Source organism: Collinsella intestinalis (assembly GCF_902501455.1).
In the GTDB taxonomy this organism is placed as follows: Bacteria; Actinomycetota; Coriobacteriia; order Coriobacteriales; family Coriobacteriaceae; genus Collinsella; species Collinsella intestinalis.
Genome location: NZ_CABWIC010000007.1, coordinates 173015 through 230094, shown reverse-complemented (window position 1 = coordinate 230094; position 57080 = coordinate 173015). Strand labels below are relative to the sequence as shown.

Genomic DNA, 57080 nt, shown 5'->3' with positions numbered 1-57080 from the left:
GATCTCGGCATCGACGCGCTCCTGCTCTGCACGCAGGGCCTCGAGCTCCTCGCGCTCCACGCGAGCGCGCTCCTCCTCAGCGCGGCGCGCCTTCTCGGCGCGCAGGGCCTCGAGCTCCTCGCGCTCCTCGTCCGTCAGCGGCATGGCAGTTTGGTCGGCCATAGCGGATTCCTCCTGATATCGAGGGCAGGCGACCGCGCCGCGCACCCCTCATGCATGTATGGATGGGTTGCAGTATACCCGTTCACACCCCTAGCCTGCAGACGCCGAGCGCAGCACACCCGTGGTGTCGAACGCGGGCGTGAAGCTCTCATCCACCGCGCCGCCCTCCTGCCAGAACATCTGCGTGAACCCCACATCGTCGGCATGGTCGAGCACGAACTCATATTCGTCTTCCGTAACCGCGCGAGAAAGCTCCCCACCCGATGCTCGCATCCGCTCATTCGGCGTGTACTGGTTCATAACAGAGATCGGCACGTCGCCGGCCACATCCCAAATACGATCGAGCACGCGACACGAATCATCCGCGTGACCGGGAAGCACCAAGTGGCGCACGATCACCCCACGCCGCATCATGCCGTCCGCATCTACGAGCTCTCCCCCGCGGGCGGCCACCGCGGCGCACATGCGAGATAGGGCACGCGCCGCCGTCTCGGGATAATCGACGACATGGGACAGTGCGCGGCCCAAGTCGGCGTCAGCGTATTTGTAGTCCACGAGCCAGACGTCGACCAACTCGGCAAGCTCGGCGACGGCCTCCTCGCGCTCGTAGCCGCTCGTGTTGTAGACGATGGGAATCGACAGGCCCCTTCGGCGCGCCTCGCCGATCGCCGTGGGCAGGAGGTGCGCGTAATGCGTCGCGGTGACGAGGTTGATGTTGTGCGCCCCCTGCTCCTGGAGCTCGAGCATGATCTCGACCAAACGTCCGGGCGCGACTTCGATGCCAAATCCGCCTGTCGAGATCTCGTGGTTCTGGCAGTACACACATTTGAGGGGGCAGGCGGAAAAGAAAATCGTGCCCGACCCGCGCTCGCCGGAGATGGGCGGCTCCTCCCAATAATGCAGTGCCGCACGAGCGATTTTGAGAGAGTCGTCCGCCCCGCACACGCCATGCGCCCCCGCCGCGCGATTCGCCCCGCAGCGACGCGGGCAAAGCTCGCAATGACTGAGCGAGGCGGTTTCGAGCAGGTTTGTCATGGCGTGCGTCCTTCCCATGTGTAATTTGGGGACGGGTGCGTTTTACACATGGCGCAAAGTCGCACCGTGCATCCAAATACAACTGAAGCGACCAATAGCGGGCACATTCAACCGATATGAAAAAGGCCCCGTTACCGGAGCCTAATCAAAATCCTGTGGTGGAGACGAAGGGGATCGAACCCTCGACCTCCTCGATGCGACCGAGGCGCTCTCCCAGCTGAGCTACGTCCCCAGGACAAGTGAACATTCTAGCAACCATGCGCGCGGTGTCAACGGCAAAATGGCGAAGAATTTCTCATCGCAACGCGAGCACAGCGCACGCACCGCGGCGCGCCGGACCGCGCACGTTGGCGCGACGCAAGAAAACCGCCCCCCACTTCACGAAAATGAACCCACCTCTGCAAGGTGGGTGCCCTCATCGCTCGGTTCCAGCTTCCTTAACAACGAAGGATTCCTGTACTGCGCTCGACTTCTCGGGCTCCCTAAATAAACGCGACGGTTCACCCAGTTGCTCCGCGGGGGGCGGAACACCTTCATCATAGGGCATGCGATTTACGATACTAGTCTTGACTTCGAAAAAGTGTTGTCGGACGATGGTGACAAGCCGCGCGTAATGCGGCTTTCTTTATGTATAACGACGAGGAATTCGCAGGTGACCCGCACATTCGCACGCATGGCCTGCGATACTGGAAACGACTGGGCCGCGCACCGCGGCAGACGGTCTCCAACGATCATACGTCCCCAATTGAACAGGCACGGGAGGCGCCATGAGGCTCACCATCGACACTATGACATACGGACCGGACGGCCTCGCCCGCACGGATGAGGGCAAAGCCGTTTTCGTCTCCGGTGGCCTGATCGGCGATACCGTCGAGGTCCGCATCACCGATGACGGGCCTTCCTTCTCACGCGCCGTAGTCGAGGAGGTCCTCGAGCCCTCCGCCGATCGCGTCCAGGCGCCCTGTCCTTTCATCGGTATCTGCGGTGGTTGCCCCTGGGGCGGCCTCTCGCATGAGTCCCAACTCGCAGCCAAAGAAGAGAACCTGCGCAGCGCCCTCACACGCATCGGTAAGTTCTCCCCCGAGGAGGTCGCCGAGCTCATGCGCCCCATTCGTCACACCAAGGAGCCCTGGGGGTATCGCAATAAAGTCGAGCTCGCACCGGTGCGCGAGGGCGGTAAGTTCCGTCTCGGCATGCACGGGCGCGATGCCAGCCAGGCCATCAAAGTCGATTCTTGCCCGCTGTTCGACAAAAAACATGCCAAGGCCATCAAGGCCGTGACAGGCGCACTCGGCTTCCTCGGCAACTCGCGCGACCTTGAGCTCGAGCGCGTCGGCATCCGCTCGAGTCGCCGCACCGGAGCTCTCGAGATCGCCCTTTGGACCCCCACGGGGGCCTTCCCGCGCGCCCAGGTCTCACGGGTGCTGAGCGACGCCGTGCGCGCGACGAGCGTGGTACGCGTCATGTCCAAGGGCGAGAAGCGAGCTCGCCGCGTCGCCGGCGTCGAAGCCCTTGCGGGTGAGGGCTCCTGGACCGAGAAGATCGGTGAGGAGAACATGCGCCTGTCCGCCCCGTCGTTCTTCCAGGTGAACACCAAAGCCGCCGAGATACTCATCGACCTCGTCATGGAGGCGCTCGACCCTCAACCCGACGAGTTCGGCATTGACCTGTATTGCGGCGCCGGCACCTTCACGTTGCCGCTCGCGCGCCGCTGCGACTTCGTAAGCGCCGTCGAGTCCTACGGACCGGCCGTGCGTGACCTGCGCCGCAACCTCGATATCGCCAACCTCACCAACGTCGACGTGATCGGCGGAGACGCCGTGCGCGAGTTCCCCGATGAGGACGCCGATGTGCTCGTGGTGGACCCGCCGCGCGCGGGCCTGGCGCCCGAGGCGATTCGACTCATCGCGTCGACGAGCGCACGCGATGTGGCCTACGTCTCCTGCGACCCCGCTACCCTCGCCCGCGACCTGCGCCGCTTTGTGGAGGAGGGCATATTCCGCCCCGTCTGGGCCACCCCCGTCGACTTGTTCCCACAGACCTTCCACTGCGAGACGGTCGTCAGGCTCACCCGCGCGTAAAGCGGCTGATACTCACAAGGACGAATCGGGTATAACTCCGGCATCGCTGCATCCAAATGAGAGGATTTGCCATGTCCGGAGTTGCCGTACTTGCCGCCGATGGTTTTGAGACCATCGAATGCCTGACCGTCGTCGATGTTCTGCGTCGCGGCGGCATCCACACCGCCCTCGTCTCGATCATGGATACGCGCGACGTCGTGACCTCCCAGCAGATCCCCGTCACATGTGACGTCACGTTCGACGAGGTCGATTTCTCCGAATACGACTACGTCGTGCTGCCCGGCGGCCTGCCCGGCGCCACCAACCTTCGCGCCGACGAGCGCGTCTGCGAGCTGGTACGCGAGTTCGCCGCCACCAAGCACGTCGCCGCCATTTGCGCCGCACCCTTCATCCTGGCGGAACTCGGCGTACTCGAGGGTCACAAGGCCACGTGCTTCCCCGGTTTCGAGACCGCCTTCCCCGCGGGCGCCTTCGCGGGGGACCGCACCGTGGTGGTCGACGGCAACGTGATCACCGCCTCCGGCATGGGCCAGGCGCTGCCCTTCGCCCTCGCCATCCTGAACGACATCGCCGGCGAGGTCGCCGTCGAAAAGGTGAAGGACGGTATCCAGCTGTGATTCTCGCCTCCCAATCGCCTCGCCGCATCGAGCTGATGCGTGAGGCGGGTTTCGACACCCGCGTCATACCCGCAAACATCGATGAGACCGCTCTGCCGGACGAGGGCCCGTTCGACATGGTCGAGCGCCTGGCCCGCGCCAAGGCCGCGGCGGTGGCAAAAGAACATGCCGAGGAAGGCGAACCGGTCGTGGCAGCCGACACCATCGTCGCCCTCGGCGGAGAGCTGCTCGGCAAACCGGCAGACGAAGCCGACGCGCGCCGTATGCTCCACGCCCTCTCCGGCAAAACGCATCAAGTCGCCACTGGGGTCTGCATCGTGCGCGACGGGAGCGCCGAATCCTTCGTCGACATAACCGACGTCACGTTTTACGAGCTCTCGTACGACGAGATCGACGCGTACGTTGTAACAGGCGAACCCATGGACAAGGCCGGCGCCTACGGCATCCAAGGCCAACACGGCCGTATGCTCGTCGAGAAGATCGACGGCGACTTCTACAACGTCGTCGGCCTCCCCATCGCCAAGGTCGTCCGCGCGCTGTCACGAACCTAACGCGCGCCCTGCGGCGGGCATACAAAACCCGCTGCAGGGCGCTCAGGCAGCATCATGTATCGTAAGCCTCAGCAAATGGATAGGAGACACCATGTCCACGCTCTCCCCCATCTCAATCACCGAGATTCCCGGATTCAAGTTCGGGCACTTCACGGACCGCGCGGGCGGAACGGGATGCACGGCGATCGTCGCGCCCGAGGGCGCCGTCGGCGGCGTCGACGTGCGCGGGGCTGCGCCGGCATCGCGTGAAACAGACCTGCTCAAACCGGAGAACACCGTTGAGGAGGTACACGCTGTCGTATTGAGCGGCGGATCGGCCTTTGGTCTCGATGCCGCCTCGGGCGCCGCCAACGAACTCGAAAAGCATGGCATCGGCCTCGACGTGGGCTGCGGACGCGTGCCCATCGTATGTTCGAGCTGCCTGTTCGACCTTGCATTCGGAAACTCGCAGGCACGACCCACGAGCTTCGACGGGGCCATGGCAGTCCGCGAAGCGCTCATCACGCCCAAAAGCCTCCCACTCGCGGAGGGGTGCGTGGGCGCTGGCACCGGAGCCACCGTCGGCAAGCTCGGCGGACCCGAGCGCTGCATGAAGTCGGGACTCGGCGCACGCGCCTTCCAGCTTGGCAGCCTGCAGGTGGGCGCGGTGTCTGCCGTGAACGCCGTGGGCAACGTAGTCGACCCCGCCACCCTCCAGCCGATTGCCGGCATGCGCGCCACCGCTGACGGACTCGAGATCGTCGACATGGAAGAGGCGATGCTCGCCATGGGCGAGCAGGTCACCATGCCGCTCGACCGCACGAACACCACCATTTCCTGCATCGTCACCAATGCCTGCCTCACCAAAGCGCAGGCAACCAAGGTCGCCCAGATGGCAGCCGACGCTTATGCACACGCCATCCGCCCCACGCACACGACCAACGACGGCGACACCATCTACGTTCTCGCAAACGGCTCGCTCGGTGCCGATACATCCGCGCGCATCCCGCTCGACCTGATCGGGCTCGTCGCCACACGCGCGCTTGAGGCGGCCATCGTCGCCGGGTGCACCGAGGCGACAGCCCTGCACGGGCTCCCCGCCCATCGCGACATCGCGGCCCCTTAATCAACGATCGGGCCCTCATCGGGCCCATCCAAGCCGTTCGCGGACAACGCCCCGCCCCTCACCGGACATCCGGCAGGACGCGGGGCGTTGCTCTATGCTGATAGCATCTTTTGACCATCTCGATATTCAAGGCTCCACGATGTCCGATTCAACTCCAAATCCCACCGTTCAAGACGCGCCGCACAAGCATGGCATCAGCCTCATGGGGCTCATCGCGCTCGTCATCAGCTCGGCAATCGGCTCGGGCGTGTTCGCACTCTCCACTGATGTCTCGGCCGCCGCGGCTCCCGGACCCGCGCTCATTGCCTGGCTCATCACCGGAATCGGCTGCATGGGCCTCGCCACCACCTTTGGACGCCTCTCCATCGTCAAACCCGAACTCGACGGTATCGTGGCTTACGCCCATGCGGGATTTGGACCGTTCGTCGGATTCATCTCCGGATGGGGTTACTGGCTCTCGATTTGGATCGGCAACGTGGCGTTCGGCGTCATGCTCGTCACCGCCATCGGATATTTCTATCCTCCGTTCGCGGGCAACCTCACCATTCCGGGCGTGATATTCATCTCTCTTCTGAACTGGGCGATCGTGCTGCTCGTCAACCGCGGCGTGGAGCAGGCGAGCACGCTCAACGCCATCGTCATGGTCTGCAAACTCGTGCCCATCTTCTCGTTCATCATCGCGATGGTCTTCGTCTTTGATTTCGATGTATTCACCGCGGACTTTTGGGGCAACGTCGCAAACAACCTCTACGGCACATCATATACAAACGTAAACGGCACCGTGGTGGGTGCGCCCGGGCCCATTCCCCGGCAGATCGTCAACTGCCTCATGGTTATGATGTGGCTCTTCGTGGGCATGGAGGGCGCGAGCGTGCTGGGCCACCGCGCCGAACGCAAGTCCGATGTGAGCCGCGCCAGCATCCTGGGATGCACGATACTCGTGGCGATTTACGTCGCGGCATCTATCCTGCCCTACGGCTATCTCACCCGTGAGGAGCTCATGGCGCTCGGCTCCCCGTCCATGCCCTACATCTTCGCGCGCGTCGTGGGACCTTGGGGCGGTGCGTTCATCTCCGCAGGCCTGATTATCTCCATTTTTGGCGCCTGGCTCTCCTTCACCATGTTGGCGTCCGAGGCGCTGTGCGGCATGGCGCAGATGAAGTTGCTGCCCCGTGCGTTCTCTCATCTAAACGCATACAGCGCGCCCACGGCCTGCCTGTTCACCACGGGCGCCATGGTTCAACTCCTCACCATCGTGATGATGTTCTCCAGCGAGGCATACCAACTGGCTTACTCGCTCTGCACGGCGGCGATCACCATCAGCTGGACGCTCGCCGCCGCATATATGGTCAAGCTCGGAATTGAGCAGCGAAAGCGGGGACGGGCGGACTATCCCGAAGCCGTCGGAAACGCAGAGCATCCAAACTCCGAACGCGTCCGTGGAGCCGATTTGGCGCTCGCCTCGTTCACGGTCGTGTTCCTCGTAGTTGCCGTGGCGCTTGCGGGCATCCAGCAACTCCTGTTGTGCTGCATCGCCTACATCCCTGGCATCTTCTTCTACAAGAAGGCCCAACGCGAGCAAGAAATGTTGCAGTAAACCTCACTTCGGACGACATCAAGTACATCCAGCTGCCGCGCGACCTGCGGGAATGGTGACTGAACCTCTCTCGGTATTCGACCACTCACCGATTCGCTGCAACATATCTCACGGTTATGCCAGCTTGGCCGAAATGCAGGCATACAATCACCCGAAATCGGATAGGATAACCGTATATGCGCGTGCGCCGCAGCATAGGGCGCACCATTCTCAATGGGAGGCAACCAATGAGCTTTTTCTCCAGTATCACCAGTGTGTTCCACAGCACCGAAAACACCGAGACCCCCGTCTCCGCCACGTTCGCATCTCGCAAGGACACCGTTTACGCGCCCATCTCCGGCATGCTCGTCGATCAGAAGGAAATCAACGACGAGGTCATCTCCCAGGGCCTGCTCGGCAAGGGCTACGGCATCCTGCCCGTCGGCAACGTCGTGTACGCCCCGGTGTCCGGCCGCGTTGACGTGGTGACCGTCACCAACCACGCCATCGGCATCCTGTCCGAAACGGGCGCCAAGGTTCTCATCCACGTCGGCCTGGACACCGTCGACATGGATGGCAAGGGCTTCACCCGCTATGTCGAGGCGGGCGATATCGTCTCCGCCGGTCAGCCCATCCTCTCCTTTGACGACGAGGCCATCAAGGCCGCCGGCCATGATGACGTCGTGACCTGCGTGGTGAGCAACCCCCAGGAGCTGGACGAGGTTCACGCGATCGGTTCCTCCAGCACCCTGCTCGGTGGCCGCCCGCTCGTGAAGGTCGGCGATCCGCTAATCGTCACCAAGTAAAACGCTGGGCACGTCAATCGAGCTCAGCCGCACATGACGCAAAATCCCGGAAGGCCACAAGCCTTCCGGGATTTTTTCGTGAGAAGGAACGATACCGCCTACAGAACCAAGCCACACGGCCTATCGGTTCTCGATACTGCCGATGTTCCTCAACTCGATAGAGATCAAACCGTTGGGCTCATTGACGAACTGCACGTAGTCGGTGTCCTTGAGCATCTCCGCGGGGAAGCTTATCTCGATGCCGGTATCGGTTCGAATCTTGTGGTTGCGCACGGGAGCACGCTCCACCACGGCGCGCTCCACTGCCACGCGCTCGGGCAGGCGTTCCTCGCGCACGCGCTCCTCGACGCGTTCCTTGAGCACGGGCTCGTCCTCGAAGATGTCCTCGGCGATATCCCAGGGGGCGATCTCCTCGTCAACCTCGACCTTCTCGGCCACCGCGGCTTTGGCCTTGGCAAGCGCCACAGCCGTGTTGGCACCGTGCTCCTCGGCAACCTCCTCGACAATGCGCGTCACGGCCTCGATGACCTCCTTGCCCGAGACGCCGCTTTCGCACTGGAGCAGGCCCTCGGGAATGATGAGCGTATCCTCGCCCATAATCTTGCGCTTCTTGTCCACGTAGAACGCCTCCATGGAACTCGCACGCACGAGCGCGTAGGAGCTCACCTTCTGAGAGGGTGCGGGCAGGATCGCGTAGCGCTTCGCAATGTCGTTGCGGACCTCGCCGCCCTCGCGCGCCACCTCGTGCATGAAGGCGGTGCGGCTCGCCATGAGCAGCACGGCGAACCAACGCACGTCATCATCATCGTCGAAGTCGGCAACGAGCACGTCGGTGGACTCCATCTTGTCCGCTTTGGCGAGCTCGGCCGCGAAGAACTCCGCGATCTGCTGCGATAGGTCCACAAACTCTCGGTCGCCGAAGAAATATCCCTTGAGCTCACCGGCGAAGGCGCTTTCTTCCGAGAACGCCGCACGCCGATTGTCCACACTCGTGCGTGCGCGACGCAGATGCGAACTCACAAACGAGCGGACGGCGCGGGTATCGAAATCCAGCTCGCGCTCGCTCATCACGTTCACGGCGGAATCGAAGTCGAGGATATGCAGGATTGCGTGGTTGATCTTCACTGACAGGCTCCTTTGATGCGCTTGAACCTGGCCATTATACCCGCGCCGCGCAAAGGCGCCTTTGGTGACGAAGTCACAGACTCGGACCGCGCCGAACCGTATGGTGTATGTCGAACAAGAAACGCGGGCGAGGCGCCCGCACGCAAAGGAAAGGCGTTCACCATGTCCCTCTTCTCCGGAATCTTCGGCCCCAGCATCAACGAGCTCGCCGTCCAGGCGCGCGAGACACCCGGCAGCGTCATGATCGACGTCCGCAGCCCAGAGGAATATCGCGATGGCCACATCGAGGGCGCCCTGAGTATCCCACTGGTTTCCATCCCGGCCACCGCCGCCAAGCGCCTGCCCGACAAGAGCGCACCGATCTTCGCGTACTGCCTGTCCGGCGCTCGCAGCGCGCAAGCCGTGCGCGAACTTGAGCGCCAGGGGTATACCAATGTCGTCAATATGGGCGGCATCGGCCGCTGGTCTGGCCCGCTGGCCCGCTGAGATCGCCCCGCGCGCCCCCCCATACACACGCACAGCATCGAAAGGAACCTCACCATGAAAGTCATCATCGTCGGCGGCGTCGCCGGAGGAGCAACCGCCGCGGCGCGCCTGCGCCGCCTGGACGAGAATGTCCAGATCATCATGATCGAGCGCTCCGGCTTTGTGAGCTATGCAAATTGCGGCCTGCCCTACTACATCGGCGGGACCATCACCGATCGATCCAAACTCACGCTGCAGACACCGCAGAGCTTCCGCAACCGCTTCAACATCGATGCCCGCGTGCGGCAAGAGGTCGTCTCGATCGATCGCGCGGCCCATACCGTCACCGTACGCCGTCTCGACGACGGGACTGAATACGTAGAGGGCTACGACAAGCTGATCCTCTCCCCCGGCGCGCGCCCCGTGACGCCCGACCTACCCGGCATCGACGCCGAGCGCCTGTTCACGCTTCGCACCGTCGAGGACACGTACCGCATCGCCGAGTTCATCGAACGCAGGCAGCCGAGGCGAGCCGTGGTCGTGGGCGCCGGCTTCATCGGCCTCGAAATGGCCGAAAACCTGCGCGATCGCGGCGTCGAGGTCACGGTCGTCCAGCGCGGCGAGCATGTCATGCCCGTTTTTGACGCAGATATGGCCTCGCTGCTCCACAACCATCTCCGCGAGCAGGGCGTCGAGCTGCTGCTCAAAGCCGACGTCACCGGCTTTGAGGAAACATCGGACGCGATCTTTACCGCCCTCGCAGATGGACGCGTCCTCGAAAGCGACCTCGTCATGCTCTCCATCGGAGTTGCACCCGAATCGACGCTCGCACGCGAGGCGGGGCTTGAGCTCGGCCTGCGCGGGAGCATCAAGGTCGATGCCGCTATGCGCACGAGCGACCCGGATATCTACGCCGTTGGCGACGCCGTCGAGGTCACCAATGTGGTGACCGGCTCCCCCGCCTTGATTGCACTCGCCGGTCCCGCCAACAAGCAGGGCCGTATCGCCGCAGACAACATCTGCGGCCGCAAGAGCGAGTTCGGAGGATCCCAGGGCTCTTCCGTCCTCAAGTTGTTCGAGCTCGATGGCGCATCCACCGGCCTCACCCTCACCGCGGCACGCGCCGCGGGAATCGACGCCGAAGCGGTGATTCTCTCCCCCGCCAATCACGCCACCTACTACCCCGGCGCCGAGACCATGACCCTCAAGGTCGTTTTCGAGCGCGGCACCGGACGCATCCTGGGCGGGCAGGCCATTGGACGCGGCGGCGTGGACAAGCGCATCGACGTACTCGCCGTGGCCATCCGCGCCCGCATGACCGCCGCCGACCTCACCGAGCTCGACCTCGCCTACGCCCCTCCATATTCCTCTGCCAAAGACCCGGTGAACATGGCCGGCTTTATGATCGAGAACATCCTCGATGACCTAGTCGACCAGGTCACGTGGGACGAGGCGCTCGAGATCGTCGCCGAAGACGGCGACGCGATCCTACTCGACACGCGCACCGCCGGCGAGCGTTCACGCGGTGGCATCAAGGGCGCGCTGCACATTCCTGTCGACGAGCTTCGCGAGCATCTGGATGAGCTACCCCGCGACAAGCGCCTGCTTGTCTTTTGCGCAAGCGGCCTTCGCAGCTACGTCGCCTGCCGCATCCTCTCTCAGCACGGTTTTGCCTGCGCCAACGTCTCCGGAGGCTACGGCTTCCACTCGCAGGTGATGCGCGGTGGCACCGTATCCCACACCTGCGTGGGCGATTGCGGCCTGCCCGTCTAGGACGCCGCCCGAACCCCTTACCCGTGCGATTCCGCCCGTGTGGCGCACGCCCCTTCTGCGCCGTCAGCGAACACCGGGCCCTCTCACGCCCCGCCGCGCACCTTTCCACCGCGGCGGGGTCCTCCTATCCCATTTTTGAACCGGCTCGATCGAGACGTCCGATACCATAGGGGCAAAACATGCCGGAAGCGAAAGGGTGCCGATGATCACGACGGGCGCGATGCCGGATATCGAACAGGACCTGGCCGAAATCGTTCCATTTTGGGGAAACCTCGACCTTAGCCAGCGGGCCTTCCTCGCGCAGCGCAGCCGCCGCATGAAATTCGACGCGGGCAGCCATGTTCAAGGCGCCGGGGCGGGGTGCGCCGGAGTGGTCTTTGTCCGCAGCGGGCGCCTGCGCGCGTTCATGCTCTCCGACCAGGGGCGGGAGGTCACGCTCTTCTACGTGCAGCCCGGCGAGTGCTGCGTACTCGCGGCCTCGTGCATCCTACCCATGATCACCTTCGACATCGCGCTGGATGCGGCCGAAGACTCCGACCTGCTCATCATCGACTCGCAAGCCTTCGGCACCGTGTCACAGGAAAATATCCACGCCGAGGCGTTCACCTATCGCCAAGCCACCGAACGATTCAGCGATTGCATGTGGGTCATGCAACAGGTGCTGTTCATGGGCCTCGATACGCGCCTCGCTATCTGGTTGCTCGACGAAGTTGCTCGCAGCGGCTCCAAGACCATCTATGCCACGCACGACGAGATCGCCCGCCACCTCGGCAGCGCCCGCGAGGCCGTCGGCCGCATGCTCAAATACTTCGCCCGAGAGGGACTCGTCGAACTCGCACGCGGCTCGGTCGAGCTCATCGATGTCAAGCGCCTACGCCTTCTGACCACCTGACAAGACGGCCATGCACGATCCGCGGCGGCGCGCAGGAACCCCAATCGATGCTCCACCGCCGCAAGGATCGCACAATCGCGCATGCACCGACAGCCTACTTCTGCTCCCCATGCCCTCGCTCGCCCGCACGCTTTTTGATTGCATCGATTGCCGGACTCGCCGTCTTGATTGAGTCGATGATGCCGCTCGCCGCATCGGCGGCCCGCTCGACCGTCGCGGTCTTCACGAATGATACGATTACATCTTTGACGAATTGCTGCAGATCGTCATCAAGCCCCTCGATGGCCTTGAGCATGAGCGGCGCGTTCGTCTTGCGGTCGGCCATGATATCCGAGAAATGCGTGGCACCCGTCACTCCGATGACGTCGAACAAGGCATCGACGAAGCGTCCTCGCTCGTCTAACGTGTATTTGTCCATCCACGCATCGAGAGTCGCGTTGAAGAAACGCGAAGAGGCTGTGTAGCCTTCGGCGCGCACGAACTCCGCCGCCTCAACGTCCACCATCCACAAAAACGGGTTGTGCTGGAACATCGAGATGCCGTCGCTCTCCACAATCGTCGGTGCAAAATCCGGTGCCTCCGAGAGCACCACTCCAATCATGGTCGACTTGGGCACCGTCTTCTCCATGATGGGCATGATGCGCCGATAGGGGTCGCCCGCGCAGAACTCGCGGTGAAATCCCGGCCCATCATGGGAGAAGACGCGCTTGATGCGCGCACGATGCTGTGGCATGCACATCGCCGCGGCATAGACCGCAAGGTTGCCGCCCTTTGAATGGCCACCCACATACAGCTCACCCGGCGTGCGAGCCGCCACTTCGTCCAGATATGCGGCTGCCTCCTCCTGCGCGGGCACGGGGCTCAGATAGGTCATGTTGAAATCTTCCTTCCAACCCACGACGGTGGAATCCGTACCGCGAAACGCGATGTAGGATGTGCCATCGGGCAGACGGAAGGTCATGGCGGCAAATTGCTCCTCACTCACCTTATCCGTTCGAAATCGAAGATCGCACAGGCGGCAGGTACGAAACCGCGGGCTCGCGCACACCGCGAACAGTAAATCGCGACTACCCTGCTCATCCCAGCTCGAACCGAACATGCCCCCGAAATCCTCCGCACGCAACAGCTCGTGCAGCGCGATGCCGCGCACGGTGCATGCGCGCGTGAGCTCCGGCCCGATATGCGCGTAGGAGAGCCAGGAGAACACGAGGCTGTCGACGGCGCAAAGCGGCCGTTCGTCGAACGTGTCCATGCGCTCGCGAACGTATTCCAAGAAGTTCCCAGCGGGCTTGCCCTTCAGCGGCAATCTCCCCTTCTCATCCATAGCGCCTCAACCCCTTTCACCGATCTCGCATTTGGACCATTCTATCCCCTTGGTCGGACGCAAAAGACGCTCGTGGCCGGAGGTCATCGCGGCCACCGCGAGCGGTTTGCGAGACCCCAGCCCGATCGGCAAAGGAAACCCCCGGCCCATATGCGGACCGGGGGCGAGACAAAGCGGGGTGCAACGAAACACCCGCCGCGTTGGCGTCGATGACTAGTCGTTCAGACCGGCCTCGTCGACGATGGCCTTGAGGGCCGCAGCGGACTTCTGGAACTCGGCGTTCTCCTCCTCGGACAGAGAGACGGGCACGCGCGTGACCACGCCGTTGCGACCGACGACGGTCGGCACGGAGATGCACAGGTCGTTCAGGCCGTACTCGCCCACCATGAGGCTGGAGACGGGCAGGACGCAGTCCTCGTCACGCATGATGGCGGTGCAGATGCGGCGGACGGACATGGCGATACCGTAGTAGGTGGCGCGCTTCTTCTCGATGATCTCGTAAGCGCTGTTCTTCACCTCGTCGGCGATACGGCGCTCGGACTCCTCGTGGTTGTAGTGGCCGTGCAGCTCACAGTAGGTGGACAGCGGCACGCCGGCAACCGTGGCGCTGGACCACGCGGCGACCTCGGAGTCGCCGTGCTCGCCCACGATGTAGGCATGGACGTCGCGAGGGTCGACATCGAGGTGCTCGCCGAGCATGTACTTGAGGCGGGCGGTGTCCAGCACGGTGCCGGAGCCGATGACCTGGCCCTCGGGCAGGCCGCTCATCTTGATGGCGGCATACGTGAGGACGTCGACCGGGTTGGAGACGATGAGCAGGATGCCGTTGAAGCCGCTCTCGCGGATCTGCGGGATGATGCTGCCGAAGATGGAAATGTTCTTGTTCACGAGGTCGAGACGGGTCTCGCCGGGCTTCTGGGCGGCGCCGGCGGTGACCACGATCACGGCGGCGTCGGAGACGTCGGAGTAATCACCGGCATAGATCTTCATGGGGTTGCCAAAGGACACGCCGTGCGCGATGTCGAGGGCCTCGCCCTCGGCGCGAGCGCGATCGACGTCGATCAGGACCATCTCGGAGAACAGGCCGCTCTGCATGAGCGCGAAAGCCGAGGAGGAACCGACGAAGCCGCAACCGACGACGGCAACCTTGCGATCGTTCACCATGTTTACTCTTCCTTTCCCCCATCGCATCGATGGGCGATACAGTCTGCCCGTTTTGGACAGGCCACGGGATATTCGGCATCGTTCGCCGAATTATCCTTGTGTTTAGGCGTGAACTCGATTATAGAACAATCCTTCGCAAGGCTAGCCCAAAATACCCGCTTCTTCGATTGCGGAAACAGCACGCTCAAGCCCCTCGGGGGGCAGCACGAGCGCCATGCGGACATATCCCTCGCCATGGGGGCCGAAACTCGCTCCCGGGGTCACGATAACGCCGGTCTTCTCCATGAGCTCCTCGCAGAACGCCATCGAATCGGTGCGACCGCCGGGTAGCTTCACCCACACGAACATGGAGCCGTGCGCGTTCGGGCGCTCCCAACCCAGGCGCTCGAGGCCGTCGCACAGGGCGTCGCGGCGCTCCTGGTACTTGAGGCGCTGCGCCTCGACCTCCTCGAGCGGGCCCTCGAGCGCGGCAATCGCCGCCTTCTGGATGGGCATGAACATGCCGAAGTCGATCTGACTGCGCAGCTTGGTGAAAGCGGCGACCACGTCAGGGCGTCCCACCAGAAAACCGATGCGCGCGCCCGTGACGTTGAAGGACTTGGAGAGGGAGAAGAACTCGACGCCCACCTCGAGCGCACCGGGGTGCGCCAGGAACGTACCGCCGGCGGGACCGTCGAACACGATGTCGGAATAGGCGTTGTCGTGCACGATGAGCAGGTCGTGCTCACGGGCGAACGCGATGATCTCGTCGTACAGGGCGTCGTTACCCACCGATCCCACGGGGTTGGCGGGAAGCGACACGATCATGTACTTGGCGCGGTCGGCAATCTCGGGATCGATGCCGGCGACATACGGTAGGAAATCGTGCTCGGCGTCGAGCGGGTAATACGCGAGCTCGGCGTCGGCGATCTTGGCACCCGCCTCGAAGACGGGGTAACACGGATCGGGCACGAGGATCGTGTCACCGGGATTCAACAGCGCCAGGCCCAAGTGACCGACGCCCTCCTGAGTGCCGTTGCAAGAAGCGACCATGTCGGGCGTGATTCCCGCGACACCAAAGCGGCGCTCGTAGTAATCGCAAACAGCCTGCTTGAGCTCGGGCAGGTCGCGTAGCGAGTACTTCCACATCTGCGGGTCCTGGGCGGCCTGCGTGAGAGCCTCGACCACGTGCGGGTACGGCGTGAAGTCGGGGGTGCCCACGGACAGGTTGTAGATGGTACGGCCCTGCTCCTCAAGCGCGACGCGACGGGCGTTTAGGGACGAGAAGACCTCGGCGCCGAAGCGGTCGAGGCGATGAGAAAACTGCATGGGCTGTTCCTTTCTCACAGATGGCGTCGGACATGGCGGATTCGCTCGTATGAGAAAAGGGGCCGAAAGCCCCTTTCCCCTTTGACTATACGCCATGTATCTCGCCGAAACCACGGTCGTCCGGCGACGGGAGTCCCTACTTCAGCAGGCGGACCTCGATGCCCTTCTCATATTCCTCAACGTGCGCGAAATCGCCCAGGCCGGCGCATTCGACCACATTGGCACCGGTTGCCATGGAACGGCGCAATGCATCCTCCATGCGGTCGCGCTCGGAGAACCAAATGGACAGGAAGGCCGCAAGCGAAGAGTCGCCGGCGCACACCGTGGAACGGACCTCGACCTCGAAGGTGCGGTTGGCGAACCAGATGTGCTCGCCGTTCGAGAAGTACGCGCCCGATCCACCCAGGGTGAGCAGGACATTTTGCGCCCCGCGGGCATGCAGCTCGGCCATGGCGGCGGCAACGGATTCCTCGTCGCCGGCATGGACGTCGATGCCGAAGATATCACGCAGCTCATCATCGTTGGGTTTGATGAGCAGGGGCTCGAGTCCGAGCAGGTCGGCGAGCTGGGGGCTTGAGATGTCGAGCACGAACTGCGCCCCGCGGGCACGGACGCGCTCGATGGCGCCTCGCAGGAAGCCCTCGGAGGCATTCGGCGGCAGCGAACCCGAGATCGCCAGGCAATCGAGGTCCTCGAGCCCATCGATGAGCTCGAACATGGCCTTCTCGTCCGCATCGGTGATGGCGGCGCCGGAGTTCACCATGTTGTACTCGGTATCGGGACCCGCATTCAGGAAAACGTTCACACGCGTAATGCCCTCAGTCCAAACGGGATGAACGTCGACCCCGAGCTCGCGGGCGCCTTCGACGATGTAACGGCCGGAAAAGCCGGCGAAAAAGCCGAGGATTGCGGTGTCCACGCCGTAGTGATTGAGCGTGAAGGAGACGTTCAGCCCCTTGCCGTTGGGAGTGTACACGGCATCGCGCGTACGCGTGACCGTATTGGGCTGCAGGCCATCGCAGGAGATGTTGTAGTCGATGGCCGGATTGGGGGTGAGAGTGTAAATCAAGGTGTTCCCTTTCTCGAAGCTGCCGTGAATCACCGCAAAGTCGCCGTGAAATAGAAAATGAAGGCACGAGAGGCGCCCAACCACATGAATCCGGGCTGCCCAAAACATATCTGTACGTTTTGGGGAAGGTTTTGGGGTGCTTGAAGGATATACGCCGCTCGAATGCCGGCGTTTCCGCAGGAAAGCCCCTCGGGGAAGAGGCCCCGCAAAGGAAAGACCGCCAAAACCTCCCCCAAATCGTACAGGTTGCCCGACGGTGCGACAGGGCACCGCCGGGCAAACACGATAACTGTTTACGCGAGGCGCTCGTTGATGAGCTTGGCGATCGCAGCGGGGTCGTCGGTCGACTTGACGGCGGCGCGGAAGGCCTCATCAGTCAGGGCCGTAGCCACCTTGGAAAGAATCTGCAGGTGGGAGGTGCCCGCCTCGGACTCGGGAACGAGAAGGGCGATGGCGCAGGTGACCGGGGACTCGTCCATGGTCTCCCAGGAGGCGATGCCCTCGGAGCTCTTCAGCACCATGACCTGGGCGGTCTTCACCGTATCGGACTTGGCATGCGGGATGGCGAAGCCCTCAACCATGCCCGTCGTGCCCTCTGCCTCGCGCTTGAGGAAGGCGGCGTACAGGGCGGCGGAGTCCTCGGCGATGCCCGCCTCGACGGCGCGCTCGGAGATAAGGGCCAGGGCGGCGTCGCGATTCTCGATCGTCTGGCCGCAGAGCACGTTGGAAGCCTTGACGAAGCCCTCATCGGAAGCCTGCTCAGCCTCGATGGCGGCAACCTCTGCCGTGGCGACCTCGGTCTCAGCGGCCTTCTGGGCCTTCGTCCACTCGTGCTTCTTGAAGGCGACGAACAGGATACCGCCCACAACGGTGCCGATGGCGATGGCGAGCACCCACATGGGGGCGTTCTCGACGACGGGCAGGACCAGGAAGCCGCCGTGGGGTGCGGGGTCGTGGACACCGAACATGAGGCTCAGGATGGAGGCGATGGAGGAACCGATCATCATGATGGGCATGACCGGCCAGATGTTCTTGGTCATGAACGGGATGGCGCCCTCGGTGATGTGGGTGCAACCCAGGATGAAGTTCACGATACCGGCGTCATGGTCCTCCTGGGAGAAGTACTTCTTGCCCACGACGACCGCGAAGGTGGTGATCAGCGGCGGGACGATGCAGGCGGCGGAGACGGCGGCCATGAAGTTGGTACCGAAGTTGTAGGTCTCGGTGCCCACACCGGCGGCGAGGGCCTCGGTGAGCATGGCGGTGCCGGTGACGTAGGCGGCCTTGTTGACCGGGCCACCCATATCGACGGAGCACATGCAACCGATCGCAAGGCCGAGCACGATAGCGCCGGAGGCGGACAGGCCCTTGAGGAAGTCCATCATCGCGGTGTTGATGGCGGACATGGGACCGGAGATGGCGAGCATGACCAGGCCGACGATGAGCGTGGAGAACAGCGGGTAGAGGAAGATCGCCTTAAGGCCGTTGAGGTTGGCCGGGAGCTTGGCGAAGACCTTCTCGAGCAGCAGGATGACGTAGCCGGCCAGGAAGCCGCCCACGATACCGCCGAGGAAGCCGAAGCCCACGCCCGCACCGCCGGCGTCGATCATGCCGGTTGTGGCGTTGACGGGCAGGCCCTGGATGGCGATCATGCCGGCGACGAAGCCGGGGACGAGCGCCGGGCGCTTACCGATGGACTCGGCGATATAGGCGGAGAGCACCGGAACCATGAGGCCCATGGCCACACCGCCGATGATCTTGAGCATCGCGGCGAAGCTGTTGTAGTCGGCCGCGGTGGAATCGAAAGACGTGATGCCCCACAGGAAGGACAGCGCGGTGAGTACGCCGCCGGCGACGACGAACACCAGCATGTGGGAGACGCCGTTCATAAGGTGCTTGTAAAGCTGATGACCGAAAGACTCCTTCTCACCGGTGGCCTCGGCGGACTCGACGGCAACGGCCAGACTCGGATCGGCCTTGGCGACCAGGGCGTCGTCGATCAGCTTGCCTGCGGCCTCGACGGCAATGGCGCGGGACACGCCCACGGAAACCATGGGCTTGCCGGCGAAGCGCTCGGCATGGACGTCCTTATCGGCGGCGACCACGACGGCGCGAGCGCCGGCGATCTCGGCGGCGGTGAGCTCATTCTCAACGCCCACCTGGCCGTGCGTCTCGACCTTGATGGTGAGGCCTCGCTCGGCCGCGGCCTTCTCGAGCGCCTCCTTCGCCATGAAGGTGTGGGCGATGCCCGTGGGGCAGCCCGTGGCAGCGACGATGTCGTACTTCTCTGCCATATTCCCTCCCTTATACTCGTGCACCCCTTTGGTGCTTGTTGACAGGAACAATCTATCACGCGGGCATTTGATGGCTTTCTTTCACGCCTGCATCTTTCCGTGAAAGGTACTTCAGCGCCGATGAACGGTATGAAACTTCCATTCATCGGATTGATGATGAAAGAAATCAATCATTGGGTATCCTAGATATATATGAACCCGAGGAGGAACCATGTCCACGATCACCGAATTGCCCAGCGCCCTGCCGCTCATCACATCTTCGCGGCAGTTCCTCGACAGCGAGCAGCACATCGTCGACTTTATCCTGGCCAATACCGAGCGTGCGCCCCAGATGACATCTGCCCAGCTCGCTCGTGCGAGCAGCACCTCAGAAGCGTCTGTCTCACGCTTCTGCAAGAAACTTGGATTCAAGAATTACCGCTCGTTCCAATTCTCCCTCGCACGCGACCTTGCGGCCCGCGAGGGCGATGAGCGCGTGACGGGCGAAGTCACCCTCGATGACATCGAGCAATCCCTCGCCAACATCAAGCACGCCAAGCAGCGCGAGATCGAGGCGACGCTCGATGCGCTCGACCCCGATACGCTGCGCCGCGTCGTCGATCTATTCCGACGTGCGGGACTCGTCATGTTCGCCGCCGTGGGCAACACGAACGCCGTCGCCATCGACGCGGCCATCAAGTTCGGCCAGCTCGGCATCCGTTGCGTCGCGAACACCATCACGGAGAGCTCGACCTCGCTCGCCCTCACCATGGGCAAGGACGATGTGCTGGTGCTGGTCTCGAATTCGGGCAAGTCCCAGCGACTCGAGCGCATCCTACGCGCGGCCAAACACGGAGGCGCGACCGTCATCCTCATCTGCGGAAACGAGAACGCGCCCCTCGCGCGCCTGGCGGACATCGTGCTGCGCACCGTCAATTACGAGGCTCTTCTCACGACTGTCGACTTCACGTTCTCCAAAATCTCGGCGACGCTGATCATCGAGGTCATCTACAGCTTCCTGCTTTCCGTCATGCCGGGGGCCCGCGACCGCATCAGCGGTTACGAGGAGCTCATCCAACCCGACAAGGAGATGGAATAGCCCCGTCCGGCCGGCCGGATGGAAGGCAAAAAGACGTAGGCGCCTACGCGCTCAGGCTGTCGACCTCCTCGAGCCAGAGGGCCGCGGAGGCGTCGCTCGGCATACGCCAATCACCGCGGGGGCTCACGCTCACGGAACCGACCTTGGGGCCGTCGGGCAGGCAGCTGCGCTTGAACTGCTGGGCGAAGAAGCGGCGGTAGAACGTGCGCAGCCAATACAGGATCGTCGCAGGCTCGTAGGCGGGCGCCCCATCCGAGTCGAGCTCGGCGAAGGTGCGGCACGCCATGCGGTAGATCTTGCCCGGAGCAAAACCGTAGCGCATCATGTGGAACAAGAAGAAATCGTGCAGTTCATACGGGCCGACGAGCTCCTCGGTGCACTGCGCGATCTCGCCGTCGCCACCGGGCGGCAGCAGCTCGGGCGAGACGGGCGTGTCGAGGATGTCGCGCAGGATGGCGGCCGCCTCCCCGCCCAGCGAATCGGCGGCGTGCGACACCAGATGGCGCACGAGCGTCTTGGGCACACCGGCGTTCACGCCGTACATGCTCATATGATCGGCGTTGTAGGTTGCCCAACCGAGCGCAAGCTCGGACAGGTCGCCCGTGCCGATCACGAAGCCGCCGAGCTCGTTGGAAAGGTCCATAAGGACCTGGGTACGTTCGCGGGCCTGGGCGTTCTCGTAGGTGACGTCCGTCACACTCGGGTCGTGGCCGATGTCAGTGAAATGCGCGCGAACGGCCTCGCCGATCGCGATGGTGCGAAAGTCGACGCCCAATTGCTCGGCCAGGCGCTCGGCGTTGGACTTGGTGCGGCCCGTCGTGCCGAAACCGGGCATGGACACCGCATGGACGCCCGTGCGGGGCAACCCCAGCATATCGAAGGCACGCACCGTGACGATCAGGGCGAGCGTGGAATCGAGGCCGCCCGACAGACCGATGACGGCCGAGTGGGTACCGGTATGGGCGAGGCGCGTCTTGAGACCGGCGGCTTGCAGGTCCAAGATCTCCTCGCAGCACGCGGCGCGACGCGCGGGATCCGTGGGCACGAACGGCGTGCGCGGTGCGGGGCGCAGCACATCGAGGGCGGAATTGAGCAGTAGCTCGATGCCCTCCTCGGCGGGCAGCTCCGGGGACTCGGTGGTGGCATCGGGCTCGGAACAAACGACCGAGGAGACGGCCGTGGCGCCCCGATGGCTTCGACCTGCGCCGATGACCCCGGGCACATCCCCGCCGGACAGGTTCGCCCCGGCGCCCACGAAACTGAAGCCAACCTCGTACATATGCCCCATGGCCCACTCCCCGGCGCGCCACGTGTTGGAGCGCCGACGCTCGGCCATGAGCTTCTCCAGATCCACATCGGCCACGGCCATCTCGCGCGAGAACAGCGAAGTGCTCGCCACGATCGAGCCGTTCTCAGCGATGAGGTTCTCGCCCGAGAAGACGAGGTCGGTGGTGGACTCGCCCTCGCCCGCGTTGGCGTAGGCGTAGGCGCAGTACAGGCGCGCGCTCTGACCGGACACGAGGCTGCGGCGGTACGCCGACTTGCCCAAGACCTCACTCGACGCGCTCGCGTTCAGAATGACCGTCGCGCCGCCGGAAAGCGCCATGTCAACCGAGGGCGGGTTGGGGACCCACAGGTCCTCGCAGATCTCGACGCCGATGCGCACGTCCTCGAGGCCGGGGTCGGAACAGGTGTAGACGATGTCGCCCATAAGAGGCACGGAGTCCTGGCCGGCGAACGGGATGAACCCCGCCCCGTTCATGGGTGCGGCCGCGAACCAGCGCTGCTCGTAAAACTCGCCGTAGTTGGGCAGGTGGCGTTTGACGGTGAGACCCAGCAGACGCCCCGCGCAGCATGCGGCGACGCAGTTGTAGACGTTCTCGCGATGCGCGACCGGCAGGCCGACCGTGAACAGAAGCGGCGTGTCGGCCGTGTCCTCGAGCAGGCCGGCGAGCGCGGACTCAGCTGCGCGCAGGAGGGCGCGGTCGTGAAAGAGATCGCCGCAGGTGTAACCGGTGAGGCAGAGCTCGGGCAAGGCCAACACGCGCGCACCGGCGCGAACGGCCGCGTCGACGCACTCGAGAATGGCCGCGGCGTTGCCAGCCACATCCCCCACGCGGATCTTGGGCGTGGCCGCGGCGATGCGCAGATACCCGTCGCTCACCGCGATCTCACTCGTTGCCTGGCAAGCGGCCTTGACCTCGTCCATGCGAGCCTCCTGAACTGTTCGTCATTCACGACGCCTATTGTACCCGCCCCAGCGGACGGAAGCGTAGCGGACAAACGTCGCATTTGAACGACCGATGAGCGAACGGGGCCTTGGCAGACGGTGCTTTAGCCCACGCGTTTCGCCGCGGCGAGCGTCGGCCCGGCGACCTTGGTGTAGACCGCCAGCCAGATGAGGGACGCGCAAAAACCGCCGAGCACGTCCGAGGCGTAATGAACACCCAGGTACACACGGGAGAACCCGACGGCGGCAATCATCACGCACAAGAACGCGGTCAATCCGACGCGTGCACGACGGTCGCGCACGTAGCGCCAGGTGAGCCAGATGAACAGCCCGAAGAACGCCATGGCCGCCATGGAGTGGCCGGAAGGAAAGCTAAAGCCGCCGATCTCGACCAAACGCAGGGAGACATCGGGGCGGGGACGCTGGATCGCGAACTTCAGCAGCTGGTTGAGAATGGTGGATCCCGCAAGGTTGACCGTGCAAAACCAGCCCAGGCCCTTCAGGCCGCGCGAGCACCCGGCAAGCGCCACGGCAAATATGCAGGCGAAAAGCGGCACCGGCGTGACCAAAAACGAGACCATCTCCATGATGGGGGTCAGCCATGCGGCGCGCACGTGCCCGACCATGAGCGCGATGGCCGAGCGGTCGAGCGCCATGATCTCGCCCGCCAGCACACGGCTGAGCAGGACGAGGAACACGAGCAGGCACACCGACACGATGACGAACCGCCTGTTCTCGCACAGCCGCTGCACGATATCGCCCATGCGTGCGACGCTATCTCCCAAACCAGTCGATTGCTTCTCCTCAGTCATAAAACCTCCGCCGGGCAGCGCATCCATCGAACATGTTGTGCCAATTCCATGGCGGGATTGTACCCGCGCCCGTGCGCGAGCAGCGAACCTTCGCCAAACCCACAGGCACGCGACGCGTTTGACTCTGTCCGCACGGGACCATATCATCGAACAGAAGTTCGGAACACATGTTCGATGGGAGGATCCGATGGGAAAGCCGGCAGCGGGAGCACTCGGCCGTGAACGCACCTACATCTGCATAGACCTAAAGACGTTCTACGCCTCCGTCGAATGCGCCGCGCGCGGGCTCGATCCGTTCACGCAAAACCTCGTCGTGGCCGACACCTCACGCGGCCGCACCACCATCTGCCTGGCGATCAGCCCCGCCATGAAGAAGCTCGGCATACGCAACCGCTGCCGTCTCTTCGAGATTCCCCAAAACATCGACTACATCGCAGCCCCGCCCCGTATGCGCCACTACATGGAGATCTCGGCGCGCATCTACGGCATCTACCTTGAATATGTGAGCCCCCTGGACGTCCACGTCTACTCGATCGACGAGTGCTTCATCGACGCGACATCCTATCTGTCACTCTACGGCCTCACAGCGCGCGAGTTCGCCGATGAACTGCGCGGCGCCGTGCTCGCCCGCACCGGCATCACAGCGACCGCGGGCATCGGGCCCAACCTCTTCCTGGCGAAAGTCGCACTCGACATCACGGCCAAGCATGAGGATGACGGCATCGGCGAACTGAACGAGGAGCGCTTCAGGCAAGATATCTGGCGCCATCGCCCCATCACGGATATATGGGGAATCGGTCCGGGCACCGCCGAGCGCCTTGCGAAGTACCGCGTCTACGACCTCATGGGCGTCGCCGCGCTCGACGAGCGGATCTTGTACCGGGAATTCGGGGTGAACGCCGAATACCTCATAGACCATGCGCACGGCATCGAACCCTGCACCATCGCCGAAATCCAGGCGTACCGCCCGCAGGCGACCTCCATGGTGAACGGGCAGGTGCTCTCCCGCAACTACAGCTACGGCGAAGCGCTCACCGTGCTCCGCGAGATGGTGGACGCCTCGGTGCTCGAGCTCGTCGAACGAGGCGTGGTAGCCAGTTCGATCTCACTGTATGTGGGCTATGGCAGCGAGGTCCGCGAGCTTCGAAGACTCGACGTAAGCGGCAGCGCGTCGTACGTGGACGGCTGCGGCCATCGGCGCAGCACCACCGCGGAGGACATCCCTCGCATCACACCGCGGCCAGGCGAGAACCGCGTCGAACCCACGCGGAACGGCGATCGCGAACGCGACCTCTACGCCGAGGGCGCGCGACGCGCGGGGGCATTCACCGGGGAACATGGAACGAGACCGGCCGGCGGGAGAGGCGCATACGCGCACGCGGGTAAGCAACGCAAGCTGCAGGAGCGAACGAACTCGCGCCGCAAGCTCCAAGAATACTTCGAGCGCCTGTTCGCCGAGTCGGTCGACCCCCGCCGCCCCATCAAGCGGCTGAACATCGGCTTTGGCGACCTGCTCCCCGAGGAGTTGGCCACCATCGACCTCTTCACCGACGTCGAGGCAGAGGCCCGGGAACGGGAACTGCAGCGCGCCATCATCGACGTGAAGGGACGGTATGGAAAAAACGCACTCGTCATGGGGCGGAGCCTGCGCCCCGAGGCGACGGGGCGCGAGCGCAACGAACAAGTGGGAGGACACCATGCGTGATCACATGAATGCACAAGAGGCCGCGGGCGCGGGTCCGCTGACGGCAAACGGCAAACCGAGGGCGAGCAGAGCGGCCCAGTTCATGCCCTTCGCCGCCCTCACCGGCTACTACGAGCTCGCGCGGCAGCAGGAGCGCATCACCGAGCCCCGCCACGAGCTCACCGAGGAGGAGGCCCTGGCCCTTTCCCGCACGATCATGCAGGTGAAAAAAGGCGATCTGGTGCGCGTGACCTATTACGACTGGGACACCTACCGCACCGTGTCGGGCATCGTCGCCCGCATCGACTTTGCGTTTCGGCGAATACAGATCGTAAAGACCGTCATCGGCTTCGATGACATCTTGACCATCAAACGCTAGCACCACCGGCACCGGAGTCGTGCCACAATGGAACAGATCGGGCTTACGGGAGATGGAGCTGCCAAGCTGCCCCCCCACAACCCGCACCGCACACCAAGCCGAGGAGGCATCATGGAAGATGTGAAGAGGACCGCACGCCGCACCACCGCGGAGCACATCATCAAGAAACTCGCGATTCGCAACATGACCGGCCACTACCGCGATACCGCCGCAGAGGCGGTCGAACTCGCACGCGACCTCGTGGAACCGGGCCAAAGCGTCACCTGGGGCGGAAGCGTCTCATTTTCCGAAAGCGGCATCAAAGCGGCCCTGGAGGCCGACGGTCACCGCATGATCGATCGCTCGCAGGCCGCCACGCCTGAGGAGCAAGATGCGATGTGGCACGAGCAGGTCGGTGCGGACTGGTTCTTCATGGGCACCAACGCCATCACACTCGACGGCGAACTCGTCAACATCGACGGCAACGCCAACCGCCTCGCCCTGCTGCTCCATGGCCCCAAGCATGTCTGCGTCATCGCCGGCATGAACAAAGTCGTGGCGGATGTCGAAAGCGGACTCAAGCGCATCCGCACCGTCACATGCCCGCTCAACGCCGCACGCCTGCACACCGGCACCCCGTGCGAACTCGCCGGCGTCTGCTCGAACTGCCACGCCGAGAAATGCATGTGCTGCCAGGAAGTCATCACCCGCCACTCGCGCCACGATGGGCGCATCCACGTCATCCTCGTCGGAGAGGACCTCGGCTTTTAAGAACATGCGCGTCGGAGAGCCCGACGGGAAAGGACATCCATGAACAATTTCACCTTCTGCTCCCCCACCAAGTTCGTATTCGGCCGCGGCGTCACCGATACGGTCGGCGCCGAGCTGGCGGAAGCCGGATATCGCCGCGCCTTGATCGTATACGGCCAGGGCTCCGTGGTCCGCACGGGCACGCTCGACCGAGTAAAGGCATCACTCGACGCCGCCGGCGTGTCCCATGTCGAACTGGGCGGCGTGCGCCCCAATCCCGAGATCGCCCTCGTGCGCGAGGGCGCGGCGCTCGCCGAGCGCGAGCAGGTCGACATAGTCTTGCCAGTCGGCGGCGGCTCGGCGATGGACTGCGCCAAGGGGATCGCAATCGCCACGGGCTATACCGGCGATGCCTGGGACTTCTGGTCCAAAAAGGCAACCGTCGAGCACTGCCTGCCGATCGCGACCGTGGTGACCATCCCCGCCTCCGGCTCCGAGGCCTCCAACTCCTGCGTCATCAGCAATGACGCCGAGGGGCTCAAGAGCGGCTGCAACAGCGAGCTCATCCGCCCCAAGATTGCCTTCCTGGATCCCGAACTCACCTTCACCCTCCCGCCGTATCAGACGGCGGCGGGGGTGACCGACATGATCGCCCACATCATGGAGCGCTTTTTCTCCGGAGAGCCAGCGGTGGGCGCGACCGACAACATCGCCTGCGGCCTCATCCGCGCAGCCATCGATGCGGCCCGCATCGTGATGGACGAACCCGAGAGCTACGATGCGCGAGCCGAGCTCATGTGGATCGGCACACTCGCACATAACGGCCTGGCAGGCTGCGGTCTGGGCATCCCCGGCATGCGCGACGGCGACTGGTCCTGTCACGGCATGGAACATGAAGTCTCGGCCGTCGATCCGCGCATCACGCACGGCGCGGGCCTTGCCGTCATCTTCCCCGCGTGGATGCGCCATGTGTGGAAGAGCCATCCCGAGCGCTTCCTCACCTTCGGCGCCGAGGTGTTCGGCATCGAACCCATCGACCCCGAGGTGGACGACCTGTCCGACATCGACGAGGAGATCACGCCCGAGCGCGCTGTACATGACGCCGTCGAAGCGACCATCGACGAACTGCAGGACTTCTTCATGTCCATGGGTATGCCCTCCACGCTCGGCGAGCTCGGTATCGCAGAAGATGACATCGACCAGATGATCTGCGGTCTGCGCGTGAACCGCGGAGAGAGCTTTGGCACATTCCGCAAGCTCACCCTGGAAGACGCCCGGGAAATCTACGAGAGCGCCTTGTAGCCCGGACCCGCTTGCACGACAGCGCCCCATCCGAAAGGCGCCTCGCAGCCCCTCATACCGGGAGCCGCGAGGCGCCTTCTCACACATTCCGATGACAAACCAGCTGACGTGCCTATCCCCTCATGAAGACAAGGGTCTGCCCTTTCGCATCTCCCTGGGATAGATCGGGGTCGAATGTATAGCCAACGTCGAAGTGTTTAAGCTCCTCAGCGCGATGCACTCCACGCTCCGCCATCCAACGAACCATGCTGCCGCGCGCGATCTTGCTCGCGGTCGAACGCTGGATTGGCCTGCCGTTGCGCAAACCCTCACCGAAGATGCACGTGACCTCACGTGTACCGTCAGGTCGATGCGGGAGGACCGCCTTGGAATACTCCACGCTGGCCAGATTCACAATTTCGACCACATCGCCCGGATACGCGTCCGACCCGGCGCACACGGCCTGTGCGATCGAATCGCCCCAAAACGCATAGAGATTCTTCTCCCCATCCACGGACAATTTGGCACCCATCTCCAAGCGATACGGCTGAACCGCATCGAACGGTCGAACGCAGCCATAGAGCGCGGAAAGCACCCACAGATGCCCCCGCAACCACTCGAGCGCGGCGGCGTCGAGCACGTCCGGCGCCATGCTGCGAAATTGAATGCCCACGTAAGAGAAGATCGCGGGAGAGACAAGGCGAGACAGTTCCGCATCCCCAAGGAGGTTCGCGTCGGCAATGTCTCGATAGCTATGCAGGCGTTCCAAGTTCTCGGCCAACAACTTGTCGTTGACGCCCCACAGTGCTTGCAACCCCTCGCTCCCCTGCTCACGCTCGATTGTGCGCAGGGCATCCATGACGTGGGCGGTCTTCTCCGAAAGCGGCGGGATGCCCCGTGGGGCAAACCCATCACGAGCCACCTGCATCTGCTTTGCGGGAGAGATGATGACCTGCAACATGAAAAAGCCTCCGAGCGCTCGAGTACCCGACTCATTATGTCAAAGGTACCCGGGCGCTCGGGGCGCATGCACGAAATCGATGTTCGCCTACGAGATATGGCCGAGGAAATCCTTGGTTCGCTCAGATTGCGGATGGTCGAACACCTGCTCGGGAGTCCCTTGCTCCACGATAACGCCCCCGTCCATGAAAATCACGCGGTCGGCAACGTCTCGAGCGAACTGCATCTCATGGGTCACCACGATCATGGTCATTCCCTCGCGCGCCAGATCGCGCATGACGCCCAAGACGTCGCGCACGAGCTCGGGGTCAAGAGCGCTCGTCGCCTCGTCGAACAACATGACCTGCGGGTTCATGGCAAGGGCACGGGCAATGGCCACACGCTGCTGTTGCCCGCCTGAAAGCTGGGCGGGAAGATAATCCACTCGGTCGGCCAGCCCGACTTTGGTGAGCTCCTCGACTGCAATGCGCTCGGCCTCCTCGCGTGAGCGCTTGAGTACCTTCTGTTGAGCGATCATGACGTTCTTCTTGGCGGTGAGATGAGGGAATAGGTTGAACTGCTGGAACACCATGCCGAGCTTGGCGCGCACCTTGTTGATATCAACACCCCTGCCCGTGATGTCGACTCCCTCGAAAACGATCGAGCCGCTCGTGGGCGTCTCGAGCAGATTCACGCATCGCAGAATGGTCGACTTGCCCGAGCCGGAAGGCCCCAAAACCACAACCACCTCACCACGATGCACATCGAGGTCGATGCCGCGCAACACCACGTTATCGCCGAACGACTTATGCAGGTCGCGGATGCTCACCGCCACGTCCTCGGGGACGGCTAGACCAGCTTTCGCCTGAGAGGCACCGCTTTTCGTCTTCTCAAACATATCGAACACTCCTCGTGGCATCTACAGGTTTGCGATGTGGTCGGCGGGCGTGGGAACCATCGTCCCCGCGCTTTTCTGCGGCTTCTTGCCCGATCCCCCACCGTTGGCGACCGCTCCCGTCAAACGGGCCTCGAGCACGCTCACGACACGTGCAAGTGGGAGCGTGATCACCAGATAGAACAGGGCGGCCACCACATACGGCGTGATTGATCCAGTCGTGGCGACAATGGTCTTGGCGTACATGACGATCTCCATGACACCGACTGCCGCGAGCAGGGACGTGTCCTTATAGAGCAAGATGAATTCGCTGGTCAGCGTTGGGATCACGTTGCGGAACGTCTGCGGGATGATAATCGAGACCATGGTCTGGGCCGCGGTCATGCCCAAGGAGCGCGCCGCCTCGGACTGACCCTTTGGGATGGACTGGATACCGGCGCGGAAAATCTCGCACAGGTAAGCTGCGGAGTTCATCGCCATCACAATCACGCCGAGCGTGTAGTTGTCGATGTTGACGCCTGCGAGGGGCAAGCCGAAGAACGCGATGTAGATCTGCAGGAACGCGGGTGTACCGCGAATGAGATTCACATACACGCCGGCGAGCGCGCGCAAGATGCGCGATTTAGAGATGCGCATGAGCGCGAACATGAATCCAAAGGGAATCGCCACGGGGAAGGCGACGAGCACGATTGCCAACGACATCAAAAAGCCCGAGAAGATAATCGGCAGGCTGCTGACGACGAGCACTGGATTGAGGAACAGGCGCAGGAACGTGTTCGAGTTCCAAGCCTCGACCCATGGCTGGGTCTCGAGGAACATCTTGAACTGGTCGAACGGAGTGACGCCCTTCACATTCACCGCGGGGATGCCCTCGATCTCATGGCTTTCACCGTCTATCAGCTCGTAGGAGCCAGAGCAACGCATCTCTCCACCCGAAGCTGGAAAGACAACGCCATACAGCTCGACGCGGAAGAAGCGACCGGCGGGGGCGGGGGTCGGCAACGTCATTTTGACGCTCTCGCCCTTTTCCTCAATCGACGGATTGAGGAACTCGCGCTCCATGAGATCGTCCCCAAAAAGCATGGTCATGCGCAAATCGTCAGTCGAATACGAGGTGCCCTCCGGCACGGTGAGGGTCAGAGCGGCAAGCTCCTCATCTGGAGCAGCCTGCACTTCCCAGGTGATTCTCGTCTCGATCCCGCCCAAGACGTCGCTGCCCGAATCCCCGTTGGGCTGGCATGTGAGCTTGTGGACCTCGAGCGCAGAGGCCGTACCGGGCATCGCAACGCAGGTAAGACACAGCAGCGCGATCACGGTCAGCATACGCAAGACGGCACAGCGCGCACCCTGACGGCGCGACGAAGGCCCCAACGAGTTACCCGACGTTTGGCGTACGTGTTCCATGGTCCTTTCTCCATCCATTCGCTCGTTCGCACCGCCGACACGACCCCCTTGCAAGTCGGCGGTGCACATCATCCGAATCGCCCACATCCGTGTGGCATTCACCTATTTGATGCTGTATTTCTCCATGAGGGTGTCCACCGTCCCATCCTCCGTGAGTTTTGCGATGGAGTCGTTGATGGCATCCGTGAGGCCGGGATTGTTCTTGTTGACGGCGACCGAGTACTCCTCACCCGTCGAAATGAGCTTGATGACCTGCTCGTTGTCAAAGCTGCTCGAGGTCATCTGAGCCGCGACGGAACGATTGGTCACGAGAGCGGACGCCTGGTCGGACTGGAGCGCGGCGAAACAGTCGGTCGCGTTCTTGAACGGCACGACCGTCGCCTCGGGGAAATTCTCGTTTACAAACGCCTCGGCGGTGGAACCGGACTGAACGGCGATTTTGACGCCCTCGACGTTCAGCGTTTCCGCGTAATTCTCACCCGTAACCTCGGCATTGTCCTTCATCGTCACAATCGCCTGGTCGTCCATGTAATACGGGTCGGTAAAATCGACCTGCTTCTCGCGCTTGGGCGTGATGGTGATGGCGCCGAACGCCACGTCGTACTTGGTTCCCGATGCAACCGCCGCGCACAGGCCGTCGAAATCCATGTTGCCGATTTCCAGCTCAAGCCCCAAATCATCGGCGATGGCCTCCGCGAGCTCAAGGTCGAACCCGCGGTATTCGCCATCTTCGATGTACTCGAACGGCGGATATTCAGCCGAGGTGCCGACGCTCAGCGTCCCCTCTTTCACCAGTGTGTATCCATCATCGGATCCAGACCCCGCATTGGGGGAAGGGGCATCCGATCCGCCGCAGCCCGTTAGGGCGAGCGCCCCGACCATCGCCAAAGACGCCATGCACATACCGATACGCTTCTTCATGATGAATCCTTTCCCGAGTCTTATCCAGCGAGATGAGCTCGCTTAGCCCGAGTATACACACTCTCGTATCTTTATGCGTGGTAATTCACTATTTGATAACAATTATGATTATTCTCTTCATCTGAACGCATTTTTGTGTATCAGCTATTCAACCGTTAAGCCCATGTGTATCCACATCGATACAAACGTTCATCTACCGAAAACGAATTGCGCCCCCTTGATGCGGTACTTCGCATCAAGGGGGCGCACACCAAAGGTGCATCTGATTAAGAAGCAAGCGCGTTAAAGCAGCGCGGCAAGCTTAAGACAGTGCGGACAGCAGGTCCTCAGCTTGCAAGGCGATTCGTGTCTTATCCCACTCGGGGATCACATAGACGCCGGTCTCCCAAGCAGATGCGGGCAGCACAAAGCCCTCGCCCTCCCCGCCCACGATAGACGCCTCCACATATTCGAGGAGATCGACGAGCTGACGGCGAACGTTTGCATTGGCGGCCTTTCCGCCAGCGCCGGAAATGGCAACCGGCATGTCAGTCAACGACACCGCCGCCTCGAAGTCGCCGGCCACCTGCGGGCGACTCAACCAATCGAGCACGTTCTTCAATCCCGCGGGATAGCTGAAGTTGTACTCGGGCGTGAAGATCCACACGGCGTCCGCGGCCTCCACCTGCTCGCGCACGCGCACAACCTCGGGCGGCGGCGGAAACTCAATATCCTCGTTCATCAACGGCACATCGGCATACTCCAGGTACTCCACATCTGCACGATCACCGATCACCTCGGCCGCATATCCCGCCAGCGTTCGATTGTGCGAGTTGCGACGCAAGGATCCGACAATGAAAACAATCTTTTTGCTGCTGGACATATGTAAACTCCTTCAGGGCATTAATTACTAGTAGTGCGATAGTACTTTACCTGTACCCCTCCCCAAAGGGCCTAAACACAAAGACGAGCCTGCGGCGCAAACCGCAGGCTCGTCCCCAAACAGCACACAGCGACCCATATGCACGCCGAGTTCTTCCATCTCCCCTCGGACACGTTCGCGAGGGCAGGCGGTATTCTACGCCGTAGGCCCGTCGGCTTCGGCATCAGATGCCTCGGCGGAGGGCTCAGCAGCAGGCGCAGCTTCCGAATTCGCCCGGGCGCCGGCAAGGCTCACGACTTGGCGGACCGTCCCCTCCTCCTCGTCATCGGAGGAAGCGGCACAGCCAAACTCGATCGCATCGCCCACGCGGTAGCGGACGATACCGAGCATCTCCGGCAGGGCGAAATCATAAATCGCACCGTCGCCCTCGAGAGTCACGTAGAAATGCGAGTTGCCGTCGATGACCGCTTGCGCGATCGAGGCGATGGTACCGGACAGCTGGTCCTCGACTCCGTTTGCGGCAACCTCGTCCTCGGACAGGGCGCCCGATGATGCGAGCATCTGCAGGTAGCTCTCCTGGGTCGATGCGACCGTGGAACCCGTGGCGACGCTCTGGTAATGCTCCACGTTGATCATGGCGTACATCTTGACCAGGCCGGCATTGTCTTTCAACGCCATGAAATAGGTCGGCTGCCCGGCGACATTGAGCAGAAGCGGGTAGGTCGCTTCGTACTTGAGGTTCTGCACCTGACCCTCGGCAGACGCCTGGGCCGAATCCTCGGTGGCGCCCGCCACCGGATAGTAATGCGACTCTCCCGTGCGCTGATTGACCAGGATGAAGCCAACATTCGAGCTGTCGGCAGTCACGGAGCTCACACCCGTGTACAGGTAGATATCATCGCCCTGGGCAAGGTAGTTGTAGCCGAGCTCACCGTCGGTGCCGAGCGTGGTGCGGACCACGCCCTGCTGGCCAAGCCAGGAGTTGAGCCAACCGCCCCTGTACGCGCCGCTCCAGTTGTACTGCTGGATGATGAGGTCGCTCGGATAGGCGCGGTCGACCCATGTGGGGCAGTCTTCAATCGCGTAATCCTCAGTCTCGCCGGTGCAAGCGTTCACCAGAACAACGCGCTGGATCGTGGTGCCCTCGAACAGGCCGATGGTGCGCTTCTGCACGGGAAAGACCCACCAGGGCGTTCCCTTCTCGTCGAGCTCGAAACTCTTCTGATCGAACATGTAGGTGGGGTACTTAAGCTGCACGTAGCGGTCGATGTTGCGCGCGAGCGGCTCGCTCTCGGAATAGCGGATCGGGTCCTTCAGACGCACAACCTCGGCCTCCTGCGTGACCATGTCCACGAGCACGTACGCGGGGATACCCGTGCCGCGATGACTCAGCCACTTGAAAAGATCGGCATAGGTGAGCGGGCTCACGCGCACCGGGCGACCCTGATAGTTGATCTGGCTGTAGGCGGGACTGATCTCGAACTGGCTCACGAACTCGGGGATCGAACCCATGGCGCGGGAGCCGAGCAACTGCGCGGAAGCGCGATCGATCACGGGGACATCCGAATAGTCGACTTCCTCGATATCCTTGGCGAAATCGCCGTCAGTGGTCTTGAGCACGTTGGCGTAACGCTCGGCGTTGCCGGGGATGAACGGCTCACCCATGATGAGGCCGACGAAGAACGCAAGAATCACCGCAAGCGGCACGTACGCGAGCCGGTTGAACAGCGTGGCATGGCGCGCGGAGCGCAGGGCCACGACCTTGAGGGCGACCACGGCGAATATTGCGACGAGGATGATCCAGCTCCACACGCGCGGGCTGTGGATGTTGAGCGCCGGATGGAACCACCAATACGAAACGAGCGCGGCGATACCGAGCACGATCAGCGCCACGATGAGCGCCGTACGGCTCCAGTGGGCGAGCTTCTCCATGAACGGGGGAACGGTGCGCCCTTTGTCAACATGTTCCCTGCGCGCGGCCTTCTCCCTGGCGCGAGCGGCCTTCTTGCGCTCGCGGGCGGACTTGGGCGCTTCGCCGCCCGCAGGGTCCTTCGACTCTCTCGCCGGGATGTCCTCCACCTCGACTTCCACATCAATGGGCTCCTCCGCACTGTGTTCGGCGCTGCCGGGCACCTCCACTCCGGAACGCCTCAGCATCTCCAAAATCTCGTCGTGGTTCATCGAGGTATCAATCCTTCCGTGTTTCGACAACTTGAAAAATGGTACCCACTTCATGCACTCGGCAACGCGAACGGAGACAAAAGCGGTATAACCGTCATCTGCCCCCCCGCGGCAAGATGCAGAGACGTTTTGCCGTCGTTCAGTAAGGAATGACCGCCCACCCCACGGACAGCCGAGCCACCGGAAACGGAACAGCGCGCTTGACCTCGGACCCGGTTCAGGGGATAACCTTTTGCAGGCACCGAGTACAGGGGGCGGGCGTCACGCGCTGAGAGCCGCCTTCGCACATGAGCACATAGGGAGACACGCATGTCGCAGAGAAACGTCCAAAAGCTCGAGAAGCCCGCCGTGAAACGCACGCTGCGCCGCTTTTGGGAGGTCACGCGCATGGTGCCCGGCGCGGCATTCCTCGCCGTGTTCACTTCCGTCGCCTACGTGGCACTGCTCATCTTCGTCAACACCTGGGTGATGGGCCTCATCGTGGACCGCGTGCAGGCCTCCCCTGTTCCCGCCGATAAGGTATGGGAGGTCTTCGGCCCCTACATCCTGGCGCTGCTGCTGGTGAACCTCATCGGCCAGATCTGCTCCAAGCTGCAGGACTACGCCGTCTACAAACTGCAAATCAACGGCAACTACCATCTCGCGCGCCTGTGCTTCGACACGCTCTCCAACCAGTCGATGACGTTCCACACGAGCCGCTTTGGCGGCGCGTTGGTAAGCCAGACGAGCAAGTTCATGAGCGGCTACACCCAGATGGTGGACGTAGTCGTGTACTCGCTCATCCCCACCATCGCAAGTACCGCCTGCACGTTCATCGCGCTCGCGCCGGCTGTGCCCGCCTACGCCGCGGCGCTCGCCGTGATGCTCGTGATATACGTGATCGTGGCCACACGCATGTACCAGCGCATCCTGCCGCTGTCCGCCGCCACCGCCAAGGCGCAAAACCGCCTCTCCGGCGTGCTGTCGGACGCCGTAACCAACATCCTCGCCGTCAAGACCTGCGGGCGCGAAGATTTTGAGAAGGAACTCTTCGACGAGGCGGACCTCGCCGCCATGCAGGCCGAGAGCCGATCCATGCGCGCCACCATGCAGCGCGGCTTCACCGCAAGCGGCATCATCACCGTGATCATGCTCATCGTGTCCATCTTCGTGGCCGGCGGCAACGCCTGGTTCGGCATCTCGGGCGGCATGCTCGTCATGATGTTCTCCTACACCTACCAGCTCTCCATGCGCTTCAACTACATCAACTCGATGATGCAGCGCATGAACCGCGCCATCGGCGACGCGAGCGAGATGGCCCGCATCCTCGACGAACCCCGACTCGTGGAAGATGCGCCCGGCGCCCCGGACCTCGTGGTGACCGAGGGCTCGATCGATTTCGACCACCTCGGCTTCGCCTACGCCGACGCCGCCGAGGGCGACCGCGTCTTCACCGACCTCAACCTGCATATCCCGGCCGGTCAGCGCGTGGGCCTCGTTGGTCGCTCGGGTTCAGGTAAAACCACTCTTACCAAGCTGCTGCTGCGCCTGTCCGACGTGCAGGACGGCCATGTGTACGTGGACGGCCAGGACATCTCCGCCTGCACCCAACAGAGCCTGCGCCGGCAGATCGCATACGTGCCGCAGGAGGCGCTGCTGTTCCACCGTTCCATCCGCGAAAACATCGCCTACGGGCGCCCCGACGCCTCCGAGGAGGAGATCCGCCGCGCCGCCGAGCTCGCCAACGCGCTCGAGTTCATCGATCGCCTGCCCAACGGCCTCGATACGCTCGTGGGTGAGCGCGGCGTGAAGCTCTCCGGCGGCCAGCGTCAGCGCGTGGCCATCGCCCGCGCCATCCTCACCGACGCACCGATCCTGGTGCTCGACGAGGCCACAAGCGCATTGGACTCCGAGAGCGAGGCGCTGGTGCAGGATGCACTCGAGAACCTCATGCGCGGACGCACGTCCATCGTCGTGGCGCACCGCCTGTCCACCGTGGCAGCGCTCGACCGCATAGTCGTGCTCGCCGACGGCGAGATTGTCGAGGATGGCACGCACACCGAGCTTGCCGAGGCCGAAGGAGAATACGCCGCCCTCTGGAACCGCCAAACCGGCGCGTTTTTGGACGGGGAATAAGCCGGACGAAGAAGCCGTGACAGGGCAAGCCGGGCTGAAAAACGGGCGCGCGAAGTCGCAATGAGGCATATCCTGCTGGAATGTCACTCACCAAGCTGCGACGAACCCCCTCGCTCGAGGAAGAGAGAGCTTTTTCGTACTCATCTTGAGATTAGTCAGATACACGCGATCGGATACCAACTGCGACCTGCAGTTTTGTTGGACAAAGCACCCGCACTACTTCATCCTTTTTAAAAACGATACGAAAAACCTCAACTTCTCAGCGCAAGCGCGACTCGCGTTACCCCGCGAGCCCGCGCAGGTAGGCGATCTCACCCGCATAACCCGCGAGGTCGTCATGCGGGGTTTCCAAAATAAAGGGCAGTTCGCACAGGGCGGGATGCGTCACGATGGCGCGCAAAACGTGCTCGCCGCCACCGAACTCGGGATTGCCCAGGTATCCCCCGCCGATCACCTCATGGCGGTCCTTATGCGCGCCACGCGGGTTCTTGGAGTCGTTGATATGGACCGCCTGCAAGCGCTCGAGACCCACAAAGCGGTCGAATTCGGCCATGACGCCATCCAGGTCATCCACGATGTCATACCCACCGTCGGAGATGTGGCAGGTGTCCAGGCACACACCGAGCATATCGGTGCCGGCAAGCTCGGGACGGCGTGAAGCCACACCCTCGATGATGCGTGCCAGCTCCTCGAAAGTGCGGCCCACCTCGGTGCCCTTGCCGGCCATCGTCTCGAGCAGCACGCACGTGCGCTGACCCTCGAACATAACGTGGCACAGGGCGTCGACAATGAGCTCGATGCCGGCATCGACCCCCTGACCCACATGTGCGCCAGGATGGAAATTGTAGAGTTGCCCGGGCAGCGCCTCCATGCGCTGCAGGTCCTCGGCCATGGCCTCGAGCGCGAACTCGCGCGCCCGTTCCTTGGCGGAACAGGGGTTGTACGTGTAGGGTGCATGCGCCACTAGGCGTCCAAACCCATCTTCGTCCAAGATTCGCCGCAGACCCGCCACGTCATCGAGATCGAGCGGCTTGGCGTTCCCGCCGCGCGGATTGCGTGTGAAGAACGCAAAGGTATTTGCGCCAATGGAGCGAGCGGTCTCGCCCATAGCGGCATAGCCCTTGGTAGTGGACAGATGACAACCGATGGTCAGCATGGGACCTCCGAAATACATGGGCCGCGCGCGGCGCGCAGTCGAAACACCTTGCTACTCTACGGCCTCGAGCTCGGCAAGCTCGCCGGCGGGAAGCTCGACGGTCTCCTCGCCGCGCACGAGCACGACAGCCGCGACCTTGGGGGCGTCGGTCCCGCTGACCATGAACTGATGCAAGACAAAGTCCATCGTCGCCGGCGTGTCCTCATCGGGCTGGGCCATAGTCAGCGTGAGCACGCCGTCGGCAAATTCGACGCTCTCGACCGCGGGCTCCGGAATCGACGAACCGGCGACCTGGACCTGCACCGTGCCATCCTCATGCTGAATCCAGCATTCACCGGGCATTGCCGCGCCATCCTGGCCCGCGACGTTCATGAAGGGGGCTTCGGGGTCGAGCGCAGCCTCCCAAGCAACGGCGGCGACAGGATCCGAGTGGGCTGAGCCTGCGCCGGCGGAACCGGAAGGCGCAGAGCCTGCGGGGCCTCCGGCGCCGCAACCAGCGAGCAGGAGCGTCGCCGCAGCGGCGATCAGGGAGCGACGGGTGATGCGGGCATCGAATTTCATGGGTGTCCTTTCGACGTCGAACAGCCTCCCGATTGTCCTCGATTGCATCCTCGCGGACCGATTCTCCTCAATCAACACACCAACCGCTCATGTAAAACCGAAGCCCATGCCGCTCGTCCGAGATTTTGCCCCGCTCATAGGGTGGACGGGATTCTTCAGGACGAGCGACGGCATCGACCCAACGCGGCCGGGCGTCACCATGAAACAGGCTACCCCTCGGCAAGACGCACCCCGAGCAACTGAACGAGATCGAGCGCCTGATCTGCACCGACCACGAGGCCGCGCAGCTCTCGGTAATCGCTCGACAGGACAGGCGCCGAGAACGTGCAGTCAGACACATCGATGCCGGCAAGTGGGGTGCCGAACACATCGATCCTCGTGAGATCGCACGCATCCCAGCGCACGTTCTTGAGCTTCGCCCGCTGCAACGCCGCTTCACGCAGCCTGCACCCATCGAGCGAGAAGTGGTCGATCGACGTCTCAGACAGGTTCGCGTACGAGAGGTCTGTGGAGACGGCGCAAACCCAGGCGATCCTCGCCTGGGGCAGGCTCAAGCCCGGTGCGGAGCAATCGCGCAGGTCCACACGGTTGAGCCACGCCTTGTCCATCACGCAACCGATGAACCGGCAGTTCTCGAGCACGACGTCGCGAAACGTGCATTCACGCAGGTCAACCTGCTCGAAAAGGCAATCGCGAAAGACCGCGTGCTCAAAGGTCGCCGCGTTCGCGCATTCATACGCGAGCTCCACGTCCTCGACCAGCACGTGCGAGATATAGCCGTCCCCCTCGGCGAACACCGCGAGCAGTTCATCGCTTCCCACGCGATGAGCTGTCTCCCCAACGCGAGCGCAGCCCGAGCCCATCCTCGCCGCCATCGCTACCCCCCTCCCCCGACGCGTTCGCGTGGCTCGTGCCACGCCGCCCGCACCGCATCGATGATGCGGGCAGTGCGAACCGTCGACGACAGCGGCATAATCGGGCTCTCGCTCTCGCCCCGGCGGATGAGCTCGCACGTATGGGAGATCTCATCGTAAAAATCATCGACCGCCAGGGGCGCTTCGATGCGCTCCCCTGCGGTACGCGAGGAATCGGGCCCGTCGAAGCGGTGCACCGTGAAGCCCGTCGGGCGATGGAGCATCGGGATGGAAACCTCGCCGCGCTCGCACGTCACGCGGCACTCGACGCGGTACTCCCCCGCGTCCCCGGCGAAATCGAAATGCACGGGCACGCCTCCGATGCGCAGGTCCGCCTCGTCGGCGATGTCGACCGCGGAGCCGTCCGAGGCCACCATCCACCGCGTCCGCACGTCGTCGACCTGTATCGCGCCGCCCAAGAGGTCCTCCGCCCATGCGACGCCATAGCACCCAAGGTCGTACAGCGTTCCCCCTTGAACAGGGTCGAGCAGGTAACCGCCCTCGAGGTCGCCGTAATCCAATCGATGCACGACTTCAATGCCGCGGATCTCGCCGAGTTCGCCGGACGCGAGCAGTTCTCGCACGCGGGCCCTAACGGGCATGAAGCGGGGCTTCATCGCCTCCACAAACAGGGAGCCCGACTCACGCGCGGCAGAAACGACCCGACCGGCCTCTTCGGCGGAGAGCACCGCCGGTTTCTCACACAGGACCGCCTTGCCCGCCCTCAGCAGCCGACAGGCCCATCGTTCGTGCATCCCATGAGGCAGGGAGAGGTAGACCGCATCGACGTCAGGATCGTCCACGAGCATCTGATGGGCGCGTTCGCCGCCATCTTCCGCGCTGACGTAGCGTCGACGTGCATCGACTGGAAACTCGGCGGCGAAGCTATCGAGGCGCACGGCACTGCGGCCGCTCAGCGCCACGAGCGACGCCCCCTCGACATGCCCCAAAGACCGCGCAAACCGACGCGCGATGCCGCCGGCGCCCATGATTCCCCAGCGCAATCCAGCCATATCGGACCTCCCATCCTCATGTTCAACCCGACATGATACGCGCTCGTCCCGCCACAAACGCCCAGACGGGAAAGGCGTACCATGGGACTGCAGCCGCATGCGGCTCGAAGACCATGCGAAAGGGGCAACCATGACAGATGCATCGCGCGCGGACACAACGCCATCCCGCCGGCATTCCCCCATACGTCGCGACTCGCCCATCGCCCCGTCATCGACCCTTTTCCCAGCGGCGGCCCTGTCCCTCGTTATCATCGCACTTGGCGGGTGCGCAGCATCGACCCCCATGATCGGGTCACAGGTCTCGGGCACCGCCGATCATTCGACGATGGTCATCGTGCAAGACACCGAGGCCGAAGATGCCCCCGACCCCGAGACTACAACGCTCGAGCAAGCCGACGGGCAGGCAAAGTCCGAGCTCGACGCTGCCGTGGCGGCCGTCGAGGAAGCGGGAGCCGATATCAGCTACATCGTTCTCAACCTCGAAAACGGCCAGACCATCGAGCACAACGCCGATCGGGCATACTACAGCGCGAGCACCATCAAGGCGCCGTTCTGCATCAGCCTCGTACGCGCCCAAGGCGACGCGGCACGGACGAACTACGGCGGCCTCATCACCTCGACCATCGTCAACTCGGACAACGAGGCCTATCGGACGCTTCGCGAACGTCTGTACGGTCAATCGTTCTTTGGCGAACTCTCCGCCCAGGCGGGAGCACCGTGCGATCTTACGCATTGGTACTGCGATTACAGCGTTCGCGATCTCGCGAACATCTGGCGCGTCTGCGCCGATTGGCTTGCGACCGACGACCCCTGTGCCCAATGGCTGCGCGACATGCTCGGCGACACGCTCAACTCACGCGTCGACGATATCGCGGGCATCGACCAAGCCTCCACATGGTCGAAGGCGGGATGGTTTTCGGGCGAGGCGCGTTACAACGTCACGTTCGACGGAGGCGTGGTCAATACGCCGCAGGGAAGCTACGCCATCGCCGTCGCGACCAATCGCGGTTCAGACTTCAAGAGCATCGAGAGCGTCATGAGGCCGCTCGTCTCCCTCGCCAACGCAAGGCTGTCCGAGGCGTAGGCCGTGCGCCCCGCAGACAGAACGTCAACCCTATAATGGCCCCAGCCAAATCGAAAGGAACCATGTGAAGGTCATCGTCTACACCGACGGCTCATCTCGTGGCAACCCGGGACCGGGTGGCTACGGAGCAGTCCTCAGGTACACCGCCCCCTCGGGCAAGCTGCACACGCTTGAGCTCTCCCGCGGTTACGACCGCACCACCAACAACCGCATGGAGCTGCTAGGGGTCATCTCGGCACTCGAGGCGCTCAACCGCCCCTGCGAGGTCGAGGTCCACTCGGACTCCCAGTACGTCTGCAACGCATTCAACCAGCACTGGGTCGAGAGCTGGATCCGCCGAGGGTGGAAGACCTCGCAGAAGAAGCCCGTCAAGAACGTCGACCTTTGGAAGCGACTGCTCGCCGCCAAGGAACCCCACGACGTGACCTTTCACTGGGTGAAGGGCCACGCCGGACACGAGTTCAACGAGCGCTGCGACCAGCTCGCCACGGCGGCGGCGGATGGCGAGGGCCGCGCGTGCGACACCGGGTTCATCGAGGGCGAGTCCGACTGACCGGCCGGCACACCACTTGACGAGAAGGACGTCCCCGACAAATCGGGGACAGATTGAGAGGCAGCGATATGATTCGCATCGCGACCATCGGAACGAGCGGCATCACCGCGTCCATGCTCGACGCCCTGGCGAACGTGGAGGGCGCCGTCTTTGTCGGCACCCTCTCGCGCGATCGCGAGAGAGCCGCGGCCTTCACATCCGAGCATGGGGGGACGACCCCCTTCACCTCGCTCGATGAGCTCGCCGCAAGCGATGGGGTCGACGCGGTCTACATCGGCAGCCCTAACGCGCTCCATCACGACCAGGCGCTCGCCTGCATCGCGGGTGGCAAGCACGTCCTTGTCGAGAAGCCCTTCTGCGCCAACCGACGAGAGGCCGTCGAGGTATTCGAGGCGGCTCGCGAGACGGGCGTCGTCGCGCTCGAGGCGATGCGTCCCTTGCACGACCCCGCCTTCCACGCCATCAAGGAGGCCCTGCCCCAAATCGGCGCCATCCGCCGCGCCACCCTTCGCTTCGGCAAGTACTCCTCCCGCCACGATGAGATTTTGGCGGGACGCCATACCAACATCTTCGACTGCGCCATGGCGTCAGGCTCCCTCATGGACATCGGCGTCTACTGCGTCGAGCCCCTCGTCGAGCTGTTCGGCGCGCCCGAACGCGTACTCGCCTCCGCCGCGCTGCTCGACGAGGACACCCGAGAACTCACGCACGGTCCGATCGACGGGTCGGGCGTCATCCTCGCCTCCTACCCCGGCATGACCGCCGTCCTCGCACATTCCAAGACCACGAACGACCTCTCCGACAGCCAGATCGAGGGCGAGCTCGGCACCCTCACCGTGCACGGGATCTCCGCACCTTCCGCCATACGCGTCGAGTTGCGCTCCCATGCCGCGCGGCAGGCGGATTCCGTCGGCTATTCCTCGGCCCAGACCGTCGGCCGCGACATCGACCTCCCCAGGTTCGAAAACACCATGCAACATGAGCTCGCGGACTTCGTTCAGTCTGTTGAAGAGATACGCATAGGCGGCGACTGCACCCAAGTCCCCTGCGGCACTTTCGGCAATGTCGCCCACTTCCGCGACGTGACCCTCGCCTCCCTCGACATCATGGACGAGGCGCGTCGCCAGACGGGCGTGAGCTTCCCCGCCGACCGCGAGACCACGGCCGCGTGCGAGAGCTAGCACCATGGGCATTTTCGAACGCATGATGGAGCACGCCCGTCAGTTCGAGCGGGAATCCGGCATTCCGGAAGAAGATGTCGAACGATCGGGACGCATAAGCCCCTGCGAGGCCGAGCTCATCTCCAAACTCTCCTCGACAGAAGGAGCCGTCCGGCTCGCCCTGCTGTTCAGCGGTTCGGTCCAAGGGGTCGGGTTCCGCTGGACCAACCAGGAGCTCGCCCGTGATCGTAACCTCACCGGATGGGTGCGCAACCTGCCCGATGGAACGGTCGATATGGAGACCCAGGGCGCCGCCAAGTCGGTTGCCGCGCACCTCGAGCGCCTGCATGCGTACTACAGGCGCTTCGGAAGCCGCATCTGGCTCGAATCCTTCGACGAACTTCCCCGCGTCGAGGGGGAGAGCGACTTCGAGGTCCGCTTCTGACCGTGCGCTGAAACGACCCTCATAAGGAATCATTTACGGAAATTGGCGTGCGCTCCTTGCCATGCTGCTCACCTTCTGCTCAAATGTTACTCAGTTAGTAACGAACGGAGAAACCATGAGCACATCGGCACCCGACCAGCCCGTCACACGCCGCAACACGCGTCAGCGCCAACTCGTGCTCGATGCCGTGCGTTCGCGCTGCGACCACCCCACGGCCGAGGAGATCTATCTCCAAGTCCGCGAAACCGACGGCCGCGTGAGCCGAGGCACCGTTTACCGCAACCTCAATCTTCTCACCGAGGCGGGAATCATCACCACGGTGAAGGCCCCGGGGACCTCCCGCTTCGATTGGCGCTGCGACGGCCACGCCCATGTCGTGTGCCGAGCATGCGGCGCCGTGGCGGACATCGCCCTGCCCCACGACCAGGCGCTCGACGCACGGGCAGCCGAAGAATCATCCTATGCGCAAGTCTGTCACAGTTTGTTTTTCGAAGGCACCTGCCCGGCCTGCCAGCACGCAGCCCAAAGCTAGACGAGCCCCAGCTTTCTGCAGGCGTTCCAGATGCCGTCGTCATCCACATCGGTGGTGACGAAGCTGGCACGCTCCTTCACGCCATCCCACGCGTTTCCCATGGCGATGCTCGTGCCCACGACCTCAAACATGCCGAGGTCGTTCTCGCCATCGCCGAACGCGATGGCCTCCTCGGGCGCGATGCCGAAGCGTTCGAGAGCGGCGCGCACGCCGTAGTCCTTGCCACCCTTCGCAGGGACCACGTCGCAGAACAGGTCGTTCCAGCGCGTTGCCACGACATGCTCGGTTTTGGAAAGGAACACCTGCTCGACATCGGGCCCGCCGAACACGTTGAACTGGTAGACCGGAAGCTCGTAGGCCCAATCGAGGTCGCCGAGCGAATAATCGAGCCCCACCTGGCGACCGAGCTCGATCACGCGGTCGCCGAGATTGTTCACAAACGAACGGCTCCCCTGCATCACATACAGGTCATAGAGCCCTTCGCGGGCCTGCTCGACTATCACGCGCACGTCGCGGTCGTCGATGTGGGCATCGCGAAACACCCCTTCATCGTCGAAGCACAGTTGGCCGTTCATGGTCACATATGCGTCGAAGCCCGTTTTGAGCTCCTCGTGCATCTCCATGAGCGAACGGCCGCTGGCGATGCACACCTTGATGCCCTTCGCACGCATGAGCTCGATGGCGCGCCATGCGCTCTCGGGCACACGGTGCGTCTTGAAGCCGACGAGCGTGCCGTCGATATCGAAAAACGCCGCCTTGATCATCAGATCCTCCCATGCGGTTCGGGGCGCACGGGCGCCATTACAAGATCTCGAGGGCCCCGTCCTTGACGGTGAGGCCGATATTGCCCTGAAGCAGGTCGTCCATGAGGGTGCCGACCAACTCGAAGCGCCAACCTTCGCGCAGGGGGCTGCGCTCGGGATGCTCGATGTAGTCGAGCAGGCCGTCACGCGAGACAATCAACGAGGTTGCGACGCCGGAGCGCTCGGAAACGAGGCGGATCAGCGCGTACATGAGGTCGATGACGCTCTCGAGCTCGGGCGCCGGCGCGCGATGGGCGCGACCGATCGAGGGCAGGTTCTCCTGCGGGCAGCGGCGACCGCGAGCGATTGCGTCGAGAGCGACCTCGACATCGCGGGCACTCAGCTGCTCGGTCCCGCGCACCGCGCGGAAGTCCTCGACGGTCTGCGGCGCGCGTTTGCACAGCGCCAGCAGGACTTCGTCGGACATGACCCATTTGCGCGGGATATCGCGCGTCTCCGCCCGTTGCTCGCGCCAAGAGGCGAGCTCACGGGCAACAGCGAGCTGACGGCGCGTGCAGGCGTTCACGCGCTTCACGCGCTTGAACGCGGCGCGGGGATCGCTGCGATAATGGGCAGGGTCGGCAAGGGGGCGAATCTCGTCGCGCACCCAGGCCGTGCGACCGAGCGAATGCAGCTTGGACTCGATGACGCGATACGCATCGATGAGATAGCGCACATCGTCAAGGGCGTACTCGATCTGCTTGGGGCTCAGCGGACGCCGCGACCAGTCCGTCAACGATTCGGTCTTGGGCAGGGAGACGCCGCAGAACGTGCTCACGAGGTTGTGGTAGGAGCACTGCGCACGCTCACCGAGGAACCCCGCCGCCACCTGCGTATCGAAGATCGGCGCGGGCACGGAGCCGAGCGCGTGGCAGAGCACCTCCATATCTTGCGAGCAGGCATGGAACACCTTGAGCGTGTCGACGTCGGTCATGAGCTCGGCGAGCGGCCCCAGATCGTCGATCGCGAGGGGGTCGATGACCACGCACTCATCCGGCGTGGCGACCTGCACCAAGCACAGCTTGGCGTGATAGGTCTTCTCCCGCAGGAACTCCGTGTCGATGGCGATGGCCGAAAAAGCACGGGCGCGCTTGCAGAAGGCGGTCAGGTCCTCATTTGTGGAGATGTACATTCGTCTCCCCGGTACGGGAAAACCCGCGTGCGACACGGGTAGGATTACGTCATCTTGTAACTATACCCGCCTTTTCATGAACAGGGAACTCGCCATGCGTTGCCTCATCATCCACAACCCCGCCTCCGGCCCCCGCTCAGACGGGATTTTCGACTTCGCGCGCGCTCTGTCCGAGGCCGGCGATGAGGTATGCCTGCGCTTCATCGGCGACGGCATGGAGCCTCATCAGGCCGCGGAGGACGTGAGCGCGTTCGACCGCGTCGTGGTCTCCGGCGGGGACGGCACCGTGTCCAACGTGCTCGATCATATCCGCGATAGCCACGTCCCCACGCTCGTCTTTCCCTCCGGAACCGCGAACCTGTTCTTCAACAACATCGGCAACGCGCCCGAACCCGCCGCGCTGGCCAAGGCCTGCCGCGAGGGCCGAACCAAGACGGCCGACATGGGAGAGCTGTTCTGGAAGGCGGAGGACGGCAGCGTCCAGCGCCACGGTTTCATCATCATCGCGGGCACCGGCTTCGATGCCGACATCATGCACAAGGCCGAGCCCGCCAAGGGAGACATGGGCGAAATCGCCTACTTCCTCTCGGCGCTCGCCAACCCCGCCCCCACCGTCGCGCACTTCACCATCGAGCACGACGGGGAGGTCGACGAGCTCGACGGCATCGGCTGCATGGTGGGCAACACCTCGCTCATCCAAAACGATATCAACCTGTTCCCCGATTGCCGCATGGACGACGGGTTCATCGATATCGCCGTGATCCAGCCCGCCAAAACCGTCGAGCTGCTCCCCACCCTGCTCGCCGGCGTCCTCGATCCCGCAGGCAAGGGCCTGGGTCGGCCGCAGTTCACCCTCTTCCAAGCCAAGGAGGCGCGCATCACCTGCACGCCCTCCCTCGGCATGGAATTCGACGGGGAGCTCATACACAACAACACCGGCGAGTTCGGCGCCCGCGTCCTTCCCGCCTGCCTCGACCTCATCGTCGACGACTTCGCCAAGCTCTAGCGTATCGCGGCGCGCGTAACGGCACCGAAACGTATCGCCCGCCCCGTTGCACCCGCACTGCACTGTGCTATAGTCCCTAACCAACGTTTCGACCTCCGATAGCGCGAAAGGAGCCATCATCATGAAGCAGATCACGTTCGTCTCCCTCAACAACTGGTGGTGGCATGACGCGTCTTCGGCCGGTCGACGGTGAGTCCTCATACCCATATACCATCCAGGTAACACGAGGCCTCCGGTTTGACCGGGGGCCTTTTTTCATGCCGAGGCCCCGTCCACCGCCTTTGCCCCCCTGAACGCAAGCGCCCCAGTTCGCGAAAGGAACCTCCCATGACCACCCCGTTCCAACCCAGTGGCCGACCCCGCACCGTCGCCATCGACGAGCGACGCGGCCTCGACATCCAAAGCCTCGTCTTGCTTGCCGTCCTGCTCGCCGCCGGCTTCATCCTCAACTTCACGGCAGGCAAGGCCATCTCCGCGGTCTCCGGCGGAGCCATCGCCCCCGAATTCATCGTCTCCGCCTTCTGCCTCGCGATCCTGGTCATTCGCCCCACCATCCCGCAGGCCCTCGTGATCGGACTCATCTCGGCCGCGGTCATCCAAATCACCACCAGCTCCCCCGGCATCGACTTCGTCGCCGAAGGCATCGCCGCCGTCGCCATGGCGTCGATCGTGAACGTCGGCGCGCGCACGCCCGCGCGCAACCTGGTGCCCGTGGTCGGCACCTTCATCACCACATTCCTCTCCGGAATGATCTTCATGGTGGTCAAGATGGCGCTCATGGGCTTCGCCGGCGAGCTGGCCGCCGTGATGACTCCGGTCGTAACGGTCACGGCGGTCTTCAGCGCGATTCTCGTCGGTGCGCTCTATCAGCCCGTCAAACAATCGCTCGGTCTGAACGAGTGACGCAGCCGCATCCGTCCCACTCGGCATCTCCAGATGCCGAGCACCGAGAAAGGAGCCCTATGAGCGCGATCATAGAAATGGAGTGCGTCTCGTTCTCCTACGGCACCGCCGCTGACGGCGCCTACGCCCTCAAGGACATCGACCTCTCCGTCGAAGAGGGCACCTTCGTCGGCCTGATCGGCCCCTCGGGTGCCGGAAAGTCGACGCTGGCGAGCGCCATCACCGGCGCCATCCCCCACCATTATCGGGGCCGCCTGTTTGGCTCCACACTCGTGGCGGGACTCGACACCTGCGAGGCGCCCCTCACCGATATAGCCAAGGTCGTCGGCTCAGTCCTCCAAGACATCGACGCTCAGATGGTGGCCTCCGTCGTGGAGGACGAGCTGTTGTTCGGCCTTGAGAACTTCGGCATCGACCACCGCGAGATCGAGGGGCGCATCGCATCGGCCCTCGACGCCGTGGGCATCGCCGACCTGCGCCATCGCGAAATCGCGACGCTTTCCGGCGGGCAGAAGCAAAAGGTCGCCATCGCCGCCATCCTCGCCATGACGCCCCGCGTTATCGTCATGGACGAACCCACCTCCGCGCTCGATCCCGCGAGCGCGCGCGATGTGTTCGAGGTACTCCGACGCGCCAAGGAGCTGACGGGGATGACCGTCATCCTCATCGAGCAGACGGTCGCGCTGCTCGCCGAGTATTGTGACCGCGTCGTCGTGATCGATCAGGGCCGCATCGCACTCGACGGTACGCCGACCGACGTTTTCTCCCGCGGGGAGACCCTGCGAGCCATCGGCGTCGACACCCCGAGAACCGTCCGCATCTCCAACAGCCTCGCCGAAGCCGGGCTCGCGCCAAACGACTCCCCCGCACTCACGCTCGACGGCGCCGAATCCCTCGTCGCGGGCATCCTCGCCCCCGGGTTATCCGAGAGTTCGCCCATCGTGCCCCGCACCCTGGGCGATCGACCGGATGCACGCAACACAGTCGATGAGCGTCCGATCATCGTCGACGTCGCCGGAGCAGCGTATTCCTACGGAACGGGGCAGGCGGGCATCGAGGGAATCAATCTCACCGTGCGCGCCGGCGAGATTCTCGCCGTCGTCGGCCAGAACGGCGCCGGCAAAACGACCTTCACCAAATTGTTGAACGGCCTGATCAAGCCAAGCGCCGGCGTGGTGCGCATCGCCGGGCTCGACACCCGCACGACTCCGGTGAGCGCGCTCGCATCGCACGCCGCGGCCCTCTTCCAAAATCCGGACCGCCAGCTATGCCGCAATACCGTCGTCGAGGAAATCTCCTTCGGCCTCGAGCTCCAAGGCGCACCCGCCGATGCCGCACGGGAGAGGGCACGTCGCGTCGCGGCCACCTTCGGCCTGCCCGAAAACGCCTCCCCCTTCAACCTCTCCCGCGGCCAACGTCAGATGGTCGCGCTCGCAAGCGTCGTGGCCCTCGAACCCGAGCTCATCATCCTTGATGAGCCCACGAGCGGGCTTGACTACCGCGAATGTATGACCGTCATGGAGACGGTCCGCCAGCGCGCCCTCGACGGCGCCGCCGTCGTCATGGTCTGCCACGACATGGAGGTCGTGAGCGATTTCGCCGACACCCTCGCCGTCATGACGGAGGGCAGGCTGATCGAAGTCGGCCCCTCCCGCGAGGTATTCGCAAACGACGCGCTGCTCGCCCATGCACGCATCGCAGCGCCGTGCGTGCCCGCGCTCGGCAAGCGCCTGGCAGCCCGTTTCCACCCCTCGTTCGCCCACATAACCGAAGTCGCCGACCTCGTCGCCCTCGTCAAGGAGCTGAAGGCCCATGCTTGATGTCATCGATTACACTCCCGGGAAGAGCCTGCTGCACCGTCTCAACCCCGTGACGAAGCTCGCGATCGCAGCGGCGATCATCACCGCGACCTTTCTCACGCAAAGCCCCTTCGCCCTCACGGCCCTGCTCGCACTCACCCTGGCAATCGGCGCCTATGCCGGCGTGGCAAGACGCCTGACGGGCCTGCTCAAAGTGCTCCTGCCCATCGTGGTCGTCATGTTCACCCTACAGGTCGCGTTCACCCCCACGGGCGAGCATATCGTCGCATTCGCGACCGTCGATGGCGTGATCGGCGGGCTGCGCGCATGCCTTCGCCTGTTCGGCGTCGCCTTGCCGCTCGTGCTCATGCTCAGCGTGACGAGGCTCACGGACCTGGCCAATGCCTGCGTGGAGGTCCTCCACGTCCCCTATCGCTACGCGTTCACGTTCACCACGGCCCTTCGATTCGTCCCGGTGTTCACGCGCGAGATGAACGCCATCATGGAGGCTCAAACCGCGCGCGGCGTGCACTTTGACACCGGCAACCCGTTCAAGAAACTCGCCCTCATGATTCCCGTGTGCATCCCGCTGCTCGTAACCTCGGTGCAAAAGACCGACGCGACGGCGCTCGCGGCCGAGCAGCGCGGGTTTTATCTGCGCACGCGCGCCAGCTCCTATCGCCGCTATCCGATGACCGCCACAGACATCGCCGTCCTCGGCTGCTGCCTTGCGCTCGTGGCAATCGGATTCACCCTGTAGGCGCACCTGCACCGAGGCGCTAAGATAGCGATGCACGACGAATGAACCCGCCCGCGATGGGCGACGGCCCGATTTTGCCAGGAGGAACCATGCAGTTGACCGACCGTCTCGACGAGCGCACGCGCGAGCTTCTCGCCAACGGCTTCGATGCCGCGCGCGAACGCCCCGTGACCCTGCGCGCCAACACGCTCAAGGCAACTTCCGACCAGATCTCCGCGGCGCTCGACGCTGCCGGCATCGGTTATGCCCGCGTGCCCTGGTACGAAGACGCCTTCGTACTCGATGGCGCACGAGAGCGCGAGGTGTGGGGCCTCGACATCTACCGCGACGGTCTCGTGTACCTGCAGAGCCTCTCCTCCATGCTCCCGCCCCTCATCCTCGATCCGCTCACGGGCGCCGACATCCTCGACATGTGTTCGGCCCCTGGCGGCAAAACCTCCCAGATCGCCGCCCTCACGGCCAACGGCGCACACCTCACCGCCTGCGAGATGAGCGCACCTCGCGCCGAGAAACTCGCGTACAACCTCGACAAGCTCGGCGCTCAAAACGTGAACATCATGCGCACGGACGCGCGTCGCCTCGACGAGTTCTTCAGCTTCGATCAGATCCTGCTCGACGCGCCCTGCACGGGAACCGGCACATATCGCACGGGTGACGAACGAGCGGAAAAGCGCATGACGCCCCAACTGCTCGACAAGGTGGTCAAGTCCCAGCGCGCACTGCTGGACCGAGCGCTCACGGTCTTGAAGCCCGGCGGCACCCTCGTCTACTCCACCTGTTCGGTTCTCCCCGAGGAAAACGACGAGCAGGTGCGTGCGGCCCTCAAGCGCCATCGCGACTGCAAGGTCGTACCGATCCTTGCGGGCAACGTCGACGACGGGCAGTCCGATCCGGAAGAGCGCATCATCACGATCGCGCACGCCGACGAGGGCGGGCTCGCATGGCCGATTATGAATCTCCCGAACTCGCTCGAGGGAACACTGACCCTCGCCCCGACCAGGCTGTACGAGGGGTTCTACGTCGCCGTCATACAAAAACAGGCCCCTCGCACCAGACGATAAGGCCACGTTGGACAAACATGAAACGGGACCCCCGCGTCAATGGTGCGGGGGTCCCGGCGTTCACACGGATGCAAGCGTCCAATCGACGGCTATCGCTCGCGCTCCTCATCGCCCTTGCGGGCGTTGCGGTCCTTAAGGGTGGCGAACAGCAGGTATACCAGGGCCACCACGGCGATGGCGCCGGCGATCATGAGCACCGGGGCCAAAATGTCGAACATCTCCACGGCGGCACCATCCCTTCTCGCGCGCGGATGCGCACTCTCAAATTGCTCTCGCCGCCCCAGCATACCAGATTCGACCCCGATAGCCGCCATGGCGCAGGAACCACAAAGGCATGGAGACCGCGTGAGTGACGCCCCTTGGTCCTCTAAAGCATACGGGCGGGTACAATGAATCGACATTCGTCCTTCCCTCAAGGGGGCATCATGACCAACACCACTCCCGACGCCGGGCGCGCCTCTGTACCCGACCCGCGGCCCGATGCCGTTGAACCGCAAATGGGCACCGGCTCCGCCGCCGCGTCCAACCCCATACCGGCCATCGAGCGCAACGTCGACCATACCGAGCTCGAACCCGGCGACACCGATACCGACCCCATCTCGGTGAGCGCCGAGGTCCCCGAGTCGATCGAGGCGACCATCGATTTCTCCGAAGTCGAACTTGCCGACGAATTCGCCGAACCCGAGCTCGCCGTGACGCCGGGCGGCCTACTGCCCATGGAGCCCTCGCCCATCGAGGGCCGTCTGCGCAAGGCCCCGCTCCGCGTCCCCGATGAGCTTGAGGAGTGCGGCGGCTTCACGCTGTTCGGGCGTCGCATCAAGTCGCTGCTCTACACCACCGACGTCGCCGTCATTCGCAACTCAAACGCCGATGCGATCTTCGCCGTGTATCCCTTCACCGCGCAGCCCGCCATCACGCAGGCCCTGCTCACCGCCTCCGAGGCCCCCGTCTTCGTGGGCGTTGGCGGCGGCACCACAACCGGCAAGCGCTCCGTGCAGTTGGCGGCCGTATCCGAGATGCAGGGTGCCGCGGGCGTTGTCGTCAACTCCCCCGCTCCGCCCGAGATGATCGAGCAGATCTGCGCCGTCATCGATATCCCCGTCATCGCCACGGTGGTGCGCTGCGATGCGGTCGCGCATGCCAAGGTGAAGGCCGGCGCCAAGATCCTGAACGTCGCCGCCGGCAAGGACACCCCTGCCGTTCTGCGCGAGCTGCGCGAGATCTACCCGAATCTCCCGCTCATCGCATCTGGCGGTCGCAGCTCGCTGTCCGTTCGCGAGACCGTCCAGGCAGGCGCCAACGCCGTCATCTGGACGCCGCCCTCGGCGCAGCAGCTCCAGGCCGACATGATGCGCCGCTATCGCGAGGCCGAAGTCAAACCCGAGGTGCCGATCATGGACCCGGTCGCCGCAGCAGATGTCAATCCCCTTGAAAGCGCGCGCGCCGACGTGCCCATCCCCGACGAGCTGATCGCCAAGGCAACCACCGGCGGCCCCAAGCGCCAGCGTCCCTTCCCCCAGCTCTTCTTCAAGGGTAGGCGCCACTGACGCTTGCCCGGCACCCCGATCTCTTGGGCAGGCCCCACCAGAGCCCGTCCGATATCCCGATCGCACAAGGCCCCGGCCAGCTCGACCCGCATGGTCGGCAGGTCGGGGCCTTTTTCATGCCCAGATGCTATACTCCGCACCATGGGCGCACGCCCGGATAATCTCACGAAAGGACCAGCCATGCTCGTCACCAAGCTCGCCAACTCCGCATCTCACGATTACCTGGCAGAACGCTTCCGCGCTGCCTACGACTTCCTCACCTCCTCCGATCTCATGTCTCTGCCGCTCGGCCGCAATGAGATTCAAGGCGACGACGTCTATGCGAACGTGCTCGAGTACGATACGGTCCCCGCTTGCGAGAAGGAGCTCGAAGCGCATCGCGACTACTTCGACGTCCAGTTCGTGGCAAGCGGCGAAGAGCTCCTGCAGTTCGCCGACTGCGAGGGCCTCGAAACTGTCCAGGCCTACGACGAGGCGGACGATTACTGCCTGCTCAAGACCCCCGAACTTGTTACCTCCATCGTGCTGCGCGCAGGCGAGCTCGCCATCTTCGCGCCCGAGGACGCCCACAAACCCGGTTGCGCCCTGGGCGAGCCGTGCCATGTCCGCAAGATCGTCGTGAAGGTCCGCGCCTAGCCCACACGTCGGCTGCCCGTTCACCGGAATTGAAATGCCGCCCGCCGACACGTCATGTCGACGGGCGGATTCATATGCTTCTTGTGCTTGACCTTACAATTCGTTTACCCAAGACGTATAGTTGCCTGCATTGAAGCAGGACGGCCATCATGGCCCTCGTGAGCGGAAGTGATGGTTTGCGCAGCGCACTCGCACATCCCAATACTCGTCAGTTTTTGAAATTCGCCGCCGTGGGACTCGCCTCCCTGGCGGTCGAGTACGCATTTCTCGTCTATCTGCTGCAGTCGCTCAATATGAACTACCTCATGGCGACCACGATCTCCTTCATCATCTCCATCGTGTTCAACTACATCCTGTCCATGAAGTACGTCTTCGTGCATAAAGAGGACATGAGCCGCCGCCGCGAGTTCATCATCTTCTCGGTGCTCTCCGCCATCGGTTTGGGACTGAACGACCTGTATATGTTCATCGGCGTCGGCCTGCTGAACGTCGGCACCATGTCCATGAAGCTCATCTCCACGTTTTTCGTCACCTGGTACAACTACTTCAGTCGCCGTAAGTTCCTGGACGCCGGCCACGCGTGAGAAGCCTCGGGATCCATGCTCGTCGATTGGCTAGAACTTGATAGAAACGCAGCGAAAAGGGCCGAATCGCGGCCCTTTTTCATATGTGTACCCGAAGATGCCGAGACTCCGGCGGCACCTCGGTTCGCGGCCATCAGACCTTCAAGCTTCAACTCAAAGTTGAAAGTCGTGACGGAGCGCAAAACGCCTCAGTTTCGTAGACATCTGTACGTCTTACCAGGTAGATGAGGTGTTTTAGGTCAGTTGACCTTCGGTTAAACCCTCACCTTAAAGGTGAACTTGAAACTACAAAACTGCTTCACATTTCATCGTCTCCGCAGGTAGCTGAAGCTTAAACCTTCAACTTGAACCTTAAAGAATGTCTAACGTTCAAGTTGAACTCGAAGCCGATGCTATGATGCTTGCTGTCCTAAGGTAAGCAACAGACGAGGATGTACATGGACGCAACTCCAAGCATGCACACCACGTGGCGCACCAGCCGCACCCGCCGCATCATCGCGGGCGCCGGCGTGACGGCAGCGCTGTTCGCGAGCGTGCTCTTCCCCGTCCCGGCACGAGCAATCACCACCGAAACCGCAGCCACGCTCACCGAGACCCAGAAAAAAGTAGAGGAGACCGCCGCCGCATTCGATGAGGCGACGAAGAACCTCGACTCCCTGCAGGAGCAGGTCGCCGAGAACGAGGCGCGCATCGCCGAGCTCGAGGCCAAGCTCCCCGCCGCGCAGGAGCGCGCCAGCCGCGCTATGCGCGAGCTCTACAAGCACCACAAGGGCTCCAATACTCTCATGAGCTTCGTACTGAACACCAAGAGCATGGATGAGCTCATCTCCGGTATGAAGTATCTCGATCAGGTCAAGGATGCCAACGTCGGTGCCCTCACCGAGCTGAGCGAGCTCCAAACCGAGCTCGAAGCCAAGAAGACCGAGCTCAAGAGCGCCAAGGTCCAGGCCGAGGCGGAGCGCGATTCCGCCGCCGAGGCCCTCACCCAGGCCCAGAAGCTCCGCGAGGCCGCGCAGGCTCAGGCCGACGCTGAGGCCGAGGCCGAGCTCGCCGCGCTTCAGCAGGCGTCTCAGAACATGGGCGGCGGCGCAGTCGCCACGCCCAACAACGGTGTCGTGAACTGGGACGTCGACCAAGCGTCCTTTGTGGCCGAATGGGCCCCGCGCATCGACGCGTACCTCGCCGGCTCCCCGCTCGAGGGCCAGGGCGCCACGTTCGCCAATGCCGCCTGGAAGTACGGAGTAGACCCTCGCTTCTCCCCCGCCATCTCCAACACGGAGAGCTCCAAGGGCCGTCATTGCTTCCGCCCCCACAACGCCTGGGGCTGGGGCAACGCAAGCTGGAGCAGCTGGGAGGAAGCCATCGACGCGCATGTCTCCGGCCTCGCCCGTGGATACGGCTACACCATCAGCGTCGCCGGCGCCAAGAAGTACTGCCCGCCCAACTGGTTCAACTGGTACAACAACACGCTGAGCGAGATGAACCGAATTTAGAGCCGCAAATGAAAGGAGCCCGATCGGGCTCCTTTTTAATATCTGCTTATACACCCTCCGCGTGCCGATTCGCCCTCAAACGGGGTACGATGGAGAACGTGCTGAAAACCCGTTCCAAAACGATAGGAGTCCCATCATGGAGCGACCGAACGCCTGGAAGAAATACGACGACGCCACCCTGGCCGAGCTCGACGAGCTCTGCGAGGATTACCGCCGTTACATCAGCGAGAACAAGACCGAGCGCGAGTGCGTGACCTCCAGCATCAAGCTTGCCGAGGAAGCCGGTTACGTGAGCCTCGAGACCGCCCTTGCCGAAGGCCGCACGCTCAAGGCTGGCGACAAGGTCTACGCCGCCAGTCACAACAAGACCCTCATGCTCGTCAACCTGGGCCGCCGCCCGATGGAGCAGGGCATGAACATCCTGGGTGCCCACATCGACTCCCCGCGCCTCGACCTCAAGCAGAATCCGCTGTACGAGGCCGGCGACATGGCTTACCTCGACACCCACTACTACGGCGGTGTGAAGGCCTACCACTGGGTCGCCACCCCGCTGGCGCTGCACGGCGTCATCTGCAAGAAGGATGGCACCACCGTGGACATCGCCGTGGGCGAGGACCCGGCCGATCCGGTCTTCTGCATCTCCGACTTGCTGATCCACCTCGCAAGCGATCAGATGGAGAAGCCCGCCGGCAAGGCGGTCGACCATGAGAACCTCGATGTCATCGTTGCCGGCCGCCCCGTCGTCATCGAAGGCGACGAGGAAGTCAAGGAGCCCGTCAAGCAGATGTTCCTCGACCTCATCAAGGAGAAGTACGACGTCGAGGAGGAGGACTTCCTCTCCGCCGAGATCGAGGTCGTACCCGCCGGCCCCGCCCGCGACATGGGCCTCGACCGCTCCATGATCTTGGGCCACGGCCAGGACGACCGCGTCTGCGCCTACCCGTCCCTGCGCGCCCAGCTCGACACGCCCGAGGTCGAGACCACGAGCGTGACCCTGCTCGTCGACAAGGAGGAGATCGGCTCCGTGGGCGCCTCCGGCATGACCAGCCGCTTCTTCGAGAACACCATCGCCGAGATCATG

53 protein-coding genes and 1 tRNA gene (2 of these 54 running past the window's edge) are annotated in these 57080 nt (G+C 63.4%); 30 read left to right on the top strand and 24 right to left on the bottom strand.

Translation table 11 applies throughout. The features are described 5' to 3' along the window. The 3 genes from AOBCEHNH_RS02205 to AOBCEHNH_RS02195 form a co-directional block, all read right to left on the bottom strand. Positions 1-162, bottom strand: the 5' portion of a protein-coding gene (locus tag AOBCEHNH_RS02205) for a hypothetical protein (protein ID WP_152062979.1). The gene continues 249 nt to the left of window position 1, outside the view; the window shows 162 of its 411 coding nt (coding positions 1-162); it begins with the start codon at positions 160-162; the stop codon falls past the left edge of the window. 90 nt (positions 163-252) lie between these two features. After that, positions 253-1197, bottom strand: a complete 945-nt coding sequence (locus tag AOBCEHNH_RS02200) for a radical SAM protein (RefSeq protein ID WP_226803201.1) — start codon at positions 1195-1197, stop codon at positions 253-255. Between the two features lie 156 nt (positions 1198-1353). Then, a tRNA-Ala gene (locus AOBCEHNH_RS02195) sits at positions 1354-1429 on the bottom strand. Positions 1430-1964: 535 nt separating this feature from the next. Here AOBCEHNH_RS02195 and rlmD point away from each other — a divergent pair. From rlmD to AOBCEHNH_RS02165, 6 genes are all read left to right on the top strand, one after another. Then, on the top strand, positions 1965-3278 hold the full coding sequence (gene rlmD / locus AOBCEHNH_RS02190; protein WP_152062976.1) for a 23S rRNA (uracil(1939)-C(5))-methyltransferase RlmD: 1314 nt from the start codon (positions 1965-1967) through the stop codon (positions 3276-3278). A 71-nt stretch (positions 3279-3349) separates the two neighbouring features. Continuing rightward, complete coding sequence (locus AOBCEHNH_RS02185; protein WP_152062975.1) at positions 3350-3895, top strand: DJ-1 family glyoxalase III; 546 nt, start codon at positions 3350-3352, stop codon at positions 3893-3895. After that, on the top strand, positions 3892-4446 hold the full coding sequence (locus AOBCEHNH_RS02180) for a Maf family protein (RefSeq protein WP_152062973.1): 555 nt from the start codon (positions 3892-3894) through the stop codon (positions 4444-4446). The genes AOBCEHNH_RS02185 and AOBCEHNH_RS02180 overlap by 4 nt, the downstream gene beginning before the upstream one ends. Before the next feature lie 91 nt (positions 4447-4537). After that, positions 4538-5551: a P1 family peptidase gene (locus AOBCEHNH_RS02175; protein ID WP_152062972.1), complete on the top strand. Its 1014-nt coding sequence runs from the start codon at positions 4538-4540 to the stop codon at positions 5549-5551. 139 nt (positions 5552-5690) lie between these two features. After that, complete coding sequence (locus AOBCEHNH_RS02170; RefSeq protein WP_152062970.1) at positions 5691-7148, top strand: basic amino acid/polyamine antiporter; 1458 nt, start codon at positions 5691-5693, stop codon at positions 7146-7148. A gap of 227 nt (positions 7149-7375) precedes the next feature. Further along, a complete protein-coding gene (locus AOBCEHNH_RS02165) occupies positions 7376-7933 on the top strand; it encodes a PTS sugar transporter subunit IIA (protein ID WP_118271559.1) in 558 nt (185 codons plus the stop codon). A 120-nt stretch (positions 7934-8053) separates the two neighbouring features. Here AOBCEHNH_RS02165 and AOBCEHNH_RS02160 read toward each other — a convergent pair whose 3' ends face one another. Continuing rightward, the gene (locus AOBCEHNH_RS02160; RefSeq protein WP_152062969.1) at positions 8054-9058 is read right to left on the bottom strand and encodes a nucleoid-associated protein; all 1005 of its coding nucleotides are present in this window, start codon (positions 9056-9058) and stop codon (positions 8054-8056) included. 162 nt (positions 9059-9220) lie between these two features. Here AOBCEHNH_RS02160 and AOBCEHNH_RS02155 point away from each other — a divergent pair, with 162 nt between their 5' ends. The 3 genes from AOBCEHNH_RS02155 (at position 9221) to AOBCEHNH_RS02145 (ending at position 12188) form a co-directional block, all read left to right on the top strand. Then, complete coding sequence (locus AOBCEHNH_RS02155; protein WP_152062968.1) at positions 9221-9544, top strand: rhodanese-like domain-containing protein; 324 nt, start codon at positions 9221-9223, stop codon at positions 9542-9544. 54 nt (positions 9545-9598) lie between these two features. Further along, positions 9599-11296, top strand: a complete 1698-nt coding sequence (locus AOBCEHNH_RS02150; protein ID WP_152062967.1) for an FAD-dependent oxidoreductase — start codon at positions 9599-9601, stop codon at positions 11294-11296. Positions 11297-11498: 202 nt separating this feature from the next. Then, positions 11499-12188 (top strand): Crp/Fnr family transcriptional regulator, encoded by a 690-nt coding sequence (locus tag AOBCEHNH_RS02145; protein ID WP_226803199.1) that lies wholly within the window; start codon positions 11499-11501, stop codon positions 12186-12188. Between the two features lie 94 nt (positions 12189-12282). On the opposite strand, the gene AOBCEHNH_RS02140 is transcribed toward AOBCEHNH_RS02145, so the two are convergent. The 5 genes from AOBCEHNH_RS02140 to AOBCEHNH_RS02120 all read right to left on the bottom strand — a co-directional run bounded on the left by AOBCEHNH_RS02140 (position 12283) and on the right by AOBCEHNH_RS02120 (position 19347). After that, positions 12283-13512: a DUF2974 domain-containing protein gene (locus AOBCEHNH_RS02140; protein WP_152062966.1), complete on the bottom strand. Its 1230-nt coding sequence runs from the start codon at positions 13510-13512 to the stop codon at positions 12283-12285. A gap of 213 nt (positions 13513-13725) precedes the next feature. Beyond that, positions 13726-14676: an L-lactate dehydrogenase gene (locus AOBCEHNH_RS02135; protein WP_006722860.1), complete on the bottom strand. Its 951-nt coding sequence runs from the start codon at positions 14674-14676 to the stop codon at positions 13726-13728. A gap of 141 nt (positions 14677-14817) precedes the next feature. Next, on the bottom strand, positions 14818-15984 hold the full coding sequence (locus AOBCEHNH_RS02130) for a pyridoxal phosphate-dependent aminotransferase (protein WP_152062965.1): 1167 nt from the start codon (positions 15982-15984) through the stop codon (positions 14818-14820). Positions 15985-16120: 136 nt separating this feature from the next. Further along, entirely contained in the window at positions 16121-17053 is a 933-nt protein-coding gene (locus tag AOBCEHNH_RS02125; RefSeq protein WP_152062964.1) for a 1-phosphofructokinase family hexose kinase, read from the bottom strand. Between the two features lie 293 nt (positions 17054-17346). Beyond that, positions 17347-19347, bottom strand: a complete 2001-nt coding sequence (locus tag AOBCEHNH_RS02120; protein WP_152062963.1) for a fructose-specific PTS transporter subunit EIIC — start codon at positions 19345-19347, stop codon at positions 17347-17349. A gap of 211 nt (positions 19348-19558) precedes the next feature. Between AOBCEHNH_RS02120 and AOBCEHNH_RS02115 the strand changes: the two genes are divergently transcribed. Then, entirely contained in the window at positions 19559-20425 is an 867-nt protein-coding gene (locus AOBCEHNH_RS02115) for a MurR/RpiR family transcriptional regulator (protein WP_006722864.1), read from the top strand. 43 nt (positions 20426-20468) lie between these two features. Here the strand turns inward: AOBCEHNH_RS02115 and AOBCEHNH_RS02110 are convergent, their stop codons facing one another. Then, positions 20469-22634 carry an NAD(+) synthase gene (locus tag AOBCEHNH_RS02110; protein WP_152062961.1) on the bottom strand — a complete coding sequence of 722 codons (2166 nt, stop codon included), beginning with the start codon at positions 22632-22634 and terminating at the stop codon, positions 20469-20471. A gap of 125 nt (positions 22635-22759) precedes the next feature. Continuing rightward, on the bottom strand, positions 22760-23467 hold the full coding sequence (locus tag AOBCEHNH_RS02105) for a phosphatase PAP2 family protein (protein WP_226803197.1): 708 nt from the start codon (positions 23465-23467) through the stop codon (positions 22760-22762). Positions 23468-23654: 187 nt separating this feature from the next. On the opposite strand from AOBCEHNH_RS02105, the gene AOBCEHNH_RS02100 reads away from it, so the two are divergent. The 4 genes from AOBCEHNH_RS02100 to AOBCEHNH_RS02085 all read left to right on the top strand — a co-directional run bounded on the left by AOBCEHNH_RS02100 (position 23655) and on the right by AOBCEHNH_RS02085 (position 27561). Beyond that, a complete protein-coding gene (locus AOBCEHNH_RS02100) occupies positions 23655-25172 on the top strand; it encodes a Y-family DNA polymerase (protein ID WP_152062959.1) in 1518 nt (505 codons plus the stop codon). Next, positions 25165-25530 carry a YolD-like family protein gene (locus AOBCEHNH_RS02095; protein WP_006722868.1) on the top strand — a complete coding sequence of 122 codons (366 nt, stop codon included), beginning with the start codon at positions 25165-25167 and terminating at the stop codon, positions 25528-25530. Before AOBCEHNH_RS02100 ends, AOBCEHNH_RS02095 begins: the two co-directional genes overlap by 8 nt. A 111-nt stretch (positions 25531-25641) precedes the next feature. Next, the gene (locus AOBCEHNH_RS02090; RefSeq protein ID WP_152062958.1) at positions 25642-26280 is read left to right on the top strand and encodes a lactate utilization protein; all 639 of its coding nucleotides are present in this window, start codon (positions 25642-25644) and stop codon (positions 26278-26280) included. 39 nt (positions 26281-26319) lie between these two features. Next, positions 26320-27561, top strand: a complete 1242-nt coding sequence (locus AOBCEHNH_RS02085; protein ID WP_152062957.1) for an iron-containing alcohol dehydrogenase — start codon at positions 26320-26322, stop codon at positions 27559-27561. 112 nt (positions 27562-27673) lie between these two features. Here the strand turns inward: AOBCEHNH_RS02085 and AOBCEHNH_RS02080 are convergent, their stop codons facing one another. The 6 genes from AOBCEHNH_RS02080 to AOBCEHNH_RS02055 all read right to left on the bottom strand — a co-directional run bounded on the left by AOBCEHNH_RS02080 (position 27674) and on the right by AOBCEHNH_RS02055 (position 34742). Continuing rightward, a complete protein-coding gene (locus tag AOBCEHNH_RS02080; RefSeq protein ID WP_152062956.1) occupies positions 27674-28501 on the bottom strand; it encodes a YaaA family protein in 828 nt (275 codons plus the stop codon). Between the two features lie 87 nt (positions 28502-28588). Then, on the bottom strand, positions 28589-29377 hold the full coding sequence (locus AOBCEHNH_RS02075; protein ID WP_152062955.1) for an amino acid ABC transporter ATP-binding protein: 789 nt from the start codon (positions 29375-29377) through the stop codon (positions 28589-28591). 21 nt (positions 29378-29398) lie between these two features. After that, a complete protein-coding gene (locus AOBCEHNH_RS02070) occupies positions 29399-30778 on the bottom strand; it encodes an amino acid ABC transporter permease (RefSeq protein WP_152062954.1) in 1380 nt (459 codons plus the stop codon). A 102-nt stretch (positions 30779-30880) separates the two neighbouring features. Then, positions 30881-31699, bottom strand: a complete 819-nt coding sequence (locus AOBCEHNH_RS02065) for an ABC transporter substrate-binding protein (protein WP_152062953.1) — start codon at positions 31697-31699, stop codon at positions 30881-30883. A gap of 301 nt (positions 31700-32000) precedes the next feature. Then, positions 32001-32561 carry an NADPH-dependent FMN reductase gene (locus AOBCEHNH_RS02060; RefSeq protein WP_152062952.1) on the bottom strand — a complete coding sequence of 187 codons (561 nt, stop codon included), beginning with the start codon at positions 32559-32561 and terminating at the stop codon, positions 32001-32003. Positions 32562-32756: 195 nt separating this feature from the next. Beyond that, complete coding sequence (locus AOBCEHNH_RS02055; RefSeq protein WP_152062951.1) at positions 32757-34742, bottom strand: voltage-gated chloride channel family protein; 1986 nt, start codon at positions 34740-34742, stop codon at positions 32757-32759. A 309-nt stretch (positions 34743-35051) separates the two neighbouring features. Between AOBCEHNH_RS02055 and AOBCEHNH_RS02050 the strand changes: the two genes are divergently transcribed. Then, positions 35052-36857, top strand: a complete 1806-nt coding sequence (locus AOBCEHNH_RS02050) for an ABC transporter ATP-binding protein (RefSeq protein ID WP_152062950.1) — start codon at positions 35052-35054, stop codon at positions 36855-36857. 280 nt (positions 36858-37137) lie between these two features. Here AOBCEHNH_RS02050 and AOBCEHNH_RS02045 read toward each other — a convergent pair whose 3' ends face one another. From AOBCEHNH_RS02045 to AOBCEHNH_RS02030, 4 genes are all read right to left on the bottom strand, one after another. After that, on the bottom strand, positions 37138-38013 hold the full coding sequence (locus AOBCEHNH_RS02045) for a deoxyribonuclease IV (RefSeq protein WP_152062949.1): 876 nt from the start codon (positions 38011-38013) through the stop codon (positions 37138-37140). 51 nt (positions 38014-38064) lie between these two features. Next, complete coding sequence (locus AOBCEHNH_RS02040) at positions 38065-38574, bottom strand: hypothetical protein (RefSeq protein ID WP_226803195.1); 510 nt, start codon at positions 38572-38574, stop codon at positions 38065-38067. A gap of 209 nt (positions 38575-38783) precedes the next feature. Beyond that, entirely contained in the window at positions 38784-39395 is a 612-nt protein-coding gene (locus AOBCEHNH_RS02035) for a pentapeptide repeat-containing protein (RefSeq protein ID WP_152062947.1), read from the bottom strand. Positions 39396-39451: 56 nt separating this feature from the next. Continuing rightward, the gene (locus tag AOBCEHNH_RS02030) at positions 39452-40501 is read right to left on the bottom strand and encodes a Gfo/Idh/MocA family protein (protein ID WP_152062946.1); all 1050 of its coding nucleotides are present in this window, start codon (positions 40499-40501) and stop codon (positions 39452-39454) included. Positions 40502-40784: 283 nt separating this feature from the next. Here AOBCEHNH_RS02030 and AOBCEHNH_RS02025 point away from each other — a divergent pair, with 283 nt between their 5' ends. The 5 genes from AOBCEHNH_RS02025 to AOBCEHNH_RS02005 all read left to right on the top strand — a co-directional run bounded on the left by AOBCEHNH_RS02025 (position 40785) and on the right by AOBCEHNH_RS02005 (position 44275). Further along, on the top strand, positions 40785-41585 hold the full coding sequence (locus AOBCEHNH_RS02025; protein ID WP_006722884.1) for a serine hydrolase: 801 nt from the start codon (positions 40785-40787) through the stop codon (positions 41583-41585). A 64-nt stretch (positions 41586-41649) separates the two neighbouring features. Continuing rightward, positions 41650-42138 carry a ribonuclease HI gene (gene rnhA, locus AOBCEHNH_RS02020; protein WP_152062945.1) on the top strand — a complete coding sequence of 163 codons (489 nt, stop codon included), beginning with the start codon at positions 41650-41652 and terminating at the stop codon, positions 42136-42138. Between the two features lie 68 nt (positions 42139-42206). Continuing rightward, positions 42207-43319 carry a Gfo/Idh/MocA family protein gene (locus AOBCEHNH_RS02015; protein ID WP_152062944.1) on the top strand — a complete coding sequence of 371 codons (1113 nt, stop codon included), beginning with the start codon at positions 42207-42209 and terminating at the stop codon, positions 43317-43319. Between the two features lie 4 nt (positions 43320-43323). Beyond that, entirely contained in the window at positions 43324-43743 is a 420-nt protein-coding gene (locus AOBCEHNH_RS02010; protein WP_152062943.1) for an acylphosphatase, read from the top strand. A 115-nt stretch (positions 43744-43858) separates the two neighbouring features. Beyond that, a complete protein-coding gene (locus AOBCEHNH_RS02005) occupies positions 43859-44275 on the top strand; it encodes a Fur family transcriptional regulator (protein WP_152062942.1) in 417 nt (138 codons plus the stop codon). Here the strand turns inward: AOBCEHNH_RS02005 and AOBCEHNH_RS02000 are convergent. Then, complete coding sequence (locus AOBCEHNH_RS02000; protein ID WP_006722889.1) at positions 44272-45039, bottom strand: Cof-type HAD-IIB family hydrolase; 768 nt, start codon at positions 45037-45039, stop codon at positions 44272-44274. The genes AOBCEHNH_RS02005 and AOBCEHNH_RS02000 overlap by 4 nt on opposite strands. A gap of 37 nt (positions 45040-45076) precedes the next feature. Beyond that, on the bottom strand, positions 45077-46210 hold the full coding sequence (gene rnd, locus AOBCEHNH_RS01995) for a ribonuclease D (protein WP_152062941.1): 1134 nt from the start codon (positions 46208-46210) through the stop codon (positions 45077-45079). A gap of 94 nt (positions 46211-46304) precedes the next feature. Between rnd and AOBCEHNH_RS01990 the strand changes: the two genes are divergently transcribed. The 5 genes from AOBCEHNH_RS01990 to AOBCEHNH_RS01970 all read left to right on the top strand — a co-directional run bounded on the left by AOBCEHNH_RS01990 (position 46305) and on the right by AOBCEHNH_RS01970 (position 51739). Beyond that, positions 46305-47216: a diacylglycerol/lipid kinase family protein gene (locus AOBCEHNH_RS01990; RefSeq protein ID WP_152062940.1), complete on the top strand. Its 912-nt coding sequence runs from the start codon at positions 46305-46307 to the stop codon at positions 47214-47216. A gap of 327 nt (positions 47217-47543) precedes the next feature. Then, entirely contained in the window at positions 47544-48119 is a 576-nt protein-coding gene (locus AOBCEHNH_RS01985) for a hypothetical protein (protein WP_152062939.1), read from the top strand. Positions 48120-48178: 59 nt separating this feature from the next. Next, complete coding sequence (locus tag AOBCEHNH_RS01980) at positions 48179-49939, top strand: ABC transporter ATP-binding protein (protein ID WP_152062938.1); 1761 nt, start codon at positions 48179-48181, stop codon at positions 49937-49939. Then, positions 49932-50678 carry an energy-coupling factor transporter transmembrane component T family protein gene (locus AOBCEHNH_RS01975; protein WP_152062937.1) on the top strand — a complete coding sequence of 249 codons (747 nt, stop codon included), beginning with the start codon at positions 49932-49934 and terminating at the stop codon, positions 50676-50678. The genes AOBCEHNH_RS01980 and AOBCEHNH_RS01975 overlap by 8 nt, the downstream gene beginning before the upstream one ends. Positions 50679-50767: 89 nt before the next feature. Continuing rightward, on the top strand, positions 50768-51739 hold the full coding sequence (locus tag AOBCEHNH_RS01970; RefSeq protein ID WP_226803194.1) for an RsmB/NOP family class I SAM-dependent RNA methyltransferase: 972 nt from the start codon (positions 50768-50770) through the stop codon (positions 51737-51739). Between the two features lie 89 nt (positions 51740-51828). Here the strand turns inward: AOBCEHNH_RS01970 and AOBCEHNH_RS08075 are convergent, their stop codons facing one another. Continuing rightward, positions 51829-51963, bottom strand: coding sequence for a hypothetical protein (locus tag AOBCEHNH_RS08075; RefSeq protein WP_259322815.1), 135 nt, complete (start codon positions 51961-51963; stop codon positions 51829-51831). A 201-nt stretch (positions 51964-52164) separates the two neighbouring features. Here AOBCEHNH_RS08075 and AOBCEHNH_RS01965 point away from each other — a divergent pair, with 201 nt between their 5' ends. From AOBCEHNH_RS01965 to AOBCEHNH_RS01945, 5 genes are all read left to right on the top strand, one after another. Next, entirely contained in the window at positions 52165-53286 is a 1122-nt protein-coding gene (locus AOBCEHNH_RS01965) for a beta/alpha barrel domain-containing protein (RefSeq protein ID WP_226803193.1), read from the top strand. Between the two features lie 180 nt (positions 53287-53466). Continuing rightward, a complete protein-coding gene (locus AOBCEHNH_RS01960) occupies positions 53467-53922 on the top strand; it encodes a NanQ anomerase/TabA/YiaL family protein (RefSeq protein WP_152062935.1) in 456 nt (151 codons plus the stop codon). A 149-nt stretch (positions 53923-54071) separates the two neighbouring features. Further along, positions 54072-54506, top strand: coding sequence for a GtrA family protein (locus AOBCEHNH_RS01955; protein ID WP_152062934.1), 435 nt, complete (start codon positions 54072-54074; stop codon positions 54504-54506). 437 nt (positions 54507-54943) lie between these two features. Continuing rightward, positions 54944-55999 (top strand): coiled-coil domain-containing protein, encoded by a 1056-nt coding sequence (locus AOBCEHNH_RS01950; protein WP_226803192.1) that lies wholly within the window; start codon positions 54944-54946, stop codon positions 55997-55999. Between the two features lie 136 nt (positions 56000-56135). Beyond that, a protein-coding gene (locus AOBCEHNH_RS01945) for an aminopeptidase (RefSeq protein ID WP_152062932.1) crosses the window boundary here: on the top strand, positions 56136-57080 show its 5' portion. It continues 447 nt past the right edge of the window; 945 of the gene's 1392 nt are visible here — the first part of the coding sequence; the start codon lies at positions 56136-56138; the stop codon falls past the right edge of the window.

Bases quoted from the DNA above. Each gene is read 5' to 3' on its own strand.
- AOBCEHNH_RS02200 (WP_226803201.1), bottom strand. From the start codon at position 1,197: ATGACAAACCTGCTCGAAACCGCCTCGCTCAGTCATTGCGAGCTTTGC.
- rlmD (WP_152062976.1), top strand. From the start codon at position 1,965: ATGAGGCTCACCATCGACACTATGACATACGGACCGGACGGCCTCGCC.
- AOBCEHNH_RS02185 (WP_152062975.1), top strand. From the start codon at position 3,350: ATGTCCGGAGTTGCCGTACTTGCCGCCGATGGTTTTGAGACCATCGAA.
- AOBCEHNH_RS02175 (WP_152062972.1), top strand. From the start codon at position 4,538: ATGTCCACGCTCTCCCCCATCTCAATCACCGAGATTCCCGGATTCAAG.
- AOBCEHNH_RS02170 (WP_152062970.1), top strand. From the start codon at position 5,691: ATGTCCGATTCAACTCCAAATCCCACCGTTCAAGACGCGCCGCACAAG.
- AOBCEHNH_RS02165 (WP_118271559.1), top strand. From the start codon at position 7,376: ATGAGCTTTTTCTCCAGTATCACCAGTGTGTTCCACAGCACCGAAAAC.
- AOBCEHNH_RS02155 (WP_152062968.1), top strand. From the start codon at position 9,221: ATGTCCCTCTTCTCCGGAATCTTCGGCCCCAGCATCAACGAGCTCGCC.
- AOBCEHNH_RS02150 (WP_152062967.1), top strand. From the start codon at position 9,599: ATGAAAGTCATCATCGTCGGCGGCGTCGCCGGAGGAGCAACCGCCGCG.
- AOBCEHNH_RS02145 (WP_226803199.1), top strand. From the start codon at position 11,499: ATGATCACGACGGGCGCGATGCCGGATATCGAACAGGACCTGGCCGAA.
- AOBCEHNH_RS02140 (WP_152062966.1), bottom strand. From the start codon at position 13,512: ATGGATGAGAAGGGGAGATTGCCGCTGAAGGGCAAGCCCGCTGGGAAC.
- AOBCEHNH_RS02135 (WP_006722860.1), bottom strand. From the start codon at position 14,676: ATGGTGAACGATCGCAAGGTTGCCGTCGTCGGTTGCGGCTTCGTCGGT.
- AOBCEHNH_RS02130 (WP_152062965.1), bottom strand. From the start codon at position 15,984: ATGCAGTTTTCTCATCGCCTCGACCGCTTCGGCGCCGAGGTCTTCTCG.
- AOBCEHNH_RS02120 (WP_152062963.1), bottom strand. From the start codon at position 19,347: ATGGCAGAGAAGTACGACATCGTCGCTGCCACGGGCTGCCCCACGGGC.
- AOBCEHNH_RS02115 (WP_006722864.1), top strand. From the start codon at position 19,559: ATGTCCACGATCACCGAATTGCCCAGCGCCCTGCCGCTCATCACATCT.
- AOBCEHNH_RS02110 (WP_152062961.1), bottom strand. From the start codon at position 22,634: ATGGACGAGGTCAAGGCCGCTTGCCAGGCAACGAGTGAGATCGCGGTG.
- AOBCEHNH_RS02105 (WP_226803197.1), bottom strand. From the start codon at position 23,467: ATGACTGAGGAGAAGCAATCGACTGGTTTGGGAGATAGCGTCGCACGC.
- AOBCEHNH_RS02100 (WP_152062959.1), top strand. From the start codon at position 23,655: ATGGGAAAGCCGGCAGCGGGAGCACTCGGCCGTGAACGCACCTACATC.
- AOBCEHNH_RS02095 (WP_006722868.1), top strand. From the start codon at position 25,165: ATGCGTGATCACATGAATGCACAAGAGGCCGCGGGCGCGGGTCCGCTG.
- AOBCEHNH_RS02090 (WP_152062958.1), top strand. From the start codon at position 25,642: ATGGAAGATGTGAAGAGGACCGCACGCCGCACCACCGCGGAGCACATC.
- AOBCEHNH_RS02085 (WP_152062957.1), top strand. From the start codon at position 26,320: ATGAACAATTTCACCTTCTGCTCCCCCACCAAGTTCGTATTCGGCCGC.
- AOBCEHNH_RS02080 (WP_152062956.1), bottom strand. From the start codon at position 28,501: ATGTTGCAGGTCATCATCTCTCCCGCAAAGCAGATGCAGGTGGCTCGT.
- AOBCEHNH_RS02075 (WP_152062955.1), bottom strand. From the start codon at position 29,377: ATGTTTGAGAAGACGAAAAGCGGTGCCTCTCAGGCGAAAGCTGGTCTA.
- AOBCEHNH_RS02070 (WP_152062954.1), bottom strand. From the start codon at position 30,778: ATGGAACACGTACGCCAAACGTCGGGTAACTCGTTGGGGCCTTCGTCG.
- AOBCEHNH_RS02065 (WP_152062953.1), bottom strand. From the start codon at position 31,699: ATGAAGAAGCGTATCGGTATGTGCATGGCGTCTTTGGCGATGGTCGGG.
- AOBCEHNH_RS02060 (WP_152062952.1), bottom strand. From the start codon at position 32,561: ATGTCCAGCAGCAAAAAGATTGTTTTCATTGTCGGATCCTTGCGTCGC.
- AOBCEHNH_RS02055 (WP_152062951.1), bottom strand. From the start codon at position 34,742: ATGAACCACGACGAGATTTTGGAGATGCTGAGGCGTTCCGGAGTGGAG.
- AOBCEHNH_RS02050 (WP_152062950.1), top strand. From the start codon at position 35,052: ATGTCGCAGAGAAACGTCCAAAAGCTCGAGAAGCCCGCCGTGAAACGC.
- AOBCEHNH_RS02045 (WP_152062949.1), bottom strand. From the start codon at position 38,013: ATGCTGACCATCGGTTGTCATCTGTCCACTACCAAGGGCTATGCCGCT.
- AOBCEHNH_RS02040 (WP_226803195.1), bottom strand. From the start codon at position 38,574: ATGAAATTCGATGCCCGCATCACCCGTCGCTCCCTGATCGCCGCTGCG.
- AOBCEHNH_RS02030 (WP_152062946.1), bottom strand. From the start codon at position 40,501: ATGGCTGGATTGCGCTGGGGAATCATGGGCGCCGGCGGCATCGCGCGT.
- AOBCEHNH_RS02025 (WP_006722884.1), top strand. From the start codon at position 40,785: ATGATCGGGTCACAGGTCTCGGGCACCGCCGATCATTCGACGATGGTC.
- AOBCEHNH_RS02015 (WP_152062944.1), top strand. From the start codon at position 42,207: ATGATTCGCATCGCGACCATCGGAACGAGCGGCATCACCGCGTCCATG.
- AOBCEHNH_RS02010 (WP_152062943.1), top strand. From the start codon at position 43,324: ATGGGCATTTTCGAACGCATGATGGAGCACGCCCGTCAGTTCGAGCGG.
- AOBCEHNH_RS02005 (WP_152062942.1), top strand. From the start codon at position 43,859: ATGAGCACATCGGCACCCGACCAGCCCGTCACACGCCGCAACACGCGT.
- AOBCEHNH_RS02000 (WP_006722889.1), bottom strand. From the start codon at position 45,039: ATGATCAAGGCGGCGTTTTTCGATATCGACGGCACGCTCGTCGGCTTC.
- rnd (WP_152062941.1), bottom strand. From the start codon at position 46,210: ATGTACATCTCCACAAATGAGGACCTGACCGCCTTCTGCAAGCGCGCC.
- AOBCEHNH_RS01990 (WP_152062940.1), top strand. From the start codon at position 46,305: ATGCGTTGCCTCATCATCCACAACCCCGCCTCCGGCCCCCGCTCAGAC.
- AOBCEHNH_RS01985 (WP_152062939.1), top strand. From the start codon at position 47,544: ATGACCACCCCGTTCCAACCCAGTGGCCGACCCCGCACCGTCGCCATC.
- AOBCEHNH_RS01980 (WP_152062938.1), top strand. From the start codon at position 48,179: ATGAGCGCGATCATAGAAATGGAGTGCGTCTCGTTCTCCTACGGCACC.
- AOBCEHNH_RS01975 (WP_152062937.1), top strand. From the start codon at position 49,932: ATGCTTGATGTCATCGATTACACTCCCGGGAAGAGCCTGCTGCACCGT.
- AOBCEHNH_RS01970 (WP_226803194.1), top strand. From the start codon at position 50,768: ATGCAGTTGACCGACCGTCTCGACGAGCGCACGCGCGAGCTTCTCGCC.
- AOBCEHNH_RS01965 (WP_226803193.1), top strand. From the start codon at position 52,165: ATGACCAACACCACTCCCGACGCCGGGCGCGCCTCTGTACCCGACCCG.
- AOBCEHNH_RS01960 (WP_152062935.1), top strand. From the start codon at position 53,467: ATGCTCGTCACCAAGCTCGCCAACTCCGCATCTCACGATTACCTGGCA.
- AOBCEHNH_RS01955 (WP_152062934.1), top strand. From the start codon at position 54,072: ATGGCCCTCGTGAGCGGAAGTGATGGTTTGCGCAGCGCACTCGCACAT.
- AOBCEHNH_RS01950 (WP_226803192.1), top strand. From the start codon at position 54,944: ATGGACGCAACTCCAAGCATGCACACCACGTGGCGCACCAGCCGCACC.